Below are 57,671 nucleotides of genomic sequence, written 5' to 3'. Positions count from 1 at the left end.
TGCTCCTCGGTTGAGTTCCCTGTGCGGCGTTCCACCGCGGTGAGGCGATGGTGGCGGCCCGCGGGTCAACGACCGGGCCCCGGGCGGAGATGTGGTGACTGAGCACCGAGGTCTTCGATGCCCCGGTCGAATTCCTCCGTCGTCGTGCAGGCTGATCGAAGGTTTCCCACTCTTCTCCCGAGGAAAGCGATGCTCTCGACGCCGATCGCGGCCTCCGCCCGCCAGGCCCGGCGGGACCGGGCCGTACACGCCGCCGCTCATGGCCTGCTGGACAGGCTGGACCCGCCGCTCGCGGCCTTCGTCGACCTGGCCGGGATCGCGGAGAGCGTGCACGGGCTGCGCTCGGCCTGGCCGTCCGGCCTCGACGTGCTGCACGCCTTCGCCGCCAAGGCCAACCCCCTGGTGCCGGTGCTGGCGCAGTTGCGGGAGCACGGCATGGGCTGCGAGGTGAGCAGCCCGGGCGAGTTGGCGCAGGCCCGGGCCGCCGGCTTCGCCCCCGGGGCGCTCGTACTGGACTCCCCCGTCAAGACCCTCGGTGAGCTCGCGGACGCGCTGGCCTCGGGCATCGCCGTGAACATCGACAACTTCGAGGAGCTGGAGCGGGTCGACCGGCTGATCACTCCCGACCTGCCCGAGCCGCGCGTGGGCGTCCGGCTCAACCCGCAGGTCGGGCTCGGCGCGATCGAGGCGATGTCGACGGCCGGCCGCACCACCAAGTTCGGCATCGCACTGGACGATCCGGGCAACCGGGAGCGCCTGCTGGACGCCTACCGGGCCCGGCCGTGGCTGCGCTGGGTCCACGTCCACGTCGGCTCGCAGGGCGTGCCCCTGGAGCTGAACGCGGCCGGGGTGGCCGCCGCCGTCGGCTTCGCGCAGGAGGTGAACCGGCAGAGGCCCGGCCAGATCGTCGGCATCGACGTCGGCGGCGGCCTCCCGGTCGACTTCACCTCCGACACCGACAGCCCGACCTTCGCCGACCACGTCGTGGCCCTGCGCCGCGCGGCGCCCGCACTCCTCGACGGCACGTTCCGGGTCGTCACCGAATACGGCCGCGCGGTCATGGCGCGCAACGGGTTCGTGGCCTCCCGCGTGGAGTACACCAAGACCTCCGGCGGCCGGCGCATCGCACTCACCCACGCGGGCGCCCAGCTGGTGACCCGCACCGCCTTCGCCCCCGACCTGTGGCCGCTGCGGGTCCTGGCCTACGACCGGGACGGCCTGCCGAGCCGCACCGAGCCGGAGGTGCAGGACATCGGCGGCCCCTGCTGCTTCGCCGGCGACCTGCTCGCCCGGGAACGGCTGCTGCCGCGACTGTCGGCAGGCGATCTGGTCGTCGTGCCCGACACCGGCGCCTACTCCTTCTCCTCGCCGTTCCACTACAACAGCCTGACGCCGCCTCCGGTCTACGGCTTCGACGTGGACGGCGACGGCGAGGTGCGCTTCACCGTGCTGCGCGCCGCGGAGACCGTCGACGACGTGGTGGCCCGCAGCGGCGGCATCCCCGCGGGCCGCGACTGACGCCGAACTCCCGCTCAGGAACGCGCGTCCCCGGCCCCCACCGGGGCACCGCCATCGGCAGGTTCGCCGCGACGCCACCCAGGTAGGCGAGGAAGGTGCCGAGCAGCGGATTCGGGTTCCCGGGACGGGAGGCGACGCCCACCTTGCGATACAGCCGCGGCCCCGCCAGGCGTGTGGTCCGCACGCCGAAGGTGTCGTTGATGCCGAGGCTGGGCACCAGAGCGATGCCGAGCCCGGCCCGGACGAGCCCCAGGGTCACTTCGTAGTGGTCGCTGCGGCAGCGGATGTTGGGGACGAACCCCTCCAGGGCGCAGGCCCGCTCCAGCACCGACAGCCCCGGCGAACCGGTCCCGGAGGAAGTGATCCACTGCTCGCCCGCCAGTTCCTGCAGCCGGACCTGGGCCCGTCGCCCCGCCGGGTGCCCGGCCGGCACCACCAGGTGCAGCGGGTCGTGCAACAGCTCCCGGACCTGCACCCCGTCCGGCGGTGTCCACGGAGCGAGGGGGTAGTCGAAGACGACCAGCGCGTCGACGGCGCCCTGCTGCACACCGTCGGCCAGCTGCTGCGGCTCCCCTCCACCAGGTCCAGCTCCACGGCCGGGTACCGTCGGGAGAACCGCGACAGCGCCTGCGGCAGCAGCCGGTAGCCGGCCGAGGCGAAGAATCCGATTCGCAGGTGCCCGGAGTCCGCCCGGGCCTGCGCCTGCACATCCTTCTCTGCGGCGTCCAGCAGCGCGAGCACCTCCTGCCCGCGCAGCGACAGCCGCCGCCCGGCCGCGGTCAACCGCAGGCTCTGGGCCCCGCGTTCCACCAGCCCGATGCCCACCTCCCGCTCGAGCTGCGCAAGTTGGTGCGAGATGGCGGACGGCGAAAGTCGCAGCTGCCGCGCGGCACCGGCGATGCTCCCCGACCGGTCGATCTCGGCGAGGACGTGCAGGCGGTGCGCATTCAGCGTCATGTTGCTTTCTACCGCAACTCACTTATCTCCAGCAACTATCTTCCGAACCCCTCGCCTCAGGGCGCCTTCGGACCGCCATCGGGACAGGAAGGCCGCGGCAGCGTCGGGGTACTGGAACGTGGCGGCGACGGAGAAGTCGGTGGCGGAGGCGATGGCCACCGCCCCCTCCTTCGGTGCGCGGCAGGACGAACGAGCCGAAGCCCTCGGGCCGGCCCGCCCGGAGCGGGAGCGATCCTGAGCAGTCGAAGCGGAACAGCGCCTGGAAGTCCGCGAAGGCCTGGGCGGTGTCCTGGCCGGCAGGCCGGGCTGCGTCCGCCCGAATGGTGCATCGACGGTCACTCGGCGATCCACCTCGCCCTGCAACCGCGGCTCCATCGGAAGTCCGGGCTGACCTGCCGGGTCGTCGTTCGGTGCGGCCGGAATCTCCGTCCGCTGTCCCGTCATGACGAAGGACCGGGCAACGCGGGATCGGCGCCGGCTCATCCAGGACAGCCGTCCGGCTGCCTCCAGCGCAGCACCCGACCCGGTGGCCGGCCACCTGGGTGTCGAAGTCGACGTGGACCAGGCCGAAGCTCTGATGGAACCCTCGGCCCGCCGGACAGACCGTCATCGTATCCGTCGGCGTGGCCCGCAGAGGCCGTCCTGGCGGAGACGACGGTCTGGCTCCTTCCAGTGACGCACGCATCCGTCACGACGCCTCGGTCCGCAACATCGAGACGGAGAGCAGTGGGCCGGCAAGCTCGTCCCCGGCAGTCGCGTGGCGTGACGCCTCCCGCGGGCGGCGACGCGCCCGACGGCGTTCGGGCCTTGCCGACAGGCGTTCGGGCCTTGCCGAGAAGGGAAGCCTGTCAGTTCCAGTCGACGGACAAAAGGCAAAGGCAAGGAGATCAGTCTCTCCCTGCCACTCTTAACCTATAGCGCACCGGGGGCTTGCGGCAAGACCCACGTCACGGCGCAGAATCAACGGCCGAGGTCACGACCTGAGGAAATGAGGGCACGACGTGCGGGTGTTGTCGTCGACACTCTGGGGACGCAGTGACGCCGGACGAGTGGCACGAGAGGCAGTGCGGTTGCGGGCGCCCGGGGCGAAGGTGCGGGGGTGTGTGCCGCGCGGCCGGGCCGGGCGGCCGGCCGATTCGTCGGAGGGAAGGCGACCGGAGATGAGCCGGGACACGACGGCCTCGGAGGAATCGCGATGACCGAGCAGTACCTGTGCGACCTCCACGAGGCCGACCGGACGCAGGTCGCGATCGTCGGCGGCAAGGGCGCGCACCTGGGCGAGCTGTCCCGGATCGACGGCATCCGCGTGCCGGCCGGCTTCTGCGTGACGACAGACGCCTTCCGGCGGATCATGATGGAGGCGCCTTCGATCGAGGGCCGGCTCGATCGGCTGTCCCGCCTGAACCCGGACGACCGGGAGGCGATCCGCGCGCTCAGCGCGGAGATCCGCCGGACCATCGAGGGGATCACTATCCCGGGCGATCTCGCGGTGGCGGTCACCGACGCGCTCGCCCGGCTCGGCGAGCAGGCCGCCTTCGCCGTCCGGTCGAGCGCCACGGCGGAGGACCTGCCGACGGCCTCCTTCGCCGGCCAGCAGGACACGTACCTGAACGTCGTGGGGCCGGCGGCGGTCCTCCGGCACGTCAGCCGGTGCTGGGCCTCGCTGTTCACCGAGCGAGCCGTGACCTATCGCCAGCACCACGGCATCGACCACCGCACGGTCCGGATGGCCGTGGTAGTGCAGCGGATGGTCTTCCCCCATGCGGCCGGCATCCTCTTCACGGCTGACCCCGTCACGGGCAACCGGCGGGTCGCCACGGTGGACGCCGGCTTCGGTCTCGGCGAGGCCCTGGTGTCCGGCCTGGTGAACCCGGACGTCTTCAAGGTGCGCAACGGCGAGGTGACTGCCAGGTCGATCGCCACCAAACTGCGCGCCGTCCACGCCCTGCCGGCCGGCGGTACCCAGGAGGTGGCGATCGACCTGCAGCGGCAGGAGCAGCCGGCGCTGACCGATGCCCAGGTGGTGCGGCTGGTACAGCTCGGGCGACGGATCGAGGCGCACTTCGGTCACCCGCAGGACATCGAATGGTGCCTGGTCGACGACGACTTCCGGATCGTCCAGAGCCGGCCGATCACCACGCTGTTCCCCGTCCCCGGGGCCGGCGACCAGGAGAACCGCGTCTACGTCTCCGTCGGCCATCAGCAGATGATGACCGACCCCATGAAACCCCTGGGGCTGTCCATGTGGCAGCTGACGGCGATGGTGCCGATGCACGAGGCCGGCGGGAGGCTGTTCGTCGACGTCACCGGGCGGCTGGCCTCGCCCGCGAGCCGCGCCGGCCTGCTGGACCTCGTGGGGAGAGGCGATCCGCTGGTCCGGGACGCGTTGGAGACCGTCCTCGACCGCGGCGACTTCGTTCCGTCGCTCCCGGACGCGGGTACCGCGGCGCCCGGGAGGCCCGTGGGGCCACCGGCCGGCGGCACGTCCGCTGCGATCGGGAACGATCCGGCCATCGTCACCGAGCTGGTCGCACGCGGCCAGGCCTCCCTCGCCGCCCTGCGGCGCGACATCCGGACGAGGAGCGGACCGGCGCTGTTCGACTTCCTGCTGGACGCCTTCGAGGAGCACAAGCGAGTCCTCGGTGATCCGCTGAACATGCAGGCGATCATGGCGGGGATGGAGGCCACCTGGTGGCTCAACGACACGCTGCATGAGTGGCTTGGCGAGAAGAGCGCGGCCGACACGCTCACGCTGTCCGCCCCGGGCAACGTCACGTCGGAGATGGGACTGGCGCTACTCGACGTCGCCGACGTGATCCGCCCGCATCCGGAGGTGGTGGCGTTCCTGCAGGGCGTACAGCACGAGGGCTTCCTGGACGAGCTGACGAAGCTCGCGGGCGGGACCGAGGCGCGCGATGCCGTCGAGGGCTACCTCGACCGGTACGGCATGCGCTGCGTCGGCGAGATCGACATCACGAGGCCGCGTTGGAGCGAGCGTCCCAGCACGCTCGTGCCGGTGATCCTCGACAACATCAGGCTCTTCACACCGGGCGCGGCCCAGCGGCGCTTCGAGCACGGGCGGCAGGAGGCGCAGAGGAAGGAACGGGACGTACTGTCGCGCTTGCGGGCCCTGCCGGACGGCGAGCGGAAGGCCGACGAGACCAAACGGATGATCGACCGGGTCCGGACCTTCATCGGGTACCGGGAGTACCCGAAGTACAACATCGTCAGCCGCTACTTCGTCTACAAGCAGGCCCTGCTGCAGGAGGCAGAGCGCCTCGTGCAGGCCGACGTGCTCCGTGAGCCGGAGGACGTCTTCTACCTCACGTTCCAGGAGTTCCACGACGTCGTGCGCACCAAGCAGGTGGACGGCCGGCTCATCCAGCGGCGCAAGGAGACGTTCCGTTCGTACGAAGCGCTCACACCGCCCCGGGTGCTCACCTCGGACGGCGAGGCCGTCGCCGGCTCGTACCGGCGCGACGGCGTGCCGGCCCGCGCCCTGGTCGGCCTACCGGTCTCCGCCGGGACCATCGAGGAAGGGCTCGCGTCATCCTCGACATGGCGCAGGCCGACCTGGAAGCGGGCGACATCCTGGTCACGACCCACACCGACCCCAGCTGGTCACCGCTGTTCGTCGCCATCGCGGGCCTGGTGACGGAGGTGGGCGGCTTGATGACCCATGGCGCGGTGATTGCGCGGGAGTACGGCTTGCCGGCCGTCGTGGGCGTGGACCAGGCCACCCGGCTGATCCAGGACGGGCAGCGGATCCGTGTGCACGGAACGGACGGGTATGTCGAAATCCTGCATTGACCGACCACATGCGCGGCTACGAGGTCATCGTCGGCGCAACGGCTGCTCCCCGTACCGGCATCGTGCCGTCCCGCCTGGCCTGTACCCGGGAGCCACGCTTCTCTCCGAGCCGGAGGTGACCCGCCGCTGGTCACAGGCCCTCGGGATCGGCTTTCACGAGGTGCGTGTCGAGCCCGACAAGTCCAACGTGACCTCGCTCTTCCGGGACCTTCAGGTGAGCGAGGCCGGTCGGATCCACACCCTTCGTCGCGGAGCAGGGTTCACGGCATGTTTGGTCATTCCCGATCCCGCATGCTCGCCGATCGCCCTTTGCGCTGTCCTGGCGGGCCCCTTGCTGGACCTACAAAACTTTCGCGTACAGATCCGCAAGTTTTTGCGCACAGCGCAGGCGAACAGGCGGGATTCGTCACGGATCCGGTCACGTTCTTCGACTTTCATCAGTCAGTAAGCCCCTGACCAGCTCCTTTCAGGGCCTTCGCAGGGCGACACTATCGCTCTTTCGACCGAAAGTATTGACAGCCTCTCGGGCCCGGGCCAACCTGGTCGCCGTCGACGAGTCCGAGCGACCTTGGACCCGGGACCGAGACGCCAATCGCTCTCGTGCACAGCGATGTTGATGCCAAGTCGGTTGCACCGTCGAGCGGCGCCGGCCGTCCGCCCCATCCCTTCGCGATCAGCGGCGGCGCAGGGCGCCACCCATCCCCACCCGCCGGCAGGACGGATCACCCACATGAGCTCTCCCCGACTCGGGATCCACCGCACCAGCCGCCCACGGCGGCCGGCCGGCAAGGTCTCGTGCGTCCATGCGCCGGCCCTCGCGACGGCCGTGATCCCGCCCGGCAACGTCGCCGCCGGCAACACCCGGGGTTTGACCATCACGAAGGACAGCAGCACCACCTGACCGACGGTCACCGGTAGCGCGAGCTGACGGCCCACCAGCGCGCAAAGTGTTGACAACACGCACGACCCGTTGGAGATTATCTGGACATGACAAGGAGGGTGCTCGCCAGAAATTGTTAGCGTTAACGGAAGGCGTCGACGGGCAGGCTCGATCCCTCCCGCCGGCCGACCCCACCACTGCGTGAGCCGCGCGCGCCAACCGACAGCGAGGCTCGTGGTCGGGACCGGCGACCACGTGTCGGACACCGCCCGCACCACCCGGCAGGAAGACACGGCCGAGTACGCGCTCGCACAACCGTCCGGCCGTCGCACCGGTCCCCGACCGCTGCCGCAGGCTCACCCCACCCACAAGGAGAACGATCCGCCATGCCACGGCTCAACAAGAAGCCCCGTCTCGGCAAGGTCCTGACGGCCACCGCATGCATGGTCGTCGGCTCGGCCGCGGCCGTCACCGCGATCCCCGCTGCTCATGCCGCCGGGGCGAACGCGCTGGGTGCGGCAGCGGCCGGCAGCGGCCGCTACTTCGGCACCGCAGTCGCCTCGGGCAGGCTCGGCGACTCGACGTACTCCACCGTTCTCGACCGGGAATTCACCATGGTCACCCCCGAGAACGAGATGAAGTGGGACACCGTCGAACCCTCCCGCGGGTCGTTCAACTTCGCCCCCGGCGACGCGATCGTCAATCACGCCACCGCCCACGGCCAGCGGATGCGCGGCCACACCCTGGTCTGGCACTCACAACTGCCGTCCTGGGTCGGCTCCATCGGCGACGCGAGCACCCTGCGCGGCGTGATGGACAACCACATCACCACCGAGATGAACCACTACAAGGGCAGGATCTACGCCTGGGACGTGGTCAACGAGGCCTTCGCCGACGACGGCAGCGGCCGGCACCGCAGCTCGGTGTTCCAGAACGTGCTGGGCGACGGCTTCATCGAGGAGGCCTTCCGCACCGCCCGGAACACCGACCCTTCGGCCAAGCTCTGCTACAACGACTACAACATCGAGAACTGGTCCGACGCCAAGACGCAGGGCGTCTACCGCATGGTCAAGGACTTCAAGTCCCGTGGTGTGCCCATCGACTGCGTCGGCTTCCAGAGCCACTTCGGCGCGGGCGGCCCGCCGGCGAGTTTCCAGACCACCCTGTCCAACTTCGCCGCGCTCGGCGTGGACGTCCAGCTCACCGAACTCGACATCGCCCAGGCGTCCGCCACCGCCTACACCAACACCGTCAAGGCCTGCCTCGCCGTCACCCACTGCACGGGCATCACGGTGTGGGGAATCCGCGACAGCGACTCCTGGCGCACCGGCGAGAACCCCCTGTTGTTCGACAACAACGGCAACCCCAAGCCCGCCTACAACGCGGTACTCACCACCCTGAACACCGCCGGTGGCGGCACGCCGGGCGGAGGCATCGTCCCGGGCGGCGTCTACACGCTCTCCGATGTGGCTGCCGGACGCGTTCTCGACGAACCCGCGGGACAGAACGGCAACGGCACACCGCTCCAGGTGTGGGACGCCAGCGGCGCCGCCAACCAGCAGTGGCGCGCCACCGGGAACAGCGACGGCTCCTACACTCTCACCAACGTCGCCAGCGGCCGGGCCCTGGACGAGCCGGGCAACCAGACGGGCAACGGGACGAGGATCCAGGTCTGGGACTCCAACAACGGCGCCAACCAGCACTGGAAGGCCGCCACGAACAGCGACGGCTCCTACACCCTGACCAACGTCGCCAGCGGCCGGGCCCTGGAGACCCCCGGCGGTCAGACCGCCAACGGCGCTCCCGTCCAGATCTGGGACTCCACCGGCGGCACCAACCAGCACTGGAACTTCAGGTGAGCCGAGCGGCACCGGGCTCGTTCCCCTGTTCGGATCCCGCCGCTCTGCCCAGGAAACCGCCGCGGGACACCGGGGTTGTGACGCGCCCGGTACCGCAACGAGGCCTGACCTCGGCACCGGGCAATCGTGCCGGTCGGCACAGAGCCGGGGCTTTTGAGGCCCTCCGGGCAGCGGCGAGGATTCCAGAACCGACCGATTGACAACTCGTGATGCGCGCATGCACGGCGGCACGCACATGTGAGCGTTAACAGAGCCGTGTGGCAGCTCCATCCGTTCACCAAGGAGGTCTTCATGCACAGACGACGTTCCAGCCGCAGGCAGCTGTCCGTGGTGCTCACCACCGCGGTCGCGTTCGTGTCGGCGCTGGCGGCGATGCTCGTCGCCGGCCCGGCCCAGGCAGCCACCAGCAGCGCCCTGCGCGGCGCGGGTTCCGGCCGGTGTCTCGATGTACAGAACGCCGACCAGGCCGATGGCACCCCCTGCAGATCTACGACTGCTCGAACGGCGCCAACCAGCTGTGGACGTCGACGTCCGGCAACCAGCTGACCGTGTACGGCAACAAGTGCCTGGATGTTCCCGGCCATGCGACCACGGCCGGCACCCGAGTGCAGATCTGGACCTGCAGCGGCGCTGCGAACCAGCAGTGGCGGGTGAACTCCGACGGCACGATCGTCGGTGTGGAGTCCGGGCTGTGCCTGGACGTTTCGGGCGCCGGAACGGCCAACGGCACGGCGGTGGAGATCTGGACGTGCAACGGGGGCAGCAACCAGAAGTGGACCGGCCTGTCCGGGACATCGACCCCGACGACACCCCCGCCGACGGGCGGCTCGTGCGCCCTTCCGTCGACGTACCGGTGGTCCTCGACGGGTGCATTGGCGCAGCCGGCGAACGGCTGGGCGGCGGTGAAGGACTTCACCGACGTGGTGTACAACGGCAAGCACCTGGTCTACGCGTCGAACGTGTCCGGGTCGTCGTACGGTTCGATGATGTTCAGTCCCTTCACGAACTGGTCGGACATGGCGTCGGCGGGCCAGAGCGGGATGAGCCAGTCCGCGGTGGCGCCCACGCTGTTCTACTTCGCGCCCAGGAACATCTGGGTTCTGGCGTACCAGTGGGGTGCGTGGCCGTTCATCTACCGCACGTCGAGCGACCCGACCAACCCCAACGGCTGGTCCTCGCCGCAGCCGCTGTTCACCGGCAGCATCGCCAACTCCGGCACCGGCCCGATCGACCAGACCCTGATCGCCGACGGCCAGAACATGTACCTGTTCTTCGCCGGTGACAACGGCAACATCTACCGGGCCAGCATGCCGATCGGGAACTTCCCCGGCAGCTTCGGCTCGTCCTACACGACGGTCATGAGCGACACGGCGAACAACCTGTTCGAGGCGCCGCAGGTCTACAAGGTGCAGGGCCAGAACCAGTACCTCATGATCGTCGAGGCGCAGGGCGCGAACGGGCGCTACTTCCGCTCGTTCACGGCCTCCAGTCTCGGCGGATCGTGGACCGCGCAGGCCGGCAGCGAAAGCAGCCCTTTCGCGGGCAAGGCCAACAGCGGTGCCACCTGGACCAACGACATCAGCCACGGTGACCTGGTCCGCAACAACCCCGACCAGACCATGACCATCGACCCGTGCAACCTGCAGTTCCTCTACCAGGGCAAGTCCCCCTCCGCGAGCGGCCCCTACGACCAGCTGCCGTGGCGGCCGGGCGTCCTCACCCTGCAGCGCTGACCTGCCTGATCCGTGGGTGATCGTGATCGGGTGCGGCCCGCCGCCACTGCGTGGACGAGTCGTTCACGCAGTGGGCAGGTCCGTCTGCCGACCGGCACCCACCGGCCCGAGGAGCCCCAGCCGTGCGTCGGCCGGGGCTCCTCAGGTGTGTGGACTTTCCTGGCGGTACGGCCCGAAGCACGACGACGCGACCGCGGGTACCGGCGATGCGGTCACTTCTCGATTCCCCGGTGCTCGCAACGAAGTCCCCTGTCGGCGCACCAGGTTCAGGAGTCAGAACACCCGGTCGAGGCCGCCCGGCTCCACCCACGGCTCCTGGCTGCCGGCCTGCTCCACTTCAGGGAACGTCAGTCGGTCCGGGCACCGACGGCCACGGGCGGCCCTGGCGTTGCTCCGACAGGCGGGTGAGCGCCTCCGGCGGTCGGGAGAGCACCTCGGAGAACGCCGGCGCGGCGGCGCCGATCGGGACGGTGTCGGCGCCGACTTCGCTGACCCGCAGCCGCAGGTTCTGCCGTATCGCGGCAAGGGCATGGGGATGGCCGCGAAGGGCCCGTAAGGGTGATCCGCAGAGCCGACTCCGCGCCGCGCGATCGCGGCGGGGCCGCGAACGCAGGTGGACAGCACTGGAAGGCCACCGCCGCGGTCGGCCTGGAAACCGGACCCCGTCCACGAGGAGGCCGTGCTCCATGAGCCCTGCCCGCGGCCGGACGAATCGGGCAGCACCCCGGCCGAGATCAGGCCCTCGCAGGTCCGAACCCCGGCGCAGTTGTTCTTGAATGGTCACTCATGTATGTTCGTCCCATGCCCAGACGCCGCGAGTTCGAGCCCGAGACCGTGCTGAACGGGGCCATGCTCCGGTTCTGGGAGCGCGGCTACCGGGCCACCTCGATCGAGGACCTGGTGAAGGCGACCGGAGTGAAACCGGGCAGCATCTACAGCGCCTTCCCGGGAGGCAAGCGGACGCTGTTCCTGAAGTCACTGGAGCGCTACTCCCAGCTGGTCGTGCCGCAGAAGCTCGGCGAACTGGAGGCAGTCGGCGCCGGCCTGGCGGAGTTGCGCGGCTACTTCGACGGACTGGTACGGGACCTGCTCAGCCCAGAGGGCCGACAGGGCTGCCTCCTGGTGAACACCGCGATCGAGAACGCGGCCGAGGACGACGAAGCCGCAGCCGTCGTCCGCGGTCACCTCGCCCGCCTGGAGCGCTGCATGACCACGGCCCTGGAGAACGCCCGTCGCCGCGGCGAGGTCCGCGACTCGGTGGATCCGGCCGGCAGCGCCAAGCTGATGGTCGCGACCTGCCAGGGGCTGATGGTCGTGGGCAAAGCCAACCCGGACGAGGCGCTGCTGCGCGCCATCACGGACAACGCCTTCACCGCCCTCACCTGAAGGGCGGGCGAAGCGGACAAGGGCCACCGGAGGCGGTGGCCCACTTTTCGGTCCGATATTTGAATTACCATTCAAGAAAAGGGAGCGATCATGAAGGCCATCACCATCTCCACCTACGGTGGCCCCGAGGTACTCACCGTCACCGAACTTCCCGACCCCGTGCCGGCCAGCGGCGAGGTGCTGATCCGGATCAAGGCGATCGGCCTCAACCATGCCGAGGCGTACATGCGCGCGGGCGCCTGGGGCGAGGTCGCGGCAGTCACCGGGATCGAGTGCGCCGGGACCGTCGAGGCCGACCCGTCCGGCGAACTCCCCGCCGGCACAACCGTAGTGGCAATCCTCGGCGGCATGGGCCGCACCCGAAACGGCAGCTACGCAGAACTCGTGACAGTACCCGCGACCAATGTGGTGCCGGTGCGCTCCTCACTGGACTGGGCCGAACTGGCAGCCGTCCCCGAGGTCTACGCAACAGCCTGGAGCGGCCTGTTCGGCACCCTGGAGCTGCGTCCCGACGAGACGGTCCTGGTCCGCGGCGCCACCTCGTCGCTCGGCCAGGCCGCCGTCAACCTCGCCGTCGACCATGGCGCCCGCGTCCTCGCCACCACCCGCAACCCCGCCCACACCGCCCTGCTCAAAGACCTCGGGGCCGAGGGCGTGCTCATCGACGACGGCCGGCTGAGCGCCCAGGTCCGGGACCGGGGCATCCTCGTCGACGCCGTCCTCGACGTCGTCGGCAACAGCGCACTGCGCGACTCGCTCGCCGCCGTCCGGCCCCGAGGACGGGTCTGCCAGGTCGGCTTTCTGGGCGGCTTCGCACCGGTGCCCGACTTCGACCCGATCAGCGACCTTCCCAGTGGCGTCCGGCTCAGCTTCTTCGGCAGCGCTTTCGTTCTCGGCAGCCCGGAGTTCCCGCTCTCCGACATACCGTTGGACACCATCTACGCCAAGGTGGAGGCAGGCTCCCTGCAGGCGCGTCCGACCCGGACCTTCCGCTTCGAGGAGATCGTCGAGGCCCACCGCGTGCTGGAGAGCGGTCAGGCCCTTGGCAAGATGACCGTCACCGTCGGCTGACGGGCCACACCGCCCTCCCGTCATCCCCGTGGCCGACTGCGCCAGGTCGGGCGGCCGGTGCCACACCCGTCCGAGTCGGGCCCCCGAAAGAGTCCGCAGGAGAACGTTTCGAGCGTTCCGCCGGGGCACCGACCTTCCGTGCGGTCAAGCCCCGGCTGGGCCACTGGCGAAACCCACCGGCTCCGTCGGACACCCTGGCATTACCTCCTGGAGTGCCTTGCGGCGCCTTGGGTTCGGCTCGCAGATCCCCGCCGGACCCCGTCAAGCCTGACAGACAACACGTTCGGGCCGGAGCTCAACTATCTTCCGGTTTGCCGACGATGACTGCCGATCAGGTCCCGGTACCAGGCGTACGACGCCTTCGGAGTGCGCACCTGCGTCTCGAAGTCGACGTGGACCAGGCCGAAGCGCTGGTGGTAGCCCTCGGCCCGTCGAACACCCTGTCATCGCATCCGGCCTGCGAACCTGCGACGACATCGTGCGACCGGCGGCCGATGCGGCGGCCCGGAGCGGCGCGTCCCCGCGTTGCGGCTACCGCCGTGGGCCGAGCCAGTGCTGCAGTTCCAGCGCGAGGCTCACCTGCAGCCCGCGTCCGGGACGCGGTCGGGGCAGCAGTGCGTCGGCCCGGGCGATGCGGTTGAGGACGGTGTTGCGGTGGGTGTACAGCCGGCGCGCGGCACGGCTGGCGTTGCAGTCCTCCTGCAGGTAGACGCGCAGGGTCCGGGCGAGTTCGGGGGCCGCGTCGGCCAGCTCACCGAGCGTGGAGGCGACGAACTCGCGCGCCTGGTCCTCGTCGTGTGCGGCCATGGCGACGACCTGTACGTCCTCGTAGGCGGTGAGACGGGGTGGCTGGTGCATCCGGAACGTCAACCGCTGGGCGGTCAGTGCCTGCTGGTGGCTGAGCCGGAAGCCGGTGGGGCCGTCTCCCGGCATCCCGGCGGCCGCACGGGCGTGGGTGCCCGCGGCGATGAGGGCCTCGTTCAGGACCTTGGTGTCCACCTGCCCCGGAACCGCGATCCAGGCCCACAGCACCGAGATTCCCGCGGCAACGGTGAGGGGCCGCCGTGCTCCCGCCGCTTCGGCGATCGCGTCGGCTGCGGACTCCAGTTCGCCCTGCTCCACCATTCCGGGCGCATGCCACAGCACCAGGGCCAGGTGACGCCTGCTCAGGTCGTAGCCGAGGCGTGCGCTCGCCCGCTCCCCGGCGATCGGCGCGCCCTGGAGCAGGAGGTTGACGGTCTCCAGCCGCCGGGCGGGCATGCCGCCGACGAGCTGGTCGCGTTCGTGCTCCACCCGCTTCTGAACGCCGGCCAGGGTGCGGTCCACGAACCGTGACATCGAGCGCGCCGCCAGGTCCAGGGACGCGGCGAGCACCTCCGGGGAGCCCGGCTCGGCGAGCGCGGCGCGCATCCAGTACCGCCACAGCAGATTGTGCCCTCGCCAGTAGCCCTGGACCAGATAGCGCTCGTCGACGCCGCGTCGGACCATGTCGCGCGCCACGTCCAGGATCTGCGCCGTCAGGTCCGCGGGGACCGGGCGGCCGGGACGGAGCCGGTTGGCGCGCACCCAGCGCCCGACGGTGTCCCGGTTGCTGGCGGCGATCTCCTGGGCCATGACCGGGTCCAGCGGCGCCTCCGGCGTGTTCGGGGCCAGCTGCTGACCGATCTCGGCGAGCAGGTCGTCCAATGTGTCCTGCATGCGCTCCGCGGTCGCCCGGACGTGTTCCGCCACCTCGGGCGCGGGCGCCGCCCAGTCGTGCTCCATGGCCCCAGGCTAGCCCCCGCACTGCTGGGCGGAATGCACAGGCGGAAGCCGCAATGATGTGCAGATGCCCGTGGTCATGCAGGGGGCAGCGCCTTATGTTGGGGGACGCTGCGTAGCAAAACCGCAGCTCAGGGCCAGAAAATCGCCATCGCCGGCCGCCTGAGGCCCAACGGTGACGACCACCCGGTGGTCGGTGGCCCCACCCGGACACAAGGGAGGGACAGGCAGTGCAGCGCTCCGTCTACACCGAGGACCACGAGAACTTCCGGGAGATGATCCGGGACTTCATCGCCCACGAGGTCGTGCCCCACTACGACAGCTGGGAGGCAGCCGGCCACGCGCCGCGCGAGTTCTACCACAAGCTCGGCGAACTGGGGGTCTTCGGCATCGAGGTCCCGGAGGAGTACGGCGGGTCGGGTGTCGGCGGCTTCAAGTACCAGGCCGTGATCGTCGAAGAGCTGATGCGCGCCGGTGTGTCCTTCGGCGGCTCCGGCGTGCACACCGGTCTGGTGCTGCCGTACCTGCTCGAGTTCGCCGACGACGAGCAGAAGAAGCGCTGGCTGCCCGACTTCGTCTCCGGGCGGATGATGACCGCCATCGCCATGACCGAGCCCGGCACCGGCTCCGACCTGGCAGGCATCCGCACCACCGCGACCCTGTCCGAGGACGGCACCCACTACGTCCTCAACGGCGCGAAGACCTTCATCACCGGCGGTGTGCTCGCCGACCTGATGCTGGTGGTCTGCCGCACCTCCCCGGCCCCGACGGACAACCGCCGGGGCGGCCTGTCCATCCTGTGCGTGGACACCGGGAGCGCCGGCTACGCGGTGGGACGCAAGCTGGAGAAGATCGGACTGCGCAGCTCCGACACCGCCGAGCTCTCCTTCACCGACGTCCACGTGCCGGTGGAGAACCTGCTCGGCGAGGAGGGCAACGCCTTCGCCTACCTCGCCCACAACCTGATACCCGAGCGTCTCGGCATCGCCGTGTCCGCCGTGTCCGCCGCCGCCGCCGCGATCGACTTCGCCCTCGCCTACACCCGTGACCGCAAGGTCTTCGGGCAGCCGGTCTCGGGCTTCCAGAACACCAAGTTCGTCCTCGCCGAGTGCGCCGCCGAGGTGGCCGCCGCCCAGGCCCTCTGCGACCGCGCCCTGGACCTCATCGAGCAGGGCGGGCTCACCTCCGCCGACGCCGCCGCCACCAAGCTCTTCTGCACCGAGGCGGCGTCGCGGGTCATCGACAAGTGCCTGCAACTGCACGGTGGCTACGGCTACATGCTCGAGTACCCCATTGCCCGCCTCTACACCGACAACCGCGTCTTCCGCATCTACGGCGGCACCAGCGAGGTCATGAAGACCGTCATCGCCAAGTCCATGGGCCTGTGACCGTAGCGGCTCCTCCCCCTCCCCCGTGGGGCGAGGAGCCGATCACCCCGTGGAGGCCTTCGACACCCCTGTCGGTCCGGTCGCCGCCGTCGGTGCCGATTTCGGCCGCGGCGACCGGCTGGCCGTCGATCAGCTCCCGGCCGGCGGCGATGCCGGATCCGTCGCCGGCCGGGTGGCCGCCACCGCCCCCGGCGAGGAGAAGCGTGACCCCGCCCCGGAGCCCGGCGCGGGGTCGCCGTCGATGCCGCTCAGGACGGGCTCGCCGACCGCCCGCGCGAGGCCGATGGCGGCGCCGGCGTGGACATCGTCCTGGGGATGACCGGTGGTCCGGTCCTCGACGCGTCCCCCGCGGCACTCGCTCCATGGTCCCGAGCGGCGAACGCGGGCACCGCGGCGTTGTCCGTTCCCCACCGTCGGCAACGCCGACCTCCTGCTCGCCCGCGGCAGCCGGGAGCAGATCGACACCCGCGTCCGGCCCGTGGTCGAGGACCGCTTCCCCGGCACCGGGCGCCTGTCCGGGCCCCGGGCCGGCTCGTCGCCGGCGGACGTGCGGACCCGTGCCGAGCCGCAGCCGGCCGGGAGCTTCCGGCTCGACCACAGGACGGGTTGCCGCGGCACGACCGGCGCCCTGCTCGCCGCCGCCGCGCTACTCCGGCAGGAGCGGGCCGGCCGGATCCGGACCGGTCGGACCGGGATCGGCGGCCAGGGTCCCCGGAGCCCGGCAGCGGCCGGGTGCCGCCCCTGCTCGGCGAGCGGCCCGACGGACGCGACCGGCTGCTCGGCGGGGGCGCGCCTCGGCTCCGGACCCGGCGGGACCGGCCGTGATCCGAGGGCCATCACGGCACCAGGATGCTGACGGCCTCGACGACGCAGACCGGTTTGTCGCCGCCCTCCCGCTCGATGGTCACCTTGGTCCTCGCCTGGTGACCACCACCGCCCGGCACCAGTGACAGCAGTTCCACCCCGGCGCGCACCCTGGAGTCCACCGGGACCGGTGAGGGGAAACGGAGCTTGTCGGCACCGTAGTTGATGCCCATGGCCAATCCCTCGACCTCGTACACCTGCCAGACCAGCACGGGCACCAGTGACAGCGTCAGGTAGCCGTGCGCGACGGTGCCGCCGAACGGGCCCCGCGCCGCCTTCGCGGGGTCGACGTGGATCCACTGGTGGTCACCCGTCGCCTCGGCGAAGGTGTCGATCTGCTTCTGGGTGACGGTGTGCCAGTCGGAGTACCCGAGGTGCGTGCCGACCGCCCGGGACAGCTCCTCGATGCCCTGGAAAACCTTCATCGTCTCTCCTCTTCCGTCTGTCGTCCCTCTGCTCAGGCCTGCGGTCCGCCGGCGACGTAGAGGACCTGGCCCGAGACGAACCCGGCGCCCTCGCCGGCGAAGAACGAGACCGCGTGCGCGATGTCCCGGGGCTCGCCGGTACGTCCCACCGGAATGCGGGCCGCCACGGCCGCCTTGAACTCGTCGAACCCCACACCGATGCGCCGCGCGGTCTCGGCCGTCATCTCGGTCTCGATGAATCCCGGGGCGATCGCGTTCGCCGTGACACCGAACTTCCCGAGTTCGAGGGCGAGGGTCTTGGTGAACCCCTGGATTCCGGCCTTCGCCGCGGCGTAGTTGGCCTGGCCGCGGTTCCCCAGTGCGGAGGTGCTCGACAGGTTGACGATCCGGCCCCAGCCGGCCTTGGTCATGTAGCCCTGGACGGCGCGGGTCATGAGGAACGAGCCGCGGAGGTGCACGTTCACGACCGCGTCCCACTCGTCGACGGTCATCTTGAACAGCAGGTTGTCGCGGATGATGCCGGCGTTGTTGACCAGCACGGTGGGCTCGCCCAACTCCTCGGCGATCCGGTCCACGGCAGCCCGAACGCCCTGTTCGTCGGCGACGTCGACGCCGACGGCCATGGCGCGGCCCCCGGCGGCCTCGATCTCCTCGACGACCGGCTTGCAGGCCGTCTCGTCCAGGTCGATGACGGCGACGGCGAAGCCGTCCTCGGCGAGCCGCTTGGCGACGCCGGCTCCGATGCCGCGGGCGGCGCCCGTGACGACGGCGGTACGGGTGGTGGTCATGGCGGACAACTCCTTGTTGAGGTTCGGGTACGGGGATCAGGACCGGGGTGCGGCCGAGCCGGGCCGCCGGGACAGGCCGGGGACGAGGTCGGCGAGGTGGGCCCGCGTGGTGTCGGCGTCGGTGTGCCGCAGCGCCTGCATGCCGACCGCACGGGCACCGAGCACATTGGCCTCGGCGTCGTCGACGAAGAGCACCCGGTGGGCCGGCAGACCGAGCCGGTCCAGGGTGAGCCGGTAGATCGGGGCCAGCGGCTTGCGAGGACCGATCTCGCCGGAGATCACGACGGGGTCGAGGAGCGCGTCGATCCGCTCCCGCGGGTAGGCGTTGCCCCAGCTGTTGGACAGCAGGGCCACCCGGATCCCGAGGTCGCGCAGCTCACCGGCCAGCTCGAACATCGCCGGGTCGGGACGCATCCCGGCGAACAGGCGGGCGAGCAGCCCGCCCGGGTCGACCGGTCCGCCGTGGACCGTGCGCAGTTCGGCGGCGAGCAGCGTGTCGAACTCCGCGACGGTCAGCTCGCCGGTCTCCAGCCGGTGGACGGGCGTGCCGTCCTCGGCGTCGCGGGACAGCCAGGCCTTGAGCGTGCGGGAGAACGACTCCGGCTCGATGCCGTCGGTCTCCAGCCACGCCGCGATCGAGTCGCGGACCGGTCGGGTGAGGACTCCTCCGTAGTCGAGGACGACGGCGTCCACGGGGCCGGCTCGCCGCGCTCCGTCGTTCGCCGCGGTCACGACAGACGTTCCAGCACCATGGCCATGCCCTGGCCGCCGCCGACGCACATGGTCTCCAGGCCGAACTGCTTGTCGTGCCACTGGAGCGAGTTGATGAGGGTGCTGGTGATCCGGGCACCGGTCATGCCGAACGGGTGGCCGACGGCGATCGCGCCCCCGTTGACGTTGAGCTTCTCCTCCGGGACGCCGAGGTCGCGCGCGGACGGGACGACCTGGGCGGCGAACGCCTCGTTGATCTCGACCAGGTCGATGTCGCCGATGGTCAGACCGGCGCGCTTGAGAGCCTGCTCGGAGGCCTCGACCGGACCCAGGCCCATGATCTCCGGGGACAGGCCCGAGACTCCGGTGCTGACGATCCGGGCCAAGGGGGTGATGCCGAGTTCCCGCGCGCTCGTGTCCGACATGATCACGAGCGCGGCGGCGCCGTCGTTCAGCGGGCAGCAGTTGCCGGCCGTGACGGTGCCGTCGGGCCGGAAGACGGGCTGCAACCCCGAGACCGCCTCCAGGGTGACGCCGGCCCGCGGGCCGTCGTCCCTGGTCACCCTGCTGCCGTCGGGCAGTGTCACCGGGGTGATGTCGCGCTCCCAGAAGCCGTCGATGATCGCCTTCTCGGTGAGGTTCTGGCTGCGCACGGCGAACGCGTCCTGCTCCGCACGGCTGACGCCCTTCAGCCGTGCGACGTTCTCGGCCGTCTGCCCCATGGCGATGTAGGCGTCCGGCAGCCATCCCCGGGTCCGCGGGTCCACCCATGTCCGGCCGCCGGCCGCGAACTGCTCGGTGCGGGCCCCCGCCTCGGCGAACAGCGGGTTCCTGGTGTCGGGCAGGCCGTCGGCGTTGCCCCTGGTGTAGCGGCTCACCGTCTCCACGCCCGCGGAGACGAACACGTCACCCTCACCCGCCTTGATCGCGTGCAGCGCCATCCGGCTGCTCTGCAGGCTGGACGAGCAGTAGCGGTTCACCGTGGTGCCCGGCACCCCGTCCAGTCCGGCGAGGACGGCCACGTTCCGCGCGATGTTGAAGCCGGACTCCCCGGCCGGCTGGCCGCAGCCGAGCACCAGGTCGTCGATCGTCCCGGGGTCGAGCTGGGGCACCTCGGCGAGGGCCGCCCGGAGCATCTGGACGGCGAGGTCGTCGGGGCGCAGGTCCTTCAGGGAGCCCTTGAACGCTCGGCCGATCGGCGAACGGGCGGTGGCGACGATCACGGCTTCGGGCATGGTTTTCCTCTCGCACCGACTAAGCGCTTGCTTACTGACTAAGCGCTTGCTTAATCCACAGGCTGGGGCAGGCACCGCGCCGCCGTCAACGGGCCGTCCCGCCGAGTCGCTGTGGCCCGCGTCACAGCGGCGCCCCCGGTATCGCCGCCCGCCCGGAGTCGGGAAGAATGGACGCGCGATGACCGATACCTTCACTTCCCGCGCCGACGCGACCCGGGCCAGGCTGCTCAAGGCGGCCGTCAGCGTGTTCGCCGAGAAGGGCTTCCACGGCACGACAACGCGCGACATCGCCGCCGCGGCCGGGATGAGCCCGGCGGCGCTCTACATGCACCACAAGTCCAAGGAGGACCTCCTCTACGTGATCGCGCGGTCGGGCCACGAGCGCACCGTGCGACTGGTGCAGGAGGCGATCGCGTCCTCCGACGACCCGACCGCGGCGCTGCGCCGGCTGGTCCACGACTTCGCCCTCCACCACGCCCGCGCGCACACCGGCGCCCGGATCGTGAACTACGAGCTGGCCGCGCTCAGCCCCGAGCACCTCGCCGAGATCAGCGGGATGCGCGACCTCATCGAGCGGGAGATCCTCGGGCTCGTCGAGGCGGGTGTCGCCGCCGGCCGCTTCGACCCCCGACCCGCGCATGGCCGGCGTCGTCCTGCTGTCGCTGGGCATCGACATCGGCCGCTGGTACGCCGACGACAGCGACTGGAGCCCCGAGGACATCGCCGACCGGTACGCCGAGATCGCCCTGCGCATCGTCGGCGCCCGCTGATCACCCGCGGAGACGGTTCTTCAGGACCTTGCCCGTCGGCCCCTTCGGCAGCGCGTCGACGACGCGCACCTCCCGCGGGTACTTGTACGCGGCGACGCGGTCCCGGCAGTACGCGCGGATCTCCTCGGGCGTGGCCGACGCGCCCGGCTTGAGCGCGACGTAGGCCAGCACCTCCTCGCCGAGGCGCGGGTCGGACCTGCCGACGACGGCCGCCTCGGCCACCGCCGGATGCGTGAACAGGACCTCCTCCACCTCACGCGGGTACACGTTGTAACCGCCGCGGATGACGAGGTCCTTCGTCCGGTCGACGATGAAGAGGTACCCGTCGTCGTCGGCGTAGCCGAGGTCGCCGGTGTGGAACCACCCGTTCCTGAGGGCCTCGGCGGTGGCGTCGGGCCTCTTGTGGTAGCCCTTCATGACGTTGTGGCCACGGATGACGATCTCGCCGACGTGGCCGGGCCCCGGGGGAGCGGCTCGTCGTGCTCGTCGACGACGCGCACCTGGACGCCCCAGACGGGCTTGCCGACCGAGAGCACCTTCCGCTCCTCGGCGCTGATGTTGAAGGTCGCGGTGCTCGCGGTCTCCGACAACCCGTAGCCCTCCAGGATCACGACGCCCGGGAACTTCTCCTCGAAGGCGCGGATCACCTCGCCGGGAATCGCGGCTCCGCCGGAGACGCCGACCCGCAGGGAGGTGAGGTCCCGGCCCGCGGTGTCCGCGGACAGCAGCGCGACGTACATGGTGGGTACGCCGGAGAAGATCGTGCAGCGGTGCCGTTCCACGGCGTCGAGCAGCGGCTCTGCCTCGAACCGTGGCACGAGGACCACCGTGCCGCCGGAGCGCACGGAAACGTTGAGGACGCTCGACAACCCGAAGACGTGGAACAGCGGTAGCACCGCCACCGCGACGTCGTCCTCGCGGAAGCCGAACAGCTCTCCCGAAACGGTGCAGTTCATGTAGAGCTGGAAGTGCGTGAGTTCGGCGCCCTTCGGCCGGCCGGTCGTGCCCGAGGTGTACAGCAGCACGGCGGTCTCGTCCGCGTCGGTCGGCGCGATGTCGCCGGTGTCCTCGCCGGAACAGAGCTCGTCGTACGGATTCGTGCCCTCCGGGAGGCCCCGGCCGGCCAGTGTCGTGACCACGTACGTCCGCACACCCCCGACCTGCTCCGCGCCTTCGAGGGCCTCGTCGGCGAACGACTCGAAGGTCACGAGCAGCTTCACATCGGCGTCGCCCAGGTGGTAGGCGATCTCCGGGGCGCGCAGCAGCGGGTTCAGCGGGACCATCGTCAGCCCCGCCTTGAGGATCCCGAAGTAGGTGCACAGGAACTCCGGCACGTTGGGCAGTTGGACGGCGACCTTGTCACCCCGCCGCAGCCCGAGGGAGAGCAGGCGGCTCGCGACCCGGCCGGACATCTCGTCGATCTGCGCGTAGCTGAAGGACGTTTCCGCGTAGTGGCAGAGCGGCTTGTCCGGATGGGCGTTGCGCGACTCCCGCAGCGCGGTGGCGAGGTTGAAGCTCATGGGGGCACTCCGGATCGTGGGCGTGGTGCGGTCGTGGCGCAGCTCGGGTGGGTGAACGGGGTCGGGAAGTGGTCCGGGCCGGGGCACCCGGAGGAGTGCCCCGGGCCCGGGGCCGGTCAGGCGGACGCGCCTTCGAGGGCGGCCAGTTCGCGCTGGTTCCCCGCCTCGTGGGCCCGCTCGTCCTCACGGGCCCTGCGCGGGCTCCACCGGCCGGCCATCAGGAAGACGAACGGCAGGAGGAGGAGCTGTCCGGCGGCGCAGATCCACCACCAGGTCCGCCACTGGCGCGGGCCGTCCTCGGCGGCCTTCCGCACCTGGGCTCCGTGCGCCCGGAGGTAGGCCAGGTCGGCCGCCGGCACGGCCGTGCTCGCGGACTTCAGCACCGTCGCGTACCCGTCGACCAGTTGCAGGTCTGACTGCACCGCCGGGTCGGCCAGGCTCCGCAGCAGCGCGGTCGCCTGCACCGGGGTGACGTGCAGCTTCTCCACGATCGCGCTCACCGCGGCGGAACCGGCCACCGGGTCGGCCGGGTCGGCCCGCAGCGCCGCCAGCGTCGGCGGGGGCACCACCCGGACGGCCGCCAGCTGGGGTGCCCGCTCGACGACGGCGGCCGAAACGGCCCGGGCCCGTGCCGGCGACGCGCCCTGCTCGCGGGCCACTTCGCCCAGGGCCTCGGCCAGGGCCGGGACGTCGCCGGGGTCGGCGGAGATCGCCTTCGACGTCGCCGGGTCGAGGGACTGCAGCACACCCAGCGGTTCCCTGTACTTCGCCGCCAGTTCCTGCACCTGGGCACCGTGGTCGGCCAGGGTCGAGGTCGCCGGCACGACCAGGGTCAGTACCGCCAGGGAGACGGTCACCACCAGCCGGAGGATCCAGCCCCAGACGGCGAGTCCGGTCGCGGTGGCTGCGGGATTGTGCCGCTCCACGGTCTCGGTGAAGCCCGCCATCCAGGCGACGTAGGTCATGCCGACGCCCGATGCGCCGAGGACGAAGTACACCGCGAGCGTGTGGTAGCCCTGGTGGTGCGTGGCCGACAGCGCGAACAGGACGGTGCCGACCAGACTGATCGTCGTACCGAGGACCATGAACGGCTTGCGCACGCGGAGACGGTCGGACAGCACGCCGACGACGACGAGCGCGACGGCGTTGGCGATCCAGTACCAGTTGGCCAGCGAGTTGGCCCGGGCCGACGAGTACCCGTAGACGGTCGCGAAGTACACGACCGCGAAGCCGGAGAGGACGTAGTACAGAAGCAGGAAGACACTGATCGCGAAGGCCGGGCCGACGACGTCGAGGCGCAGCATCTGCCGCCAGTGCCCCTTGAGCGCCTGCTCCGGGTCGGTGCCCGCGGCGCGTGCCTCGATCAGTGCCCGGTCACGCAGGCTCACCATGAGCTGGTCGCGGAGGGCCGGGGAGAGCTCCCGCAGGCCGAACAGGGCCACCAGCCAGACGACCGCGCCGATGGTGCCGCACAGGTGGAACTGGAAGCGCCAGTCGGGGTGGCCGGGCAGGGTGTGGCTGGACACCTCGGTCACCACGAGGCTGCCCAGGACCGGGCCGAGCGTCCAGAAGCCCATGGCCGCCCCGCGGCCGACCTGGGGTGAGAAGTCCCGGATCAGCGCCGGCGTGGCCACCAGGACGACGCCTTCGACGAGACCGAGCATCGCGAACAGCGTCGTGTACAACGCCTTGTTCGGCGCGTGCGGCAGGCCCACCCCGACGAGCAGCGCCGTGATCAGCAGGCCGACGACGACGAGGTTGGCCCGTCCCCAGCGGTCGGCCAGGCCGGCGAAGAGCGACGCGAAGGCGCCGACCAGGTTGCCGACGACCGAGACGAGGACGAACGAGGTGAACGACAGGTGCAGGTCCGACATGATCTGCGTCGCCACGGCGCCCTGGATGTAGAGCTCGTAGTACAGCACCACGGTCGCGAGGACGGTGATGGCCAAGTACCGGTAGCGCTGACCGTTTGCGGGGTAGTGCGGGAGCCGGCGGTCCCACAGGCGGTGAACGACGGGGAGTCGGGCGGGGGTGGTTTCGTGCGGCGAGAGCGTCCTCGTGGTCATGAGGTGTCCCTGTCTTCGGCGCGTGGGGGGCGCGGAGGGAGTGGGCAGGCCGGGCCGGGCTGGGGAGGTCGCCTCGGCCGGAGGGTGTGTGGCGGACCACATGGCGACTGAGGCTACGGCCGCCCCATTTACTAAGCAAGCGTTCAGTCAAGTTACTTATGAGTAGTAAAGGGTCGGCCCACCGGCTCGCACGATGCAGCGCGCGTCGGCGGCGGCGCGCGTCGGCGGCGGCGCGCGTCGACAGCGCCACGGGCGTGCGCGATCGGGATCAGCGCGAAACGGTCCCACCCGGCACCGCCGATGCCGCCCGAACCACCGTCGGCACAACCGGCATTCAGTCACGACGGACGGGTTGACAGCGGATTGCACCACCCCCATTCTAAGCAAACGCTTAGCGGCTCTAAGCGGCCGCTTAGCTCGCTGCTCCGGGGTGCGGCGGTGCAACCACCCCGCCCCCGCGCCCACCCGGCCCGTCCCGGACCACCCCTCCGCCGGTGCACCCGGAAGGCAGCCGAACCCCACCCCCACCCCGCCCGAGGAGCACCCCCATGCCGGCCGCGCACCCTCCGCCCGACAACTTCCGGCCCCACCGCCGCGCGGACCGCCCCGCTCCGCCCCCGGACGCGCCGGCGGTCGCCGCGCTCGACCCGGCCGTCGGCGGACTCGCCGCGCTGCACCGCTCGACCGCACGCCTCGCCCGCAGGTTCGCCGTCACCAACGCCGCCTGCTTCGGGATCATCGTGCTGTCGGCCTGCACCGGCAGCGGGCTGCTGGCCACGGAGGTGATCGGCCGCATCAACCTGGGGATCCTCCTCGGCCTCTTCCAGGGTGTCCTGCTGCTGTGGACCGCCGCCCACTACGACCGCCGGTCGACCGGGCAGTGCGACCCGGTCGCCGACGGCCTTCGCGAGCGACGCGGAGAACGACGCGCAGAGCGATACGAGCAGCGGTACGACGACCGCCACCGGAGCCCGTACGAACAGCACCGGACCGACCGTCAGGGAGCGAGACGATGAAAGACATCCTCGGCGCGAACACCCAGGCGATGATCCTCGTCTCCTTCCTGGTGGTCATCGGCGTGTGCATGCTGCTGTGCGTCATGGTCGGCCCCGACGGCGACGAGATCGCCGACTTCTACACCGCCGGCCGCACCCTGACGCCCCTTCAGAACAGCCTGGGCCTCTCCGGCGACTACATATCCGCCGCCACCCTGCTCGGCACCACCGGCGTCGTCGCCATGTCCGGCTACGACGGCTTCACCCTGGCCCTCAGCACCGTCATGGCACTCGGCGTCCTCCTGTTGATCGCCCGGCCGCTGCGCAACGCCGGCCACTACACCCTCGGCGACGTCCTGGCGCTGCGCGCCGGCGGCGCTGCCCCCAGGATCGCCGCGGCCGTGGCGACCCTCGCCGTGTCGGTGCCCTTCCTGGTGGTGCAGCTCTCCGGCGCGGGCTCGGCCACGGCGCTGCTCCTCGGCATGGTCGGTGCCGGCGCGCAGCGGACCTGCACCGTCCTCATCGGCGCCCTGATGATCTGCTACACCGTGGTGGGCGGCATGAAGGGCACCAGCGTGGTGCAGATCATCAAGTTCGTGCTCACGTTCGGCACGGTGGTCGTGGTGGCCGTTCTGGTCCTCGGCCACTTCCACTGGAGCGTCGACGCGCTGCTCACCGCCGCCGCCGCCAACAGCGGGCGGCCGGGCGCCTACCTGCGCCCCGGCCTGCAACTGGGCACCAGCGCCGAAGGGTGGTTGAACTTCATCGGTCTGCAGCTCACCGTCATCCTCGGCGCGGCCTGCATGCCGCACATGATCATGCGGGTGAACGCCTCCGCCGACGGCACCGCCGCTCGGCGCTCCACCCGCCATGCCGTCGGCATGGTCGGCGCCTTCTGCCTGATCGTGTCCGTGCTGGGCCTCGGTGCCGCAGCGCTGGTCGGCGACAAGGTGATCGGCGCGGTCAACCCCAACGGCCAGGGTGCCCTGCTGCTGCTCGCTGGCGTTCTCCAGGGCGGCACCGGCACGGCGGCGGGCAGCGCGCTGTTCACCGCCGTCGCCTGCGCGGTGTTCGTCACGGTGCTGGCGGTGGTCGCCGGCATCACCCTCGCGGCAGCCGCCGCTCTCGCCCACGACCTGCACGCCCACGCCGTGCGGCGCGGCACGCTCCCGCCGGCCGGCGAGGTGCGCACGGTGCGTCTGTCGGTGGTGGCGGTCGGCGCCCTGGGCATCGTGCTCGCCATCGCCGCACAGGGCTACAACGTGCAGTTCCTGTCCTCACTTTCGGTCACCATCGCCGCGTCCTCCGTGCTGCCCGCGCTGCTGTACAGCCTCTTCTGGAGCCGCTACAACCGCACCGGACTGCTCTGGACGGTGTACGGCGGCCTGCTCTGCTCGATCGGGCTCCAGTTGTTCTCGCCGACCGTCTCGGGCTCCGCGCTCGCCCTCTTCCCGCACGCCGACTTCCACTGGTTCCCGCTCCAGAGCTCCGGACTGGTCTCGGTGCCGGCGGCGTTCCTGCTGGGCCGGGCCGGCAGCGCGCGGGGCCGACGCCGGGGTGCCGGCGCCGAATCCGACTTCACCGCGGTCCGGGAACGGGTACTCCTCGGCGCGGACACCGGCTAGTGTCCTGCTCTCGGTATTGTCGCGGGAGGCAATCACCTTCCGCGACAACGGCGAGGGCGGATCCGTCGACGCGGGGAACGTCTCAGCGCCCTGAGGGCGGGAGGCCACGCTGCTTCACCGATAGGGCGCAACGCCTTAACGCGCCGGCCCGAGCCCCTCCGGCAGGACGGTCACCACGCAGGTCACGGCCTCCTCCGGCGTCTCGCAGCGCGCGAGCAACTCGCTCCGGTTCCGTATCCCGTGGAACCCCTCGTCGTGCACCCGCCGGCCGAGCCCGGCGTCGACGTACACGGGCATGCCGCCCCATGGTTCGTCCAGCTCGGGCAAGACGACCCCGAGGCCCTCCGCGGTGGCGGGCGTTGGTGTTGCGCCCGCGCAGGTAGGCGTGCAGGGCGCGGGTCTGGACGGTGTGGTTGCGGTGGTGGGAGTTGGCGATCGTGAACTGCCGCAGTGGCCCGAAGTACGCCTCGATCGGGTTGGCCCGGGACCCGTAGGTCGGGGTGAAGCACAGCTCGGCCCGGTGCTTCCCGGCCCAGTTCCGGATCGTCTCGCCCTTGTGGGCGGACAGGTTGTCCAGGATGACGTAGATCGGGACGCCATCCGGGCGGGCCGCGCGGATCGACCGGAGGGCGACCAGGGTGTTCGCTGCCGCCTTCTCGCGGCGGTTGACGCCCACCCTTCGCGGCGCACTCGTCACCGACCCCACCGACGTACCGACCCGCCGGCCGTCGATCGGTGCATGTCGACCGAGGGGCCCGCCGGTCCACTTCGCCTGCCGCGCGTCCCCACTACCGTCCGGGGGACGCTCGGTGCGCCGCGATCAGGTCGCGGTACCAGGCGTACGACGCCTTCGGAGTGCGCACCTGCGTCTCGAAGTCGACGTGGACCAGGCCGAAGCGCTGGTGGTAGCCCTCGGCCCACTCGAAGTTGTCGAGGAGGGACCAGGTGTAGTAGCCGCGGACGTCGACGCCCTCGGCAACGGCCGCGGCGACGGCGTCGAGGTGGCCCGCGAGGTAGGAGATACGGTCGGGGTCGTCCACGGTGCCGTCGGCGGCGGGTGCGTCGGCGACCGAGCAGCCGTTCTCGGTGATGGTGATCGGCGGCAGTGCGGCGCCGTAGCGGTCGCGGAGGCCGACTAGGAGTTCGCGCAGTCCGTCCGGGACGACGGGCCAGTCGAAGGCGGTGCGGGGGACGCCCTCGATCGGGGCTTCGGTGAAGGGGAGGGCGGGGTCGGCGGGGGCGGCGATGCGGGTGGGGTTGTAGTAGTTGACGCCGAGGCCGTCGAGGCCGGGGGCGGAGATCAGCTTCAGATCGCCCGGGCGGACGACACCGCCGAGGTCCTCGGTGAGGCCGAACGCCGACAGGTCCGGGTAGCGGCCGAGCAGGAGCGGGTCGGTGAACAGCCTGTTGTGCAGGGCGTCGTAGGCGGTGGCGGCCTCGACGTCGGCGGGGTCGTCGGTGGCCGGGCGGACGGGGGTGAGATTGTTGGCGATCATCACCTGCAGGCCGCGTTCGCGCAGCGCCGCGGCGGCCAGCCCGTGGCCCAGCAGCTGGTGGTGGGCGGCGGGCAGCGCGTCGAGCATCAGCGCCCGCCCCGGGGCGTGGATGCCGAGGGCGTAGCCGTAGACCATGTGCACGAAGGGCTCGTTGAGGGTGATCCAGGCGGGGACGCGGTCGCCGAGCCGGTCGGCCGCCACGGCGGCGTACTCGGCGAAGCGGTACGCGGTGTCCCGGTCGAGCCAGCCTCCCCGTCCTCCAGCGCCTGCGGGAGGTCCCAGTGGAAGAGGGTGGGCAGCGGGGTGATGCCGGCTGCCAGCAGGCCGTCCACCAGGCGGTCGTAGAAGGCGATCCCGGCCTCGTTGACCGGGCCGGTGCCGGTGGGCCGGATGCGGGGCCAGGCGAGGGAGAAGCGGTAGCCGTCGAGGCCGAGGCCCTGCATCAGGGCGATGTCCTCGGGCCAGCGGTGGTAGTGGTCGCAGGCCACCGCGCCGGTGTGGCCGTCCCGGACGGCGCCGGGGCGGGCGGCGAACACGTCCCAGACCGACGACCCCCGCCCGTCCTCGTCGACGGCCCCCTCGATCTGGTACGCGGCCGTGGAGGCTCCCCAGCGGAAGCCCTGCGGGAGGTCGAGGTGGTGCGGCATGAGCGGACTCCCTGTTCACGACGGCTCTGACGGCGTTCGCGATGGCACTGAGGACGCCAAGAGAACATGAGGACACCTCATGTTAGCCGGTCGCCGCCGAAACGCCAGGCCATCCGGGTGACTTGGCAACGCCGGTTCGTCTGGTCGGGCGGGTCCCGCCCGCCACCACCCGACATGCCGCCACGACGCCGCTTCGGTACCCTCCGGGCCCACCCCGGGGAAGTGGACCCCGCTGTTCCCGGCCTCCACCGCTCGGTGCCCCGGACCGGGCGCCGACTCCTGCCGGATCTCGCCCGCCGGGACGGCCGGCCACGGCCGCACGACGCGCCGCGGCCTCATACGACTGCCGCAGCGGGCGCCACTGCCGCGACGGGCGCGCCGGCCGGTCCTGGCCGATGGTGACCTCAAGGGACTCCGCTGACCTGGGGACACACATGGACCGCTACCCGCCCATCGCCGAGCACGGCCTCATAGGCGACCTGCAGACCGCCGCGCTGGTGACCTCGCGGGGCGTGGTCGACTGGTTCGCGGCACCCCGGTTCGACTCCCCCAGCATCTTTGCGGCCCTGCTCGACCATGATCGCGGCGGCTACTTCCTGCTCGCGCCCGACGATCCCTCCGTGACCTGCAAGCAGCTGTACTACCCCGACACCGCCGTCCTGGTCACGCGTTTCATGTCCCCCGACGGGGTGGGCGAGCTGATCGACTGGATGCCGCCGAACAGCACCCGCACGCCGACGGACCGCCACACCCTGATCCGGACCGCGCGCACCGTACGCGGGACCGTGCGCTTCGACATGGAGTGCCGTCCCCGGTTCGACTACGGGCGGGCGACCCACGAACTCGACCTGCGGCCCGAGAGCGCGGTCTTCCGCGCACCGGGTGTCTGCGCGCACGTCCAGAGCACCTTCCCCATCGAACGGGACGGCCATGACCTGCGCGGATCCGTCACCCTGAAGGTCGGCGAATCGGCAGCGGTCGTCCTGACCGTGTGCGACCCCGACGGGCCGGCACCGCCGACTCCCACCGTCGACGGGGTCACACAGCAGCTCTGGGACGCCGCCGACTTCTGGCAGCGGTGGGTGCGCGGCTCGCGCTACCGCGGCCGGTGGCCCGGCATGGTCGACCGGTCCGCCATCACCCTCAAACTGCTCACCTACGCACCCACCGGCGCACCGGTGGCCGCCGCGACCATGGGCCTGCCGGAGCAGGTCGGCGGCGAACGCAACTGGGACTACCGCTACACCTGGGTCCGCGACGGCTCGCTGTCCGTCCGGGCCCTGCTCGACCTCGGATTCGTCGAGGAGGCCACCGCCTTCACCCACTGGCTCGGTGACCGGCTGCGCGAATCGGCGGGCACGGACGGCGAACCCCTGCAGATCATGTACCGGGTCGACGGCAAGCCCATCCTGACGGAGGAGATCCTCGGCCACCTGGAGGGCTACCGCGGCTCCGCACCGGTGCGGCTCGGCAATGCCGCCGCGGACCAACTGCAGCTCGACATCTACGGCGAGGCGATGTACGCCCTCTCCGAGGGCCGCGAGCTCGCCTCCCAGGCCGGCTACCAGGGCTGGAAGGTCCTCTCCCGCAGCCTGGACTGGCTGGCCGATCACTGGGACCGCCCCGACGAGGGCATCTGGGAGACCCGCGGCGGGCGTCAGGACTTCACCTACAGCCGGGTGATGTGCTGGGCCGCCTTCGACCGCGGCCTGCGCCTGGCCGACCACTTCCGCCGCCCCGCCGACACCGCGCGCTGGACGAAGGCCCGCGACAGCATCCTCCTCCAGGTCATGGAGCGCGGATGGAGCGACGAGGCGCACGCCTACATCCAGCACTACGGCGGCGCCGCCGTCCTGGACGCCTCATTGCTGCTCATGCCCCGCGTGGGCTTCATCTCGCCACGGGACCCGTCCTGGCTGTCCACCCTGGACGCGATGGACCGCACGCTGGTCTCCGACAGCCTCGTCTACCGCTACGACCCGGCAGCCTCCCCGGACGGACTGCGCGGCTCGGAGGGCACCTTCAGCCTCTGCACCTTCCTTTACGTGGACGCCCTCGCCCGCGCCGGCCGGCTCCGGCCCGCCCGCTACACGTTCGAGAAGATGCACACCTACGCCAACCACGTCGGCCTGTTCGCCGAGGAGATCGGCCCCAGCGGAGAACAACTCGGCAACTTCCCCCAGGCGTTCACCCATCTGTCGCTGATCATGGCGGCGAGCACCCTCGACGAGGCCCTCGACCGGCGGCGCGACTGACCGATCCTCAGGAGCGACGTCCATGCAGGCACAGAACAGGCCCGCCCGACCCGTGCGCCAGAGTCAGGACGACTTCGCGGCCCTCTACCGCCGACTGCGGCAGCACGCCGTCGGCGGCGCCCGGGGCGCGTTGGACACCATCGGACCGGAGCGCGTCATCACCGCAGCCGGCGAAGTCCGCCTCGGTCTCACGGTGACGATGGCCGCGGCGATCGAGACCGAACCCGGTCCGGACAACCCGCACCCCGCCGGCCACACGCCGACCGGGCCGCCCGAGGACGAGGAGCACGCCCACGGGCTGCACTTCGCCACCGACCGGTTCGGCATGAACGTGCACGGTGACGCCGACAGCCACCTCGACGCGCTGTGTCACGTGGTCTACGACGGCACCCTCCACGGGGGCGTGCCCGCGACGACCGTCACCCCGGCGGGCGCCACCGCGCTCGCGGTGGAGACGGCGCGCGACGGGATCGTCGGCCGGGGCGTGCTGCTCGACATCCCCCGGCTGCGCGGCATCCCCTGGCTCGAACCCGGCGACCACGTGACCGCCGACGACCTGCTGGCCGCCGAGGCCGCCCAGGACGTCCGGGTCGGCGAGGGCGACCTGCTGTTCGTCCGGGTCGGCCACCGTCGCAGGCGCACCGAGAGGGGCGCCTGGGACGCGGCGCACCATCGGGCCGGGCTGCACCCGACCGCCGTGGAGTTCCTCGCCGAGCGCCGGGTCGCGGTCCTCGGCGGTGACGGCAACAACGACACCGCGCCCAGCCCCACCGACGGCGTGGACTTCCCGGTGCACGTGCTGGCGATCCACGCGCTCGGGATCCACCTCCTCGACTACCTCCAGTTCGAGGACCTGGCGCCGATCTGCGCACGGCAGGGCCGGTGGTCCTTCCTGTGCGTCATCGCCCCGCTGCGGCTCCCCCGTGCGACCGGCTCACCCGTCAACCCCATCGCGGTCCTCTGACCCGCCGACGCACGGCATCCCCCATCCCGACGACAGCAAGGTGGCCGACATGGCCGACGACCGGCACTACGACGTCATCATCATCGGCACCGGAGCCGGCGGCGGCACCCTCGCCCACCGGCTCGCCCCCACCGGCAAGCGCATCCTGATCCTGGAACGCGGCGACCACCTGCCCCGCGAACGCGACAACTGGGAGTCCACCGCCGTCTTCGTCAAGGGCAAGTACCGCGCCCCCGAGTTCTGGTACGACAAGCACGGCGACCCGTTCCCGCCCGAGGTCAACTACTACGTCGGCGGGAACACCAAGTTCTACGGCGCCGCGCTCTTCCGGCTGCGCCCCGAGGACTTCGGCGAAATCCGGCACCACGGCGGCCTCTCCCCCGCCTGGCCGATCCGGTACGAGGATCTGGAGCCGTTCTACACCGAGGCCGAACATCTCTACCTCGTGCACGGGCACCACGGCGAGGACCCGGGCGAAGGAGCGGTCAGCGCCCAGTACAAGTACCCGCCGGTGCAGCACGAACCGCGGATCCAGCAGCTCAGCGACGACCTGGAGAAGCACGGCCTGCACCCCTTCCACCTGCCGATCGGCGTGAACCTCATCCAGGACGCCGACGGCGGCGCGACCCACGACAGCGTGTGCATCCGCTGCGACCGGGTCGACGGATTCCCCTGCCTGGTCCGCGGCAAGGCGGACGCGGAGGTGATCTGCGTCGAGCCCGCGCTGGAGCACGACAACGTGAGCATGGTCACCGGCGCCAACGTCCGAAGGCTGGAGACGGACGACGGCGGCCGGACGGTGACCGGCGTGGTCGCGGAACTGGCCGACGGCTCGGCCACGACCTTCCGCGGCGACATCGTGGTGGTCGCCTGCGGGGCGGTCAACTCCGCTGCTCTGCTGCTGCGTTCGGCCAACCAGCGGCATCCGGGCGGCCTGGCCAACAGCTCCGACACGGTCGGCCGCCACTACATGCGGCACAACAACCTGGCACTGATGGCGGTGTCGAAGGAGCCGAACGACACCCGATTCCAGAAGACCCTGGCCATGAACGACTGGTACCTGGGCGCGGACGACTGGGAGTTCCCGCTCGGCGGCATCCAGATGCTCGGCAAGTCGGACGCCGACCAGATCCGGGGCGAGGCGCCGCGCTGGGCCGGACTCGCCTCACCCGACATGCCCTTCGAGGTCCTGGCCCACCACGCGGTGGACTTCTGGCTCTGCGGCGAGGACCTCCCCCGGCCGGACAACCGGGTCACCCTGGACGGCAACGGCGACATCCACCTCGCACTCGACGAGAAGAACAACATCGAGGGCCTGAACCGGCTCCGGCACAAGCTGCGCGGCATGCTCGGCAGGCTGGGCATGCACCCGCACCACCTGCTCCCGCACAGTCTCTACCTGCACAAGGGCATGCCGATCGGCGCCACCGCCCACCAGGCCGGCACCGTCCGCTTCGGCACCGATCCACAGACCTCGGCACTCGACGTCGACTGCAAGGCCCACGACCTCGACAACCTGTACGTCGTGGACACCAGCTTCTTCCCGAGCATCGGCGCGGTGAACCCGTCCCTGACCGCTATCGCCAACGCCCTGCGTGTCGGCGACCGCATCGCCGAACGGCTCCGCTGAGGACCGGCTCCGCGCCGGGCAGCCGCTGCCCTCATTCGGTGACGTCCTCGTCGGTGAGGGGTTCCAGCACGCCGTGGGTGTCCAGCCGGTACAGCAGGACGACGGCGGGGCCGATCAGTACCAGCGCGACCGCCGCAACAATGATCATCCACTGCAGCGGCGCACTCGCGCCGGCACCCTGCTGGACGGTGAGCGAGGTCGGCACGAGGTAGGGCCGCTGGGCAACACCCCAGGCGGCGACCGACAGCGCCACCACCGCGACCGAGGAGTAGCGGGCGTATCCCGCAGCGGGGCCGGCCAGCAGCCCCGCCGTGACCGCCAGGGCCACCGCGGCGGCGATGACCAGGAAGAGTCCCGGGCCGTGGGTGAGCCCGTGGTGGACGTACGACGTGTGCGGGTCGGTGACGCTCAGGCCGATCACGCCGACGGCCACCACCATGGCGCAGCCGATCCACGCGCGCAGCCGGAAGTAGCCGACCAGGTCGTCGGCACCGAACCGGCGGGCGTCGGCGGTGAGGAAGACGGCGCCCAGGAGGGCGGTGGCGGCGACGGCCAGCAGGCCGGTGAGGATCGAGGTGGTGTTGGCCCAGACATCGGCCGAGGCAGTGGTGCCGGGCGCGACGCGACCGGAGGCGACGCCGCCGACGACCGTGCCGAAGAAGAACGGGGTGACCAGCGACGAAATGGCGAACACGGCCCCGTAGATGCGCCGTTGGGCGAGGCGCTTCGTGGGCTTGCGCAGCGCGAACCCGGCGCCGCGCAGCACCATGCCGACGGCGGCGAGTGCGAGCGGCAGCCAGAGCGCGGTGAACACGGTCTGGAAGAACACCGGGAAGCCCGTCCACATGAGCACCAGGACGAAGATCAGCCAGACGTTGTTGACCTCCCACACCGGTGCCATGGCATGGTCGATCAGCCAGCGGGGGCGCCTGCCGCGCTCGGCTCCGCCCGCCAGCAGGTCCCAGAAGCCGGCGCCGTAGTCCACGCCGCCGCCGCAGGCGTAGGCGGCGATCGCGATCAGCAGGATCCAGGCGACGACGACGGCCGTCACGACTCGCTCCCCGGTGCTCCACCGGCGCCGGGCGCCGCGGCGGCGTGTTCGGCGCGCGGGCCGTACGGGGTGTCGGTCTCGGGGGATCGACAGAGGCTGCGGCGGCGCCGGAGCCGGCCAGGCGCCAGCGGGTGCGCATCTTGAGCAGCACGGTGAGGAACGCGCCGAAGATGAGGACGTAGACCGCGGCGACGATGCCGAACATCGTCCAGAGCGAGGCGGCCGCGGTGGGGGTCACGGCCTCGGAGACCCGCATGTTCTGGTAGACGATCCAGGGTTGGCGGCCGACCTCGGTCGTGATCCAGCCGCACTCCACGGTGATCACGCTGGCGACACCGGCGACGGCAGCGCTGCGGAAGAACCAGCGGGATGCCGGCAGGTCCCGGCGGCGCCACCAGCACCAGGCATACCAGAGGGCGAGCAGGATGAGGACGCTGCCGATGGTGGCCATGATGTCGAACGCCCAGTGCGCGATGGTGGCCTGGGTGGCGGTGGGGCGGTCGGCGGCGGGCACCGAGCTGAGCCCGGTGACCTGGGTGTCGGGGCTGAATCCGGCGAGAATGGAGTCGAGTTGGGGGAACTTGAGGCCACCTTTGACGGTGCCGTCCTCCTGGAGGCGGCCGAAGAGGTATTCGGGGACGTGGGTGCCGGTGTTCCAGACCAGTTCTGTCGCGGCGAACTTGATCGGCTGCTTCTGGAAGACCTGCCGGGCGATGTTGTCGCCGAGGAAGAACTGGAGCGGGGTGAGGATCGCCGCGACGGTGAACGGCACAGTGAAGCCGAGGCGGTGGTAGCGGTCCCGGCGGCCGCGGAGCCAGCCCACCGCGTACACGCCGGCGACGACGTAGCCGGCCGTCAGGAACATCGCCACGACGAAGTGCCAGTACTCCGGGCCGAACATCGGGGTGAAGACCGCCTGGCGGACGGTCACGTCCACCGGGTTGCCGTCCGCGCCGAGGGTGAAGCCTTGCGGGGTGTTCATCCACGAGTTCGCCGCGATGATCCCGAAGGCACCCATCAGCGCTGCCAGCGGCAGCGGCACGCCGAGCCAGAAGTGGGTCCGCGGCTTCAGCCTGCGCCAGCCGTACAGGTAGATGGCGATCAGGATCGCCTCCAGGAAGAACGCCCAGGCCTCGACGCCGAAGCCGAGGCCGAAGACGTCCCCCACCGGCCCATCATGCCCGGCCACAACAGCCCGAACTCGAACGAGAGCACGGTGCCGGTGACGATGCCGATGGCGAACTGCACGGCCATCACGGCCGACCACCGGCGGGCCAGCAGGAGCGCGACCGGATCGTTCTTCCGCATGCCGCGGTAGTGCATGACCAGCGTGACGAACGGCAGTGCCACACCGAACGGCACGAGCATGATGTGGGAGGCGAGGGTGAACGCCATCATCTCCCGCGCGGGCAGGAGCTGTCCGGGCGTGGAGTCGGCCAGGAGGGCAGCGGCTGCGTTCATCTCACGCTCCCGCTGCGTGCGCTCGGTGGGCGGACGGTTCCGGCCCCGGTCCGGGCGTCGGGCGGGTGTTCGCCCGGGTGGTCGTCGACGCGGGCATCGGGGCTCAGCCCCCGGTGGCGAAGCCGGGGAAGAGGGTCATACCGCCGTCGACGTAGAGCGTCGTCCCGACGACGTAGTCCATCAGGTCGGAGGCCAGCAGGGTCACCGCGTCGGCGATGTCCTCGGGATCGCCGACCCGCCGGTACGGGATCAGGGTGAGCAGCGCCGCCTCGGCCTCGGGCGTGTTCCAGGCGGAGGTGTTGATCGGGGTGCGGATGGCACCCGGGGCCACAGCGTTGACCCGGATCCCCTTCGGGGCGAGCTCCTGGGCCAGGGTCTGCATCAGCATCAGGACGCCGCCCTTGGAGGCGGCGTAGTTCACGTGGCCGGCCCAGGGGATGATCTGATGGACGGAACTCATGCAGATGATCTTGCCGGCGGAGCGGGAGACCTCGGGGACGACGCCGCGGCGGAGGAACTCCTTCGCCGCCTCACGGGCGCAGAGGAACTGGCCGGTCAGGTTGACGTCCAGCACCTTGTGCCACTGCTCGACGGTCATGTCGGCGATGGCGGCGTCCCGCTGCAACCCGGCGTTGGCCACCATGACGTCGATCGTGCCGAACTCCTCGACCATCCGTGCGACCATCGCGACGACCTGGTCCTCCTGGGCGACGTCGGCCTGGTGCGCGTAGGCACGCACCCCGAATGACCGGATCTCCTCGACGACCTCCTCCGCCGCCTCCGGTCCGAAGACGTAGTTGACGACCACGTCCGCACCGGCCCGGCCCAGGGCGACCGCCGTCGCCCTGCCGATCCCGGAGTTCGCCCCGGTCACCAACGCCTTCTGCCCCGTGAGGAGCTGCGGCACCGGCCGCCGCTGCCCTTCCGCTGATGAGGCCACTGATCTCTCCCGTCGTCGGCCGCACACCACTACCGACCGACCACCATTCCCGCCGTCGCCGTCCATGCGGCCGGAGGCGCGCGGTCCCCGCCGGTCGGGCCCGGCAATGCCACCCGGACGGCGCAGCGCGGTGCGGGTCGGCTGCCGGGTGCCTGCACCCGAGGGGCCGGCCGCAGACGTCCCCGGCGGCACGGCGGCGGCCCGGCGTCCGGCCGAACGGGTGAGTCGCGCCGGCCCTACGGCGCCTCCGGGGGTGCGAGCCCCGCCGGGAACGCAGGATCGACCGCAGCGGCCCGGTGGAGGGCCGTGGAGATCGGAGGGGGGCCTGGGGCCGAGGCCGTCGACGCCCGATTCGAGGACCCGGCCCGACGCCGAGCACATTGCGTTCACCCTCAGGAGACCCAACCGACCTGCAGAGTTGCTGATGTGGTGTCTTGTCAGGTGACTCGATCTCAGATGAGCTGTCGGCGTGGGGTCAAGGCGATCCGGCACCGGCGCGGATCGTCGGGCGGGCGCTTCGGCGGAGCCCGTCCGTTCTTGAACCCGACATGACGAAAAGCCTTGTGCGAATCATCAGGCCTGCCATACGATCAAGATATTGCAACGGCGGTCAAAAACGGGGGTCTTCGTGCAACAAACGTCTGACGGCGCGAGCCGCTCCGACGGGTCGGTCGAGTTGCTCGACCGTTGCCGATGCGAGTGTCAGCGCTAGACGTACCGTCAGATCCCCGACGGTTCACCATGCGTGCGGGCCCCGCGTGGCACCGCCGCTGACCAGCTGAACGGCCGGTCGAAGTTCAAGAGGACGCTCGCAGCATCAGTATGGCAGCAGCGGCCCTCGCCCGGCCTCCCGAACATCCGAGAGATCCAACCACCTCCACCTCAACGCCAAACGCTGCCCTCGCACGTGGCTGGTGCGATGCGCCACGCCCGCGCGCCCATCTGCCGGTGAGCGGTTGGTCCATCCCAACGACGACGAAGGATCCGCGATGAGTGCGTCGGTCCAGCCCCACGTGGTGGTCATCCACCGGTGGCGGGCGGAGTACGTCGACTACGCGACCGTGCTCGACCACACCGTCAACCGCGTCAGTTACATCACGACCGAGGTCGGTCTGCCCCGGGTCCCCGACCTGGCCGCCGGCGTCGAGACCGTCGACCGCACCGATGATCTCGTGGCGGTCCGACGGGCGGTCTCGGCGCTCGCCGAGCTGCACGGTCCACCGCAGCGGATCGTCGCCCTGAAGGAGGACGACCTGCTGACGGCGGCGACCCTCCGGGCGGAGTGGGACTGCGAGGGGACGCGGCCCGACCAGGCCTTACGGTTCCTCGACAAGCTCGTGATGGCCGAAGTCCTCACCGCCCGCGGCCTCGCGGTGCCCGAGCTGATGGCGGTCGACAGCGCCGACGAGGTCCGCGCCTTCGCCGAGAAGCACGGCTGGCCCGTCATCGTGAAACCCCGGATCGGCAGCTCCAGCGACGGCGTCGTGCGGTTGCACGGACCGTCCGACGCGGACGGGATCGACTTCACCGCGCGGCCGATGCTCGCCCAGGTCTACAACCCGCACCCGATCTACCACGTGGACGGCGTGTACCTGGACGGACGCCTCGCCGCCTTCCGCGCGTCGCGGTACGTCAACGACTGCCTCGCCTTCCGCACCGGCGACTACCTGGGATCGGTCGAGGAGGACCGCCCGGAGATCGTGTCGGCGGTCGGCGCCGCCGCCGAGCGGTTCATCGGCGCCTTCGACACCGACCCGCTGGTGTTCCACCTGGAGATGTTCGTCGGGCCGGCCACCGGCACCGGCGGGCCCGAGTGCACCTTCCTGGAGGTCGGAGCCCGGGTGGGGGGCAGTGAGATCCCCTTCCTGTGGCGGGAGGTCCACGGCTACGACTTGATGGCGGCGGCGCTCAGGCTGCAGTTGGGCCAACCCCTGGACACGCCGGTGCTGAAGAACGACGAGGTCGCCGGCTGGCTGCTGGTGCCGTCGCCGGCGCGGCGGCCCTGCCGCATCACCGAGGTCACCCCGCTGAGCGGGCGGGTGCCCGGCCTGTACGCCGAGGCGCTGTTGGACCGCGGCGACGTGCTGCCGCCGGCCGACGCCTACTACGAGCACGTGGGCGGCCGGTTCCGGTTCCGGGGGCCACGAGCCGGACGGTCGAGGAAGCCATCCAAGTCGCCGCCGCTGACTTCCGGATCAGCGCCGAGCCGGTGGGAGACGTCGCATGAAGCATGTCGTACTGGTCGATCCGTACGCGCCGGCCCGCGGGCTGCCGCCCGCGTTCCTGGAGGCGGGGTACCGCTGCGTCCGCCTGCAGAGCACGGCGGAGATCCCGACGGTGTACCGCGGTCCGTTGGATCTCGACGGCTACGTCGCGAACGTGGTGCATCGGGGCGACATCGAGGAGACCCTCCGGCAGCTGTCCGCCTACCAGCCGGTGGCCGTCCTCACCGGCAGCGAGCTCGGCGTCGAACTGGCCGACGAAATCAGCGAGTTGATGGGTCTGGACACCAACGGCACCAAGCTGAGCGCCACCAGGCGGGACAAGTTCCGGATGATCGAGCGGGTGGCGGCCGTCGGACTGCGGGCGCCGCGCCAGGCGCACGTGACCGGCGAGGCCGAACTGCGCTCCTGGCACCGGGAGATCGGCGGCCGGATCGTGGTCAAGCCGCTGCGCAGTGCCGCCGGCGACGGCGTCACCTTCTGCGACACACCCGACGAGTCCGCGGCGGCACTTGCGGCGATCATGGGGCGGGAGAACATCTTCTCGCTGCCGAACGACGGCGCGGTGGCGCAGGAGTACCTGCAGGGCGCGGAGTACATCGTCAACACGGTGAGCCGGGCCGGGCAGCACCACGTCACCGACAGCTGGGGATCCGGCCGGCTGACCGTGAACGGCATCACCGACCTGCTGGTGGAGAGCGTCCTGCTGGAGCCGGACGCACCCGGTCTCGACGCGCTGACCGCGTACGCGTTCGCCGTCCTGGACGCGCTCGGCATCCAGTACGGTCCGTCCCACCTGGAGATCAAGATGACTCCGGACGGTCCCTGCCTCGTCGAGATCGGCGCGCGCATCTCGGGCGGCGAACTGCCGTACTACGCGGCCGAGGCGATCGGCGAGTCACAGCTCGACTGGACGGTCGACAGCTACGTCCGGCCGGAGCGCTTCGATGCGCGCTGCGGTGCGCCGTACCGGCTCAAGCACCACTTCGCCTGGTCGGCGCTGGCATCGCCGTACAGCGGGACGCTCGTCTCCTACCGGGGGATCGACCGGATCGAGGCCCTGCCGAGCTTCCGCGGGCTGCGGACCCTCGTCGCACCGGGCAGTGCCATCCAGCCCACTGTGAACGACCTGACCTACCCGCTCACCGTCACGCTCCACCACGAGTCCGATGGTGTCCTGCAACGGGATCTGAACACGATCAGATATCTCGACGGGACCGGCTTCTACGACGTCGATCACACTCGGCAGAACGGCTGACCAATGCGCATTGTCGACCTTACCCACGGATTTTACGAGGGGATGCCGTCCTATCCGGCGGACTGGTTCCCCCAGTTCACGTTCGACCGGGCGATGACGCCGCAGACGGATCCGTACGGCACCAACCGCACCTTCTCCACGCTGCACATCTTCCCGCACAACGGCACGCACGTGGAGTACAAGCTGCACTTCTACCCGGGGACGGAGGGCATCGAGGACGTTCCGCTCGAAACCCTGATCGGCCGGGCCTGTGTGGCGGACCTGTCGCACAAGGGCGACCTGGAGCCGGTGACGGCCGAGGACCTGGACAAGGCGGTGGGCGACCGGTGGACGCCCGGGGACCGCCTCCTGATCCGGACCGACTACCTGCACCGCAACTGGGGTGCCGCGGACTACTGGGACCGCCCGCCGTACATGACGCCGTCGGCCGCGCAGTGGGCGATCGACAACGGAGCCGTCCTCGTCGGGTTCGACTGCCTGACCGAGCGTCCCGGCGATGCCGAGTCGCCGGTGCACCACGCACTTCTGGGAGCCGGCATCCCGATCCTGGAGTACGTGACCAACCTGCACGAGCTGACGCAGCCGGTGGTGCAGTTGTTCGCCCTGCCGATCAAGGTGTCCGGCGTGGAGGCCGCACCGGCCCGCGTGGTGGCGGTGGAGTACTCCGACGAGGCCGTTCCCGCGGCGGTCCGCTGACATGGCCGCCACCCTGGAGTCGTCCGCCTTCCTGCGCAGCGGGTTGAGCGCCGGCGACGTCGTGCACCGGTACGAGCTGCGCGGACCGGACGTCGACGCGGTCGTCGCCGCGGCCGCGCTGCGCGGCTCGGAGCGGATCATGCTCAGCTGCCGGGCCGCGGACCCGGAGCCGGTCGTGCTGCTCGCGGTCGGCGAGCTGGCCGTCGCCCGCCGGTCGGGGCCGGAGCACGACCTGTCGGCGCCCGGACCGGTCACGGCGGCGGTCGACTTCCTGGCCGGCCTCGAGTTCGCGCCCGGCGCGGCGCTCGACGAGGTCAGCTGGTACGGCTGCATCGGGTACGACGCGGTCACCGGCTTCGAACGGCTGTCGCTGCAGTCGACGGGCCTGCCGACCTACGACCTGTTCCTGCCCGAGGTGCTGGTCCGCTTCGACGGGACGGGGACCACGGTGGTCGGCCGGGGCGCCTCGGCGTCGGCGGCCCGGGACGCCGGCGAGCGCGTCGAGCGGCTGCTCCGGCAGGCCGCGGCCTTCCCGGAGGTGTCGGCACGGGTCGGCGCCGGAGCCTTCGGGCACCGGGCGGACGAGTACCTGGAGGCCGTGCGCCGGGCGAAGGAGTACATCCTGGCCGGCGACATCTTCCAGGTCGTGCTGTCGATCCGGTATTCGGCGCCCGGCGAGGCGGACGGCCTGACGGTGTACCGACGGCTGGCCGAGTTCAACCGCTCGCCGTACCACTTCTGGTACCGCAGCGGCGAGTTCGAGGTGGTCGGCGCGTCGCCCGAGCCGTGCGTCACGCTCGCCGACCGCGATGTCCTGATCCGACCACTGGCCGGCACCCGTCCGCGGGGCGCCGACCCGGCCGCGGACCGCGCGGCCGAGCGGGACCTCGTCTCGTCGGAGAAGGAGCTGGCCGAGCACCGGATGCTCGTCGACCTCGCGCGCAACGACCTCGGACGGGTCTGCCTGCCGAACACCGTCCGGGTGCCGCGCCTGATGGAGGTCGAACGGTATTCCCATGTCATGCATCTGACATCGGATGTCCGCGGACAGCTCCGCCCCGACTGCCGCACCGACGACCTCCTTCGCGCGAGCTTCCCCGCCGGCACCATGACCGGGGCCCCGAAGGTGCGGGCGATCGAGATCATCGACGAACTCGAGCCGGTCGGCCGCGGCCTCTACTCGGGTGCGGTCGGATCGTTCGGCGTCGGCCACGCCGATCTCTACCTGACCATTCGCGCGCTCGTCATGCACGACGGCGAGCTGCACCTGCAGGCCGGCAGCGGGATCGTCCACGACTCCGATCCCGTCGCCGAACGCGACGAGTGCGTGGCCAAGCTCCGGGCCGCCGCCCGCGCCGCCGCCGTCAGTCTCGGACCGGGGGTCCACACGTGATCATCATCATCGACAACTACGACTCCTTCGTCTACAACCTCGCGCAGTACGCCGGTCAGCTCGGGCACGAATGCCGGGTCGTCCGGAACAACACCCTGACCGTCGACGAGGTCACCCGGCTGAACCCGAGCCTGATCCTCATCTCCCCCGGCCCGGGCGGGCCGCAGGACGCGGGCATCTCGCTGGACCTCATCCGCGACCGCGGCCACCAGGTGCCCATCCTGGGCGTCTGCCTCGGGCACCAGTGCATCGCGGAGGCGTTCGGCGCGCGCGTGGTCCGGGCGGCCGTGCCGATGCACGGCAAGCTCAGCCCCGTGTTCCACCGGGGCACCGGTGCCTTCGAGGGGCTGCCGAGCCCGCTGGAGGTGACGCGGTACCACTCGTTGACCGTCGACCCGGCGTCCCTGCCGGACGAGCTCGTCGTGACGGCCTGGACCGAGAGCGGCGAGGTCATGGGAGTGCGCCACCGCGACCTGCCGATCGAAGGCGTGCAGTTCCATCCGGAATCCCTGTTCACCGAGAAGGGCCTCGACATGGTCGCGAATGCGCTGAAGGCAGCCGAGCGGGTGATGGCGTGAGCGGCTACGACGACTCCCCCACGACCTGTCATCTCCAGGAGATCCTGCAGTGGCACTTCAGCCCTGAGACCGGGTCACCGTTCTGGCTGAAGCGCAGGGACAGCCTCGGCTTCGACCCGCTCCGCGACGTCGAGGACTTCGCCGACCTGCGGAAGTTCCCCGACGTGAGCGACGAACTGCGCACCGTCCCGGTCGACCTCCTGGTGCCGGCCGGCTCGGCGGACAGCCCGTTCGAGGTGTACGAGTCGGGCGGCACGCTCGGCGCGCCCAAGCGCGTCGTCGAACACCGCTCCCGTCAGGAGGGCGTGGACTGGGTCGAGACCGTGCTGCCCGCGTTCGGCGACGGCGGCCACTGGCTGCACATCGGGCCCACCGGGCCGCACATCGTCGGCCGCTCCGTGCGCCGGCTGGCGCAGCTGCGCCGGGCCAAGTTCTTCACGGTGGACTTCGACCCGCGGTGGGTGAAGCTGCTGATCCGGACCGACCGGCGGCCGCTGGCCGACGAGTACGTCCAGCACGTCCTCGACCAGGTCGAGACCATCGTCGAGTCGCAGGACATCCGGGTCCTGTTCGTCACGCCGCCCGTGCTGGAGGCGCTGTGCGCCCGCGAGAAGCTCTACCGCCGGCTGGCCGACCGCGTCACCGGCATCATCTGGAGCGGCACCAGCATCAGCAGCACCTCGCTGCGGCTGCTCAAGACCGAGTTCTTCCCGCAGGCCGAGGTCCGCGGGATCTACGGCAACAGCCTCATGGGCATCGCGCCGCAGCGCTCGCCCGAGCCCGGTGACACGCACCCGTGCGTGTTCCGGACCTTCCAGCCCCGGTCGGTCGTCGAGGTGGTGGACCCGGACACCGGGGAGCGGGTGGCGCCCGGCGAGCGCGGCCGCGTCCTCGTCCACCTGCTGACGAAGGACCTGTTCCTGCCCAACGTGATGGAGCGCGACACCGCCGTCCGGATCGCCTCGGGCCTGCCGAGGGACGGCGACGACCTCGCCGACGTCCAGCCCTTCCGCCCGGCATCCGGCGCGCAGGTGATCGAGGGCGTGTACTAGATGAGCACTTCGATTCTGCAGCCGCTGGTCGGCGGCGAGACGGTCGTCTGCGACGAGACGGTCGACCTGCGCGGTGTCGACGGCGTGCCGGTGGCCCGCGTCGGAGTGGCTCCGACGCTCCTGCTGCAGCTGGCGCTGCGGCGGGTGCGCGGCGCGGCCGTGCCGTCGGAGGTGTTCGGCCGGGCCGGCACGCTGTTCGCCGAGGCCGAGCTGGCCGGCGAGTCGGCCGACGAGTACCGCCGCCGGGTGGTGGCCGCGACGGGTCTGCCGTACCGGGTCGTCGGCGACGGTCTGCACAGCGTCCGGAACGGGCTGGCCCAGCTGGAGGAGAGCAACGCCCGGCAGCTGCCGGCGCCGGCGCCCGGCGTCCGCTGGGTGCCGCGCGGACGGACCTTGGGGATCGTCACCCCGTCCAACCACGTCGACCCGCATCTGACGTGGGCCCGGGCGCTGTCGCTCGGGTACGGCGTGATCGTGCGGCCGGGTACCCGTGACCCGTTCACACCGTTCCGCCTCGCGGCCGCCCTGCTGGCCGCCGGGCTGCCGCCGCACTGCCTGGCCGTCGTACCCGGTGACCACCAGCTCGGTGAGCGGCTCCTCGACGCGTCCGACCTCGGCATGGTGTACGGCGGCCCGGCCGCCGTGAACCGATGGGCCGACCACCCCCGCGTGCTGACCCGGGGGCCCGGCCGGAGCACCGTACTGCTGGACCAGCACCTGTCGCCGGACATCGTCGACGCGCTGGCCCGCTCGGTCGCCGGGGACGCGGGTGTCCGGTGCGCCAACACGTCGGTGATCCGCACCAGCGGGGATCCGGCGGAGGTGGCCGACGTCCTGGCGGCCCGCCTGGACGCCCTGCCGACCCTGCCGGCGGACCACCCCGACGCGGTGCTGCCGTCGTTCTCCGCGGAGCAGGCCGCGCAGCTGCGCCGTACCGTCGCCGAGCTGGAGCAGGCCGGGTTCCGGCGGCACTCGGCCGCCGACGGCCCGGTTCCGCTGCCGGACGGCTCGTGCGCCGCGCGCCCGGTCGTGCTCAGCACGACCGACCCGGGGCATCCGTCCGTCGGCACCGAGCTGCCGTTCCCCTTCGTCGTCGTCACGCCGTGGTCGGCGGCCGACGGTCTGGAGCCGTTCGGCCGGACGCTCGCCCTGTCGGTCTTCAGCGACGACGAGCAACTCCCCTGGCCGCCCTCGCGGAGCCGCAGATCCGGCGGGTCGTCGTCGGCGGGGCGGCGCCCTGGACGAGCGGGCCGGAGCTGCCGCACGACGGCAGCCTGACCGCCTTCCTGATGGAACCGAAGGCGTTGCTCTCGGACAAGGAGCCCCTCGCATGAAGCACGTGGTCGTCACCGGAGCGTCCGGAGACCTGGGTACCGCCGTCGTGGCCCGCGCGGTGGCCTCCGGGGCGGAGGTCCTCGCCCAGTTCCACACCCGGCCGCCGGCCCTCGCCCACCCGTCCGTCTCGCCCGTGCAGGTGGATCTGACCCGCGACGACGGCCCCGCCGAGCTCGCCGCGGCCCTGCCCTGGGACAGCGTGGACGTGCTGGTCAACTGCATCGGCGGGGCGCGGCCGACACCGTACGCCGAGCTGAGCACCGCGGCATGGCGGGAGTCCATGCAGCTGAACGTCGAGGTGCCGTTCGCGGTGACGCGGGAGCTGCTCGGGCCGTTGGCCGCGGCGGCCGGCGCGGTCGTGAACCTGTCGAGCGTGGCCGCGTTCACCGGCGGCGCGTTCGGCCCGCACTACGCCGCCGGCAAGGCGGCCGTGGTGGGCCTGACCAGATCGGCCGCCCGCGAGCTCGGCGAGCGGGGCATCCGGGTCAACTGCGTCGCCCCCGGGCCGGTCGCGTCGGCGATGACGGACTCGCTCCCCGACGACGTTCTCGCCGGCCTCCTGGCCACCACCGCGCTGCGGCGGGTGGTGACGCCGGACGAGGTCGCCGACGCGGTGTTCTCGATCGCCACGGCCACCGCCGTCACCGGCCAGACCCTGGTCGTCGACGGCGGCCGGTTCCTGCACTGACCTTGTCCGTCCACACATCGGGCGTCCCACGTCCAGAAGGAGCTTCGGTGCTGCTTGTCTGCAGGGCTGTCGACGAGAACACGGTGCGCGAGCGGATCCACGCCCGCGTGCCGACCCCGCACGGCACGACCATGTGCCGGGTCGGTGACCAGCTGCTGGTGCACGTGCCGGGCGATCAGCTCGCGCTGGCCGAGCTGCTGCAGGAGTCCGGGCTGGTGCAGCGGACGGTGGCCGACCACTCGGACGCGCCGCTGACCGACCGGAAGGCCGCGCCGCTCGGATCCATCGTCGACCTCGGCGGATCGGCGACGGTCGGCGGTGTCGACTTCGCGCTGATCGCCGGACCGTGCGCGGTCGAGAGCCGCCAGCAGATGTCCGCCTCCGCGGAGTTGGCGAAGGCCGGCGGCGCGGTCGCGCTGCGCGGCGGCGCCTACAAGCCGCGGAGCTCGCCCTACAGCTTCCAGGGGCTGGGCGACGAAGGCCTGCGGATCATGGCCGAGGTCAGGGCGGAGTCCGGCCTGCCGGTCGTGACCGAGGTCGTCGACCCGGCGACGGTCGACCTGGTCGCCGAACACGCCGACGTGCTCCAGATCGGCACCCGCAACGCCCAGAACTTCAGCCTGCTCAAGGCCGTCGGCCAGTCCGGCCGGCCGGTCGTGCTCAAGCGCGGGTTCGGCTGCACGGTGGGCGAGTGGCTGCAGGCCGCCGAGTACGTGCTCGCCGCCGGGAACCCCGACGTCGTGCTGTGCGAGCGCGGGATCCGCACCTTCGAGCCGGCGACCCGGTTCACCCTGGACCTGAGCGCCGTCGCGGTGGTCAAGCACATCAGCCATCTGCCCGTCATCGTCGACCCCAGCCACGGGGTCGGCCACCGCCACCTGGTCAAGCCGCTCGCGCTGGCCGCCGCGGCGGTCGGGGCCGACGGGCTGCTCGTCGACATCCACCCCGACCCGTCGTCGGCGCTGTGCGACGGCGACCAGGCGCTCGACCGGGAGGCCTGGTTCGACCTCGCCGGCGCACTGCGGGACGTCCTCACCGGCCTGGGCCGCGGCCTGACGCTGCGTGAGCCGGAGCCTGCCGGGCGGGCGCGATGACACGGCGTCCGGACGTCGCCGTGATCGGCGGCGGAGTCATCGGCCTCGCCCTGGCGTGGCGCTGCGCCCAGCGCGGGCTCGCCGTGGAGGTCCACCACGACGAGCTTCCGGGGACGGCCTCCGCCGTCGCGCCCGGCATGCTGGCGCCGGTGAGCGAGGCGGACTTCCCCGATCCGGCTCTGCTGGAGTTCGCCCACGAGGCCCGCCGCAGCTGGCCCGCGTTCGCCGCGGAGCTCGCCGGCGCGAGCGGGATCGACGTCGGGTACGCGACCGACGGCCTGCTCCTGGTCGCCCACGCCGCCGAGGACCGCGCACGGCTCGCCGCCATGTACGGCTTCCGGGAGGGCTTCGACGTCCCGTGCACGCCCCTGGACGCCGACGAACTGCGGGCCCGGGAGCCGCTGCTGTCGGCCGAGGCCAGCGGCGGCGGCTTCGCCACCGAGGACCACCACGTCGACGCGCAGCGCGTCCGGGAGGCGCTGCGCGCGGCCGGGCAGGCGCTCGGGGTCCGCTACGTCGACCGCCGGGTCCGGTCGCTCGACGAGGTCTCGGCGGGCTCGGTGGTGGTCGCCGCCGGCGCGTGGTCGCCCTCGCTGGACGAGTGGCCGGTCACACCGGTGCGGGGCCAGGTCGTGCTGCTGCGGGATCCGTCCGGCGGCCCCGGGCTGCGGCACGGCATCCGCGGTGTGGCGCAGGGGCAGCCCGTCTACCTGGCCGGCCGGGACGGCCACGAGACGATCGTCGCCGCCACCCTGGACCACACGGGCTTCGACGTGCAGCCCTCGGCGCAGGCCACCGAGGCGCTGCTGCGCAAGGCGGTCGCGCTGGTGCCGGCGCTGGCCGGCCACGAGGTGACGGAGACCCGGGTGGGCCTGCGGCCCGACACCCCCGACCACCTGCCCATCATGGGGCGCGTCCCGGGCCGCTCCGATGCCTACGTCTGTACCGGGCACTACCGGCACGGCGTCCTGCTGGCGCCGGTCGCGGCGGACCTGATGACCGAGTTGCTGGTCACCGGCGCCGACGGGATCCCGGCGGCCTTCACCCTCAACGGTTCCGATCAGCGAAGGAACGTGCGTCGCGATGACAGCTCCACCTGTGCTCTCCACACCGCCGACGAAGCGCCGGTCGGTGACGGCGTGGCTGGACCCGGCGCGCCTGCTGCCCGTCGCCTGGCCGGTGTACATCGAGCTCATGTCCGGGGTCATCGCCGGCATCATCTCGGTCGTCTGGATCGCGCGGCTCGGGGTGCCGCGCTGGCCACCGTGACCATGGCCGGCACGCTCGAGAACGTGCTCATGAGCGTCATCCTGGCCGTCAGCGGCGGCACGACGATCCTGCTGTCCCGGGCCGTCGGCGCGAGCGAGTACGGGAGCCTGCGACCGCTGCTGCGCGCCGCGTTCCGCCTCACCCTCGCCATCACCGCCGTGATCTGCGTGGTGCTCTTCGCGCTACGTGAGCCGCTGGCGCGGCTGATCCTCGGCTCGGGCGAGGCGTCCGCCGTCCGGCTGTCGGTCGACTACCTCACGGTCGCGGTGCCGGGCATCGCGGTGTTCTACGGCCAGTACCTCGTGGACAGCACGTTCAAGGCCAACGGGGACACGCGCACGCCGATGCGGATGGCCGTCCTGTCGAACCTGATCCTGGTCGTCGCCGACCCCGTCCTCATCTACGGATGGCTGGGCGCCCCGCGACTCGGCGTCACCGGCTCCGCGCTGGCGCTGGTCGGGTCGCGGGCCGTCACGCTGGCGGTGACCTGGCGGCTCTACCGCAAGTCCGCGCTGCTGCGCGAGATGAACGCCGCTCCGGACGCGCCGGCGGCCCCGGGCCGGGCCCGGTCCGCGAGATCCTGCAGGCCGGCCTGCCGCTCGGCGTGGACTTCCTGGTGCGGATGTCCGCCGGGATGCTGATCGTCGGCGTGGTGGCCCGCTTCGGGACGGACGAGGTGGCCGCGTACGGGACCGTCACGCGCACGCTGCTGTTCCTCACCATGGCCGCGTACGCGATGCGGCAGGCCGCGACCATCATCGCGGCCCAGGCCAAGGGCGCCACCGACGACGACCTGCTCGCGGCGAGCCGTTCGTCGTCGGTGCGGCTCGGCATCGCCTGGTCCCTCCTCGGCGGGCTGGCGGTCCTGACGCTCGGCGGCCTCGCGGTGGACGCGGTCACCAGCGACGCGGCGATCCGCTCCGCGGCCCACGGGCAGATCCCGTGGCTCGCGGTCTACATCACCCTGCTGCTCTGCAACGTCACCCTGAGCGGCATCTTCCTGGGCGGCGGGCACGGCAAGGCGCTGGCCACCTCGACCACGACCGGTGCGGCCCTGCAGCTCTGCCTGGCACCCCTGCTCGCCCTCACGCCGCTGGGCCTGATGGGGGCATGGATCGCCATGATCACCAACGCCGGGACGCAGACGACGGTTCTCCTCGTGCTGGCGGCCCGTCAGACCCTCAAAGCCAAGGAGGTTACGGCATGACCCCGCCCGTGACGCTCGGAATCGCCTCCCTCGCCCACGTGCTGGGCGAACCGCACGATGTCGCCGGGACCGCCGGCTCCTACGTCGACGACCCCGAGCGGGTGATCCGCTGGGGGTACCGCACCTACCACCGGGCCGCTCCGGGCGTCGGCCAGACCCGCATGGCGGCGGACGCCGCCCGTCGGGCGCTCGATGCCGCCGGCCTCTCGGCGTCGGACATCGACTACCTGGTGGTCGCGGACAGCGGTGTGCCGGAGTACCTCAACTGGGACGCCTCCGCCGCGGTCGCCCGCGAGCTCGGCCTGGGTGCGACGCCGACCCTGCTCGCCACGCAGGGCTGTGCGTCCGCGGTGACCGCGCTCCAGCAGATCGCCGGGCTGATGGCCGTCCGGGACGACATCCAGCGCGTCCTGCTGGTCGCGGTGCACCGGGTCAGCGAGGCGCACATCAACCGGATGCGCAACAACACGTGCCTGGGCAGCGACGGCGCGGCGGCCGCGGTCGTCGAGCGCGGGCACGGCCGGCTGCAGTGGCTGGCGACCGATCAGATCGTCGACCCGCGCTACGTGGACTTCTTCCGGGTCGAGTACGGCGGCAGCGCGGCGCCGGCCGGCGCGAACCTCGACGTGGACCAGCTGGCCCTCGTCCACCAGCACTTCCGCCGCGAGCCCGAGCAGCTCGGCCAGTTCGTCAAGGACGTCGACCACCAGGTGGCCGCCGTCATCGAACGCGCCTGCAAGCGGGCCGGCGTGTCGACGTCGGAGATCCGGCGCCTCATCTACCTGAACGACAACCAGCATTCGCTGGCCGGTGTCGCCAAGGCGACCGGGATCCCCCTGGAGCGGACGAACGCGGCGCTCGCCGCCGAGCTGAGCCACGTCGGCTGCGCCGACCAGCTGATCTGCCTGAGCGTCTACGACGAGCGGGACGAACTGGCGCCCGGCGACCTCGTGGCGCTGGCCGGCCTGTCCGGGGGCATGCAGTGGTTCTGCAGCCTCGTCCGGGTCTGAGGCGGGGGCGGACATGACCGACAACACTGCCCTCGGCCGCTTCGACGAGCTGTCGTTGGACGACGACCGCACCGGCGTCCTGCGGCTGCCGACCGAGATCCGGCCCGGCCGGACCGTCCCGGCGGTCGTACTGCTGCACCCGTTCGGCGTCTGGGACCGGGACGCCTTCCTGCCCGCCGAGGCGTCCGGGAACGGCCCCGTCCGCCTGTTCGGCGATCTGGGTGCCGCCCTCGTCCGGGCCGGAATCGCGGCCGCCGCGTTCGACACCCGCTTCCTGACCGAGGACCGCCGCGACGGCGCGGGCTCACCGCGGTTCACCTTCACCGGCCTCGTCGACGACGCCGTCCGGATGGTCGAGCAGGTACGGGCCCACCCCGACGTGGACGGCAGCCGTGTGCTGCTGCTGGGCGTCTCGATGGGCGCCGAGGTGGCGGTGGCCGCCGCCGAGCGCCTCGGGGGCGACAGCCACCTGGCGGTCGTCGCCCCGAGCGCCGAGGCGCGCCCGGTGTTCCAGCGCTGGATGGGGCTGGACCGCCGGCTGGAATGGCTGGTCGCGGGCGGATTCGTCGGCGCGGACGGCACCGTCGACCTCGCCGCGGCGGCGGCCGACGAGACCGGGCGCAGCGGCTGGTGGGAGGAGTTCGACCTGGTCGACCGGTTCGGCTCGAAGACCGATCTCGAAGTGCTGCGCGCCGAGCTCGCCGTCGAGTACGACACCTGGGAGCGGGACGCGCTGGCGCACGGCGACGAGTCGGCGCCCGCCTCGTTCTGGCGCGACTGGTTCGCGCAGCCCGCCCCGTACCGCCGACTGGCCCGGATCACCGGCCGGATGACCGTCCACGTGGGCGCCGAGGACTGGACGACGCCGCCCCGGCAGGCCCACCTCCTGCACCACGCGGCGCTCGCGCACGGCCTGCAGTCGCAGCTGACGATCCATCCGCGGCTCGGACACCTCATGTCGCCCCGCTCGGCCGACGGCCGCCGCACCTACGGGCCCTTCGACCCGGATTTCCTGCGGGACCTCGTCGAGTCCGTCGACGCGGTGCTCCGCCCCGGCCACCCCGGCTGAACCAACCACCGAACGAAAGGCCTCCCGATGGAGAAGCTCACGCTCGAAGCACTGATCGAGCTGCTCAACGAGTGCAACGACTTCGAGGACCCGGTCGAGCCGACGCCCGACGTGCTCGACCTCGCCTTCGACGCGCTCGGGTACGACTCGCTGACGCTGCTCAACGCGATCTCGAAGCTGGAGCGCCAGTACGGGATCGAGCTCCCCGAGTCCATCACCTCGGACGCCAAGACGCCGCGCGAGCTCCTCGCCGTCGTCGACGCCCGCCTCGCCTAGCGACGACCCGAAGAACGGAGAACACACGACGTGTGCGGAATCACCGGTTGGTTCGACCGTGACCGCGGGCTCGACCGCGAACACGAGCTCGTACGGCAGATGACCCGGACGATGGAATGCCGCGGCCCGGACGAGGAGGGAATGTGGATCTCCGGCCCGGTCGCGCTGGGGCACCGGCGGCTGTCGATCATCGACCTCGAAGGCGGCAAGCAGCCGATGGTCGCCGATCACGACGGCGACCGCCCGCTCGCGGCCCTCACCTTCTGCGGCGAGGTCTACAACTACCGTGAGCTCCGCGCGGAGCTGATCGCGCACGGCCACGCGTTCCGGACGAACAGCGACACCGAGGTCGTCCTGCGGGCCTACCTCCAGTGGGGGACGGACTTCGCGAGCCGGCTCAACGGCATGTTCGCCATCGGCATCTGGGACGCCGTCCGCCAGGAGCTGATCCTCGTCCGGGACCGGATGGGCGTGAAGCCGCTGTTCTACTACCCCACGCCGGGCGGGGTCCTGTTCGGTTCGGAGCCCAAGGCGATCCTGGCGAACCCGCAGGCGCGCCGGACGGTCGACCGGACGGGCCTGTGCGAGGCCCTGGACATGGTGAAGACGCCCGGGGCCGCCGTGTTCAGCGGCATGCACGAGGTCGTACCGGGCGAGATCATCCGGGTCGACGCGTCGGGCATCAGGAAGGCCCGCTACTGGAGGCTCGAAGCGGCCCCGCACACCGACACCCAAGAGCAGACCATCGGGAACGTCCGGGACCTGCTCGACGACATCGTCGGCCGGCAGTTGATCTCGGACGTGCCGGTGTGCTCGCTGCTGTCCGGCGGCCTCGACTCCTCGACGATCACGGCGATCGCCGCCCAGGTCCTGGAGCGCGAGGGCCGCGGCCGGGTGAACTCGTTCTCGGTGGACTTCAAGGGCTCGACCGACAGCTTCGAGCCCGATGCGGTGCGCGGCGCTCCCGACGCGCCCTTCGTGCGGGACCTGTCCGCGCACGTCGGCACCAACCACCGGGAGATCCTGCTGGACAGCCACGAGCTGTCGGAGCCGGAGGTCCGGGCGGCGGTGCTGCGGGCGACCGATGTGCCGCCGGCGTTCTGGGGCGACATGTGGCCCTCGCTCTACCTCCTGTTCCGGGCCGTCCGCCGGCACTCGACGGTGGCGCTCTCGGGCGAGTCGGCCGACGAACTGTTCGGCGGCTACCTCTGGTTCCACCGGCCGGAGGCGATCGACGCGAGCACCTTCCCGTGGCTCACCTCTGGATCGGCCCGTTACTTCGGCGGCACGTCGCTGCTCGACGGCGGCCTGCGGGAGAAGCTCGACATAGCCGGGTACCGGGCCGACCGTTACGCCGAGGCCGTCGCCGAGGTGCCCGTGCTGGCCGGGGAGAGCGACGTCGACCGGCGGATGCGCAAAGTGTCGTACCTCAACCTGACGCGGTTCGTGCAGACGCTCCTCGACCGCAAGGACCGCATGAGCATGGCGGTCGGCCTGGAGGTCCGCGTGCCGTTCTGCGACCACCGCCTGGTCGAGTACGTGTTCAACACGCCGTGGGCGATGAAGACGTTCGACGGCCAGGAGAAGAGCCTGCTGCGCGCGGCGGCCCGGGACCTGCTGCCGGCGTCCATCCTGGAGCGGAAGAAGACGCCGTACCCGGCGACCCAGGACCCGGGGTACGAGGCCGCACTGCGGGCCGAGATGGCCGAGGTGCTCGCCGACCCGAACGCACCGGTGCACCCGCTCCTGGACCGGGCCAGGGTCGACAAGGTGCTGGACCGGTCGCTGAGCGCGACGAGCCTCCCGTACAGCCGCGGCGGCCTGGAGATGGCGCTCTGGCTCAACCGCTGGCTGTCCGCCTACGACGTGACCCTCGACATCTGACGGAGGACGGCAAGACGATGGACTTCAGCCTGTTCTACTTCGCCAACGAGCAAGAAGCGGACACCGGTTCGACGGACCGGTACGGCCTGCTGCTCGACGGGGCGAAGTTCGCCGACGCCCACGGCTTCACCGCGGTGTGGACGCCGGAACGGCATTTCCACGAGTTCGGCGGCATCTACCCGAACCCGTCCGTGCTGGGGGCGGCCGTCGCGGCCGTCACCGAGCGCGTCGGCATCCGCGCCGGGAGCGTGGTGGCGCCGCTGCACCACCCGGTGCGCATCGCCGAGGAGTGGGCGGTCGTCGACAACCTCTCCGGCGGCCGGGTCGGCGTGTCCTTCGCCTCCGGATGGCACCCCCAGGACTTCGCGCTGCGCCCGGAGAACTTCGCGGACCGCAAGGCGAAGCTGGAGACGACCGTCGAGGAGGTGCGCGAGCTGTGGCGCGGCGGCGCGATACCCGTGGTCGACGGCGCGGGCGAATCGCAGCTCGTGCGGTCCTATCCGCGTCCGGTCCAGGCGGAACTCCCGGTCTGGATCACGAGTTCGGGCGGCCCCGAGACGTTCCGGGCGGCGGGCCGCGCGGGGGCCGGGTTGCTGACCCACCTCGTCGGTCAGGATCTGGCGGAGCTGTCCGACAAGGTCGCGCTCTACCGCGAGGAGTACGCGGCCCGGCCCGGTTCGGACGGGGACCGCGGGCACGTCGTCCTCATGCTCCACGCGTACCTGCACGAGGACGAGGCCGTCGCCAAGGAGACGGTGCGGGCGCCGTTGTGCGCCTACCTCCGCAGCTTCGCCGGGCTCACCATGAGCTCCAGCACCAAGGGCCGCCGGGTCGACCCCGAGGCGCTCAGCCCCCGGCACTTCAACGCCATGGTCGAGCGCTCCTTCGAGCGGTACTTCGACGAGGGCGGTCTGCTCGGCACCGTCGAGAAGGCCGTCGACGTCGTCGAGCGGGTGCGGAAGGCCGATGTCGACGAAATCGCCTGCCTCATCGACTTCGGGGTGGCCCGGGAGAAGGTCACGGCGGGCTTCGAACTCCTCGGCGCGCTGCGGGCGGCCACCGCGGAAGACAGCCGATGACCCGCACCGGGAGCACGGACCTCGTACGGCTGCCGGAGCACCCGCCCGGTGAGTTCCGGCGCTCGGCCGGCCGGTTCCCCACCGGGGTGACCGTGCTGACCTGCCGGCGGGACGGGGAACTGCACGGCATGACGGTGAACGCGTTCACCACCGTGTCGCTCGACCCGCTGCTGGTCCTGGCTGTGCTGCGGACGGGCTCCCGGACGACCGGTCGGGTGCTGTCCGGCGGCGGGTTCGCGGTGACCGTGCTGAGCTCCCGCCAGGAGCAGACGGCACGGGCGTTCGCGGACCCGTCCCGGGCCCGGGGCAGCGCCGCATTCTCCACCGTCGCCCACGCACCCGGCGGGGCCACCGGTTCGCCCGTCCTGGTGGACGGGATCGCCTACTTCGACTGCGTGGTCGAGTCCACCCATCCGGCCGGCGACCACACCATCGTCGTCGGCGCCGTGCAGTCCTTCGGCCTGCTGTCGGAAGAGCCCGCCCTGCTGTTCAGCCGCAGCCGCCTGGGCGCGGAACCGGACCTGGAGCGGCCATGAGGGGTTCGGAGTACATGAGGGGTTCGGAGTAGCCGTGCACGGGTGGGATCTCGGACTGCTGACGATCGCTGCGACGGGAGCGGGCACCGTCAACGCGGTGGTCGGCTCGGGTTCGCTGATCACGTTCCCCGCACTGGTCGCGATGGGCTACCCGCCGATCCTGGCCACCGTGTCCAACAATGTCGGGCTCGTCCCGGGCATGGGCGGCGCGGTGTACGGGTACCGGCGGGAGCTCACCGGGCAGGGCCCGCGGGTCCGGCGGCTCGCGGTGGCCGCCGGCCTCGGCGCGCTGATCGGCAGTCTCCTTCTGCTCTGCCTGCCGTCCGCCTGGTTCCGCACGATCGTGCCGGTCCTGATCGGCACGGCCTGCGTGCTGGTGCTCGTGCAGCCGATCCTCGCCCGCCGGCCGGCCGCCGAGGGCCGGCGCGGCGGGGCATGGCTCTGGGTCGGCGTGTTCGCGACCGGCATCTACGGCGGCTACTTCGGAGCCGCCCAGGGCGTCGTCCTCATCGGGCTGCTCGGTGCGCTGACGACCGAGCACCTCCAGCGGCTGAACGCCGTGAAGAACGCCCTGGCGCTCACGGTGAACCTGGTCGCGGCGATCGTCTTCGTCTGCGTCACCACCGTCGACTGGCAGGTCGCACTGATCATCGCGGCCGGGTCGACGGTCGGGGGCCTGCTCGGTTCCCGGTACGGCCGGCTGCTGCCGCCGGCAGCCCTCCGGGCGGTGATCGCCGCGGTCGGACTGCTCGCCATGGCCGATCTGATCGCCGGCTCCCGGTGATCGCGGTCGGCCGACCCGGCGGATGCCCTCCCCGGGGCGGCGCTGCGGCCCCGGCCCGCTGAGCGGGCGCGGCCCGGCGCCGCCCCGGGGAACGCGTCCCGATGATTCGCGCCGCCAACACCGGATGCGGCACAGTGAGTCCATGAAGGCGCAGACCGCTCCCGTTGATCCGCCGCACGCCGGGGCCCCGCGGCGCCGTCCCGTGCAGGAGCGCAGTCTCCGGCGCTACGAGCGTCTGCTGGACGCCTGCGCGGGCCTGCTCGACGAGGCCGGGCCCACCGCGCTGACCACCAAGGAGGTCGCCGCCCGGGCGCAGGTCCCGATCGGCACGCTCTACCAGTTCTTCTCCGGCAAGGACAGCCTGCTCGGTGCGCTGGCCGAGCGGAACCTGGAGCGCTTCCTGCACCGCCTGGCCGCCCGCACCGCGGACGGCAC

At 71.5% G+C, this 57,671-nt stretch carries 44 protein-coding genes and 8 pseudogenes (1 of these 52 running past the window's edge); 34 read left to right on the top strand and 18 right to left on the bottom strand.

What is annotated here, in order from left to right:
* The first annotated feature begins 189 nt into the window (after positions 1 to 189).
* A complete protein-coding gene (locus tag ABEB13_RS35130; protein ID WP_345708719.1) occupies positions 190 to 1,518 on the top strand; it encodes a type III PLP-dependent enzyme domain-containing protein in 1,329 nt (442 codons plus the stop codon).
* Here the strand turns inward: ABEB13_RS35130 and ABEB13_RS35125 are convergent.
* Positions 1,442 to 2,475: pseudogene (locus ABEB13_RS35125) on the bottom strand (LysR family transcriptional regulator). The gene ABEB13_RS35130 and the pseudogene ABEB13_RS35125 sit on opposite strands and share 77 nt — an antisense overlap.
* Positions 2,476 to 3,670: 1,195 nt before the next feature.
* Here ABEB13_RS35125 and rph point away from each other — a divergent pair.
* From rph to ABEB13_RS35095, 7 genes and pseudogenes are all read left to right on the top strand, one after another.
* Positions 3,671 to 6,285, top strand: a pseudogene (rph, locus tag ABEB13_RS35120) (rifamycin-inactivating phosphotransferase).
* Positions 6,266 to 6,733: a YxiG-like protein gene (locus ABEB13_RS40890; protein WP_425559929.1), complete on the top strand. Its 468-nt coding sequence runs from the start codon at positions 6,266 to 6,268 to the stop codon at positions 6,731 to 6,733. The pseudogene rph and the gene ABEB13_RS40890 overlap by 20 nt, the downstream one beginning before the upstream one ends.
* 282 nt (positions 6,734 to 7,015) lie before the next feature.
* Positions 7,016 to 7,186: a hypothetical protein gene (locus tag ABEB13_RS35115; protein WP_345708718.1), complete on the top strand. Its 171-nt coding sequence runs from the start codon at positions 7,016 to 7,018 to the stop codon at positions 7,184 to 7,186.
* Positions 7,187 to 7,551: 365 nt separating this feature from the next.
* Entirely contained in the window at positions 7,552 to 9,024 is a 1,473-nt protein-coding gene (locus ABEB13_RS35110; RefSeq protein WP_345708717.1) for a glycoside hydrolase family 10 protein, read from the top strand.
* Positions 9,025 to 9,315: 291 nt separating this feature from the next.
* Positions 9,316 to 10,757 (top strand): annotated as a pseudogene (locus tag ABEB13_RS35105) (non-reducing end alpha-L-arabinofuranosidase family hydrolase).
* Between the two features lie 801 nt (positions 10,758 to 11,558).
* Positions 11,559 to 12,143, top strand: coding sequence for a TetR/AcrR family transcriptional regulator (locus ABEB13_RS35100; protein WP_345708716.1), 585 nt, complete (start codon positions 11,559 to 11,561; stop codon positions 12,141 to 12,143).
* A 90-nt stretch (positions 12,144 to 12,233) separates the two neighbouring features.
* Positions 12,234 to 13,214, top strand: coding sequence for a zinc-binding dehydrogenase (locus ABEB13_RS35095; protein WP_345708715.1), 981 nt, complete (start codon positions 12,234 to 12,236; stop codon positions 13,212 to 13,214).
* A 299-nt stretch (positions 13,215 to 13,513) separates the two neighbouring features.
* On the opposite strand, the pseudogene ABEB13_RS35090 reads toward ABEB13_RS35095, so the two are convergent.
* Together ABEB13_RS35090 and ABEB13_RS35085 are read right to left on the bottom strand one after the other, a co-directional pair.
* Positions 13,514 to 13,642: pseudogene (locus ABEB13_RS35090) on the bottom strand (family 1 glycosylhydrolase); the annotation flags it as partial.
* Between the two features lie 103 nt (positions 13,643 to 13,745).
* Positions 13,746 to 14,978, bottom strand: a complete 1,233-nt coding sequence (locus ABEB13_RS35085) for a PucR family transcriptional regulator (RefSeq protein ID WP_345708714.1) — start codon at positions 14,976 to 14,978, stop codon at positions 13,746 to 13,748.
* 227 nt (positions 14,979 to 15,205) lie between these two features.
* Here ABEB13_RS35085 and ABEB13_RS35080 point away from each other — a divergent pair, with 227 nt between their 5' ends.
* Together ABEB13_RS35080 and ABEB13_RS35075 are read left to right on the top strand one after the other, a co-directional pair.
* Positions 15,206 to 16,363, top strand: coding sequence for an acyl-CoA dehydrogenase family protein (locus ABEB13_RS35080; RefSeq protein ID WP_345708713.1), 1,158 nt, complete (start codon positions 15,206 to 15,208; stop codon positions 16,361 to 16,363).
* A gap of 49 nt (positions 16,364 to 16,412) precedes the next feature.
* The gene (locus tag ABEB13_RS35075; protein ID WP_345708712.1) at positions 16,413 to 16,682 is read left to right on the top strand and encodes a hypothetical protein; all 270 of its coding nucleotides are present in this window, start codon (positions 16,413 to 16,415) and stop codon (positions 16,680 to 16,682) included.
* 517 nt (positions 16,683 to 17,199) lie between these two features.
* Here the strand turns inward: ABEB13_RS35075 and ABEB13_RS35070 are convergent.
* The 4 genes from ABEB13_RS35070 to ABEB13_RS35055 are packed head-to-tail and all read right to left on the bottom strand — an operon-like array spanning position 17,200 to position 20,386.
* Positions 17,200 to 17,652: a MaoC family dehydratase gene (locus tag ABEB13_RS35070; protein ID WP_345708711.1), complete on the bottom strand. Its 453-nt coding sequence runs from the start codon at positions 17,650 to 17,652 to the stop codon at positions 17,200 to 17,202.
* Positions 17,653 to 17,684: 32 nt separating this feature from the next.
* Positions 17,685 to 18,440 carry a 3-oxoacyl-ACP reductase FabG gene (fabG, locus tag ABEB13_RS35065; protein ID WP_345708710.1) on the bottom strand — a complete coding sequence of 252 codons (756 nt, stop codon included), beginning with the start codon at positions 18,438 to 18,440 and terminating at the stop codon, positions 17,685 to 17,687.
* A 36-nt stretch (positions 18,441 to 18,476) separates the two neighbouring features.
* On the bottom strand, positions 18,477 to 19,172 hold the full coding sequence (locus tag ABEB13_RS35060; RefSeq protein WP_345708709.1) for an HAD family hydrolase: 696 nt from the start codon (positions 19,170 to 19,172) through the stop codon (positions 18,477 to 18,479).
* The gene (locus tag ABEB13_RS35055) at positions 19,169 to 20,386 is read right to left on the bottom strand and encodes an acetyl-CoA C-acetyltransferase (protein ID WP_345708708.1); all 1,218 of its coding nucleotides are present in this window, start codon (positions 20,384 to 20,386) and stop codon (positions 19,169 to 19,171) included. The genes ABEB13_RS35060 and ABEB13_RS35055 overlap by 4 nt, the downstream gene beginning before the upstream one ends.
* Here ABEB13_RS35055 and ABEB13_RS40885 point away from each other — a divergent pair.
* A pseudogene (locus ABEB13_RS40885) lies at positions 20,385 to 21,156 on the top strand (TetR-type transcription factor C-terminal domain-containing protein). The gene ABEB13_RS35055 and the pseudogene ABEB13_RS40885 overlap by 2 nt on opposite strands.
* Here the strand turns inward: ABEB13_RS40885 and ABEB13_RS35040 are convergent.
* The 3 genes from ABEB13_RS35040 to ABEB13_RS35030 form a co-directional block, all read right to left on the bottom strand.
* Positions 21,157 to 21,573 carry an AMP-binding enzyme gene (locus ABEB13_RS35040; RefSeq protein ID WP_345708705.1) on the bottom strand — a complete coding sequence of 139 codons (417 nt, stop codon included), beginning with the start codon at positions 21,571 to 21,573 and terminating at the stop codon, positions 21,157 to 21,159.
* On the bottom strand, positions 21,570 to 22,676 hold the full coding sequence (locus ABEB13_RS35035; protein WP_345708704.1) for an AMP-binding protein: 1,107 nt from the start codon (positions 22,674 to 22,676) through the stop codon (positions 21,570 to 21,572). Before ABEB13_RS35035 ends, ABEB13_RS35040 begins: the two co-directional genes overlap by 4 nt.
* 116 nt (positions 22,677 to 22,792) lie before the next feature.
* Positions 22,793 to 24,742: an MFS transporter gene (locus tag ABEB13_RS35030; protein ID WP_345708703.1), complete on the bottom strand. Its 1,950-nt coding sequence runs from the start codon at positions 24,740 to 24,742 to the stop codon at positions 22,793 to 22,795.
* A gap of 548 nt (positions 24,743 to 25,290) precedes the next feature.
* On the opposite strand from ABEB13_RS35030, the gene ABEB13_RS35025 reads away from it, so the two are divergent.
* On the top strand, positions 25,291 to 25,758 hold the full coding sequence (locus ABEB13_RS35025) for a DUF485 domain-containing protein (protein WP_345708702.1): 468 nt from the start codon (positions 25,291 to 25,293) through the stop codon (positions 25,756 to 25,758).
* The gene (locus tag ABEB13_RS35020; RefSeq protein ID WP_345708701.1) at positions 25,755 to 27,362 is read left to right on the top strand and encodes a sodium/solute symporter; all 1,608 of its coding nucleotides are present in this window, start codon (positions 25,755 to 25,757) and stop codon (positions 27,360 to 27,362) included. The genes ABEB13_RS35025 and ABEB13_RS35020 overlap by 4 nt, the downstream gene beginning before the upstream one ends.
* Positions 27,363 to 27,497: 135 nt before the next feature.
* On the opposite strand, the gene ABEB13_RS35015 is transcribed toward ABEB13_RS35020, so the two are convergent.
* The 3 genes and pseudogenes from ABEB13_RS35015 to ABEB13_RS35005 form a co-directional block, all read right to left on the bottom strand.
* On the bottom strand, positions 27,498 to 27,659 hold the full coding sequence (locus ABEB13_RS35015) for a hypothetical protein (protein WP_345710023.1): 162 nt from the start codon (positions 27,657 to 27,659) through the stop codon (positions 27,498 to 27,500).
* A gap of 49 nt (positions 27,660 to 27,708) precedes the next feature.
* Positions 27,709 to 28,035, bottom strand: a pseudogene (locus ABEB13_RS35010) (transposase); the annotation flags it as partial.
* A 115-nt stretch (positions 28,036 to 28,150) separates the two neighbouring features.
* Positions 28,151 to 29,505: pseudogene (locus ABEB13_RS35005) on the bottom strand (GH1 family beta-glucosidase).
* 434 nt (positions 29,506 to 29,939) lie between these two features.
* Here ABEB13_RS35005 and ABEB13_RS35000 point away from each other — a divergent pair.
* The 3 genes from ABEB13_RS35000 to ABEB13_RS34990 are packed head-to-tail and all read left to right on the top strand — an operon-like array spanning position 29,940 to position 34,354.
* Positions 29,940 to 31,760, top strand: coding sequence for a glycoside hydrolase family 15 protein (locus ABEB13_RS35000; RefSeq protein WP_345708700.1), 1,821 nt, complete (start codon positions 29,940 to 29,942; stop codon positions 31,758 to 31,760).
* A gap of 22 nt (positions 31,761 to 31,782) precedes the next feature.
* Positions 31,783 to 32,724 (top strand): cyclase family protein, encoded by a 942-nt coding sequence (locus ABEB13_RS34995; RefSeq protein ID WP_345708699.1) that lies wholly within the window; start codon positions 31,783 to 31,785, stop codon positions 32,722 to 32,724.
* Between the two features lie 49 nt (positions 32,725 to 32,773).
* Positions 32,774 to 34,354, top strand: coding sequence for a GMC oxidoreductase (locus ABEB13_RS34990; RefSeq protein ID WP_345708698.1), 1,581 nt, complete (start codon positions 32,774 to 32,776; stop codon positions 34,352 to 34,354).
* 31 nt (positions 34,355 to 34,385) lie between these two features.
* Here ABEB13_RS34990 and ABEB13_RS34985 read toward each other — a convergent pair whose 3' ends face one another.
* The 5 genes and pseudogenes from ABEB13_RS34985 to ABEB13_RS34965 form a co-directional block, all read right to left on the bottom strand.
* Positions 34,386 to 35,405, bottom strand: coding sequence for a cytochrome d ubiquinol oxidase subunit II (locus ABEB13_RS34985; protein ID WP_345708697.1), 1,020 nt, complete (start codon positions 35,403 to 35,405; stop codon positions 34,386 to 34,388).
* Positions 35,406 to 35,601: 196 nt separating this feature from the next.
* Positions 35,602 to 36,773, bottom strand: a pseudogene (locus ABEB13_RS34980) (cytochrome ubiquinol oxidase subunit I); the annotation flags it as partial.
* A 196-nt stretch (positions 36,774 to 36,969) separates the two neighbouring features.
* Positions 36,970 to 37,773 carry an SDR family oxidoreductase gene (locus tag ABEB13_RS34975; protein WP_345708696.1) on the bottom strand — a complete coding sequence of 268 codons (804 nt, stop codon included), beginning with the start codon at positions 37,771 to 37,773 and terminating at the stop codon, positions 36,970 to 36,972.
* Between the two features lie 1,349 nt (positions 37,774 to 39,122).
* Positions 39,123 to 39,575 (bottom strand): hypothetical protein, encoded by a 453-nt coding sequence (locus tag ABEB13_RS34970; protein WP_345708695.1) that lies wholly within the window; start codon positions 39,573 to 39,575, stop codon positions 39,123 to 39,125.
* 116 nt (positions 39,576 to 39,691) lie between these two features.
* Positions 39,692 to 39,829, bottom strand: a complete 138-nt coding sequence (locus ABEB13_RS34965; RefSeq protein ID WP_345708694.1) for a hypothetical protein — start codon at positions 39,827 to 39,829, stop codon at positions 39,692 to 39,694.
* Between the two features lie 200 nt (positions 39,830 to 40,029).
* On the opposite strand from ABEB13_RS34965, the gene ABEB13_RS34960 reads away from it, so the two are divergent.
* The 18 genes from ABEB13_RS34960 to ABEB13_RS34875 form a co-directional block, all read left to right on the top strand.
* Positions 40,030 to 41,286: an ATP-grasp domain-containing protein gene (locus ABEB13_RS34960; RefSeq protein ID WP_345708693.1), complete on the top strand. Its 1,257-nt coding sequence runs from the start codon at positions 40,030 to 40,032 to the stop codon at positions 41,284 to 41,286.
* A 3-nt stretch (positions 41,287 to 41,289) separates the two neighbouring features.
* The gene (locus ABEB13_RS34955) at positions 41,290 to 41,982 is read left to right on the top strand and encodes a cyclase family protein (protein WP_345708692.1); all 693 of its coding nucleotides are present in this window, start codon (positions 41,290 to 41,292) and stop codon (positions 41,980 to 41,982) included.
* 1 nt (position 41,983) lies between these two features.
* The gene (locus ABEB13_RS34950) at positions 41,984 to 43,375 is read left to right on the top strand and encodes an anthranilate synthase component I family protein (protein ID WP_345708691.1); all 1,392 of its coding nucleotides are present in this window, start codon (positions 41,984 to 41,986) and stop codon (positions 43,373 to 43,375) included.
* Positions 43,372 to 43,953, top strand: coding sequence for an anthranilate synthase component II (locus ABEB13_RS34945; RefSeq protein ID WP_345708690.1), 582 nt, complete (start codon positions 43,372 to 43,374; stop codon positions 43,951 to 43,953). Before ABEB13_RS34950 ends, ABEB13_RS34945 begins: the two co-directional genes overlap by 4 nt.
* Positions 43,950 to 45,005 carry a phenylacetate--CoA ligase family protein gene (locus ABEB13_RS34940; protein ID WP_345708689.1) on the top strand — a complete coding sequence of 352 codons (1,056 nt, stop codon included), beginning with the start codon at positions 43,950 to 43,952 and terminating at the stop codon, positions 45,003 to 45,005. The genes ABEB13_RS34945 and ABEB13_RS34940 overlap by 4 nt, the downstream gene beginning before the upstream one ends.
* Positions 45,006 to 46,283, top strand: a complete 1,278-nt coding sequence (locus ABEB13_RS34935; RefSeq protein WP_345708688.1) for an aldehyde dehydrogenase family protein — start codon at positions 45,006 to 45,008, stop codon at positions 46,281 to 46,283.
* 52 nt (positions 46,284 to 46,335) lie between these two features.
* A complete protein-coding gene (locus tag ABEB13_RS34930) occupies positions 46,336 to 47,028 on the top strand; it encodes an SDR family NAD(P)-dependent oxidoreductase (RefSeq protein ID WP_345708687.1) in 693 nt (230 codons plus the stop codon).
* A gap of 47 nt (positions 47,029 to 47,075) precedes the next feature.
* Positions 47,076 to 48,122: a 3-deoxy-7-phosphoheptulonate synthase gene (gene aroF, locus ABEB13_RS34925; RefSeq protein ID WP_345708686.1), complete on the top strand. Its 1,047-nt coding sequence runs from the start codon at positions 47,076 to 47,078 to the stop codon at positions 48,120 to 48,122.
* Positions 48,119 to 50,032 carry a glycine oxidase ThiO gene (thiO, locus tag ABEB13_RS34920; RefSeq protein WP_345708685.1) on the top strand — a complete coding sequence of 638 codons (1,914 nt, stop codon included), beginning with the start codon at positions 48,119 to 48,121 and terminating at the stop codon, positions 50,030 to 50,032. The genes aroF and thiO overlap by 4 nt, the downstream gene beginning before the upstream one ends.
* Positions 50,014 to 50,598 carry an MATE family efflux transporter gene (locus tag ABEB13_RS34915; RefSeq protein WP_345708684.1) on the top strand — a complete coding sequence of 195 codons (585 nt, stop codon included), beginning with the start codon at positions 50,014 to 50,016 and terminating at the stop codon, positions 50,596 to 50,598. Before thiO ends, ABEB13_RS34915 begins: the two co-directional genes overlap by 19 nt.
* Complete coding sequence (locus ABEB13_RS34910) at positions 50,595 to 51,608, top strand: 3-oxoacyl-ACP synthase III family protein (RefSeq protein ID WP_345708683.1); 1,014 nt, start codon at positions 50,595 to 50,597, stop codon at positions 51,606 to 51,608. The genes ABEB13_RS34915 and ABEB13_RS34910 overlap by 4 nt, the downstream gene beginning before the upstream one ends.
* A 13-nt stretch (positions 51,609 to 51,621) precedes the next feature.
* The gene (locus ABEB13_RS34905; protein WP_345708682.1) at positions 51,622 to 52,677 is read left to right on the top strand and encodes an alpha/beta hydrolase family protein; all 1,056 of its coding nucleotides are present in this window, start codon (positions 51,622 to 51,624) and stop codon (positions 52,675 to 52,677) included.
* Between the two features lie 27 nt (positions 52,678 to 52,704).
* Positions 52,705 to 52,953 (top strand): acyl carrier protein, encoded by a 249-nt coding sequence (locus tag ABEB13_RS34900; RefSeq protein WP_345708681.1) that lies wholly within the window; start codon positions 52,705 to 52,707, stop codon positions 52,951 to 52,953.
* A 30-nt stretch (positions 52,954 to 52,983) separates the two neighbouring features.
* On the top strand, positions 52,984 to 54,837 hold the full coding sequence (gene asnB / locus ABEB13_RS34895) for an asparagine synthase (glutamine-hydrolyzing) (RefSeq protein WP_345708680.1): 1,854 nt from the start codon (positions 52,984 to 52,986) through the stop codon (positions 54,835 to 54,837).
* Between the two features lie 17 nt (positions 54,838 to 54,854).
* Entirely contained in the window at positions 54,855 to 55,916 is a 1,062-nt protein-coding gene (locus ABEB13_RS34890) for a MupA/Atu3671 family FMN-dependent luciferase-like monooxygenase (RefSeq protein WP_345708679.1), read from the top strand.
* Complete coding sequence (locus tag ABEB13_RS34885; RefSeq protein WP_345708678.1) at positions 55,913 to 56,452, top strand: flavin reductase family protein; 540 nt, start codon at positions 55,913 to 55,915, stop codon at positions 56,450 to 56,452. The genes ABEB13_RS34890 and ABEB13_RS34885 overlap by 4 nt, the downstream gene beginning before the upstream one ends.
* A 34-nt stretch (positions 56,453 to 56,486) precedes the next feature.
* Positions 56,487 to 57,236 (top strand): sulfite exporter TauE/SafE family protein, encoded by a 750-nt coding sequence (locus ABEB13_RS34880; RefSeq protein WP_345708677.1) that lies wholly within the window; start codon positions 56,487 to 56,489, stop codon positions 57,234 to 57,236.
* Positions 57,237 to 57,378: 142 nt separating this feature from the next.
* Positions 57,379 to 57,671: the start of a TetR/AcrR family transcriptional regulator gene (locus ABEB13_RS34875; RefSeq protein WP_345708676.1), read on the top strand. It continues 364 nt past the right edge of the window; the window shows 293 of its 657 coding nt (coding positions 1–293); its start codon is at positions 57,379 to 57,381; the stop codon falls past the right edge of the window.

This window comes from Kitasatospora paranensis (genome assembly GCF_039544005.1).
In the GTDB taxonomy this organism is placed as follows: Bacteria; Actinomycetota; Actinomycetes; order Streptomycetales; family Streptomycetaceae; genus Kitasatospora; species Kitasatospora paranensis.
Note: the sequence above shows the minus strand (reverse complement) of the source record. Positions and strands in the feature narration are given on the sequence as shown.

Bases quoted from the DNA above. Each gene is read 5' to 3' on its own strand.
- ABEB13_RS34990 (WP_345708698.1), top strand. From the start codon at position 32,774: ATGGCCGACGACCGGCACTACGACGTCATCATCATCGGCACCGGAGCC.
- ABEB13_RS35015 (WP_345710023.1), bottom strand. From the start codon at position 27,659: ATGCCCGTGTACGTCGACGCCGGGCTCGGCCGGCGGGTGCACGACGAG.
- ABEB13_RS34955 (WP_345708692.1), top strand. From the start codon at position 41,290: ATGCGCATTGTCGACCTTACCCACGGATTTTACGAGGGGATGCCGTCC.
- ABEB13_RS35070 (WP_345708711.1), bottom strand. From the start codon at position 17,652: ATGAAGGTTTTCCAGGGCATCGAGGAGCTGTCCCGGGCGGTCGGCACG.
- ABEB13_RS35130 (WP_345708719.1), top strand. From the start codon at position 190: ATGCTCTCGACGCCGATCGCGGCCTCCGCCCGCCAGGCCCGGCGGGAC.
- fabG (WP_345708710.1), bottom strand. From the start codon at position 18,440: ATGACCACCACCCGTACCGCCGTCGTCACGGGCGCCGCCCGCGGCATC.
- ABEB13_RS34960 (WP_345708693.1), top strand. From the start codon at position 40,030: ATGAAGCATGTCGTACTGGTCGATCCGTACGCGCCGGCCCGCGGGCTG.
- ABEB13_RS35025 (WP_345708702.1), top strand. From the start codon at position 25,291: ATGCCGGCCGCGCACCCTCCGCCCGACAACTTCCGGCCCCACCGCCGC.
- ABEB13_RS35040 (WP_345708705.1), bottom strand. From the start codon at position 21,573: ATGAAGGGCTACCACAAGAGGCCCGACGCCACCGCCGAGGCCCTCAGG.
- ABEB13_RS35110 (WP_345708717.1), top strand. From the start codon at position 7,552: ATGCCACGGCTCAACAAGAAGCCCCGTCTCGGCAAGGTCCTGACGGCC.
- ABEB13_RS35000 (WP_345708700.1), top strand. From the start codon at position 29,940: ATGGACCGCTACCCGCCCATCGCCGAGCACGGCCTCATAGGCGACCTG.
- ABEB13_RS35115 (WP_345708718.1), top strand. From the start codon at position 7,016: ATGAGCTCTCCCCGACTCGGGATCCACCGCACCAGCCGCCCACGGCGG.
- ABEB13_RS34935 (WP_345708688.1), top strand. From the start codon at position 45,006: ATGAGCACTTCGATTCTGCAGCCGCTGGTCGGCGGCGAGACGGTCGTC.
- ABEB13_RS40890 (WP_425559929.1), top strand. From the start codon at position 6,266: ATGTCGAAATCCTGCATTGACCGACCACATGCGCGGCTACGAGGTCAT.
- ABEB13_RS34900 (WP_345708681.1), top strand. From the start codon at position 52,705: ATGGAGAAGCTCACGCTCGAAGCACTGATCGAGCTGCTCAACGAGTGC.
- ABEB13_RS34910 (WP_345708683.1), top strand. From the start codon at position 50,595: ATGACCCCGCCCGTGACGCTCGGAATCGCCTCCCTCGCCCACGTGCTG.
- ABEB13_RS34950 (WP_345708691.1), top strand. From the start codon at position 41,984: ATGGCCGCCACCCTGGAGTCGTCCGCCTTCCTGCGCAGCGGGTTGAGC.
- ABEB13_RS34915 (WP_345708684.1), top strand. From the start codon at position 50,014: ATGTCCGCCGGGATGCTGATCGTCGGCGTGGTGGCCCGCTTCGGGACG.
- thiO (WP_345708685.1), top strand. From the start codon at position 48,119: ATGACACGGCGTCCGGACGTCGCCGTGATCGGCGGCGGAGTCATCGGC.
- ABEB13_RS35085 (WP_345708714.1), bottom strand. From the start codon at position 14,978: ATGGAGCACGACTGGGCGGCGCCCGCGCCCGAGGTGGCGGAACACGTC.
- ABEB13_RS35055 (WP_345708708.1), bottom strand. From the start codon at position 20,386: ATGCCCGAAGCCGTGATCGTCGCCACCGCCCGTTCGCCGATCGGCCGA.
- ABEB13_RS34905 (WP_345708682.1), top strand. From the start codon at position 51,622: ATGACCGACAACACTGCCCTCGGCCGCTTCGACGAGCTGTCGTTGGAC.
- ABEB13_RS35020 (WP_345708701.1), top strand. From the start codon at position 25,755: ATGAAAGACATCCTCGGCGCGAACACCCAGGCGATGATCCTCGTCTCC.
- ABEB13_RS34995 (WP_345708699.1), top strand. From the start codon at position 31,783: ATGCAGGCACAGAACAGGCCCGCCCGACCCGTGCGCCAGAGTCAGGAC.
- ABEB13_RS34930 (WP_345708687.1), top strand. From the start codon at position 46,336: ATGAAGCACGTGGTCGTCACCGGAGCGTCCGGAGACCTGGGTACCGCC.
- ABEB13_RS35035 (WP_345708704.1), bottom strand. From the start codon at position 22,676: ATGAGCTTCAACCTCGCCACCGCGCTGCGGGAGTCGCGCAACGCCCAT.
- ABEB13_RS35030 (WP_345708703.1), bottom strand. From the start codon at position 24,742: ATGACCACGAGGACGCTCTCGCCGCACGAAACCACCCCCGCCCGACTC.
- ABEB13_RS35100 (WP_345708716.1), top strand. From the start codon at position 11,559: ATGCCCAGACGCCGCGAGTTCGAGCCCGAGACCGTGCTGAACGGGGCC.
- ABEB13_RS35095 (WP_345708715.1), top strand. From the start codon at position 12,234: ATGAAGGCCATCACCATCTCCACCTACGGTGGCCCCGAGGTACTCACC.
- ABEB13_RS34885 (WP_345708678.1), top strand. From the start codon at position 55,913: ATGACCCGCACCGGGAGCACGGACCTCGTACGGCTGCCGGAGCACCCG.
- ABEB13_RS34890 (WP_345708679.1), top strand. From the start codon at position 54,855: ATGGACTTCAGCCTGTTCTACTTCGCCAACGAGCAAGAAGCGGACACC.